A 57,671-nucleotide genomic window follows, 5' to 3' on the forward strand; every position below is an offset into this window, starting at 1 on the left:
AGAGCACCTTCGCGACCTGCAGACCGCCGACCTCAACACGCTCAGTCATGAAATGACTCACCTTCCCCACTTGGCAAACTTCCACGATGCGAAAACACAGTTTCGTATCTTGACATCAAGAAAACCGTGTCCATCGAGTTCTGTCAATAGCGGACGGGCGTACGGTTACAGCGTCACATCCGATCAGTGGTCTTCCTCGCCGATCCTGTGGACGTGGATCAGGTTGGTCGAGCCGACGGTGCCCGGAGGCGATCCCGCGACGATGACGACGAGGTCGCCCCGCCGGTATCGGCCCAGGCCGAGGAGCGCGTGGTCGACCTGATGGATCATCTGGTCGGTCGACTCGACGGGGTCGACGAGGAACGTCTCGGTCCCCCACGTCAGCGCGAGCTGAGCGCGCACCGCCGGGAGCGGGGTGAACGCCAGCAACGGCAGCGGAGTGTGCAGCCGCGCGAGCCGGCGCACGGTGTCCCCGGACTGGGTGAACGCGACGAGCGCCGCCGCACCCAATCGTTCCCCGATGTCGCGTGCCGCGTAGGACAGGACTCCGCCCTTCGTGCGGGGCACGTGCGCCAGCGGCGGAACGTGCGTGGACTTCTCCTCCACCGCGCTGATGATGCGGCCCATGGTGCGGACCGTCTCCATCACGTGCTTCCCGACCGACGTCTCACCGGACAGCATCACCGCGTCCGCACCGTCGAGGACGGCGTTCGCGACGTCGGACGCCTCGGCGCGGGTGGGCCGAGAGTTCTCGATCATCGACTCGAGCATCTGGGTGGCCACGATGACCGGCTTCGCATTCTCGCGGGCGATCTGGATGGCCCGTTTCTGCGCGAGCGGTACCTGTTCGAGGGGAAGTTCGACACCCAGATCGCCGCGGGCGACCATCACCGCGTCGAACGCCAGCACGATGGCCTCGAGGTTGTCGATCGCCTCCGGTTTCTCGAGCTTCGCGATCACCGGAACCCTGCGGCCGACCCGATCCATCACGGCATGGACGAGTTCGATGTCGGCCGCCGATCGCACGAACGACAGGGCGATGAGGTCGACACCGAGACGCAGTGCGAACTCGAGATCGGCGATGTCCTTGCCCGACAGCGCCGGGACCGACACGTTCATCCCCGGCAACGACACACCCTTGTTGTTGCTGACCGGACCGCCCTCGGTGACCCGGCACACCACGTCGTTGCCGTCGACGTCCGTGACGACCAGTCCGATCTTGCCGTCGTCGACGAGCAACCGGTCACCGGGCTCGGCGTCCTCCGCCAACTGCTTGTAGGTGGTCGACACACGGTCGTGGGTGCCGTCGCACTCGTCGACGGTGATCCGCACGACGTCGCCGTCCGACCAGACGACGCTGCCTTCGGCGAAGCGCCCCAACCTGATCTTCGGGCCCTGGAGGTCGGCGAGAACACCCACCGCCCGGCCGGTGTGTTCGGACGCGTCCCGCACCCGGCGGTAGTTCTCCTCGTGATCGGAATGTTCGCCATGGCTGAAGTTGAGCCGTGCGATGTCCATTCCGCAGTCGACGAGTTCGCGTATGCGGTCGCCCGTTGCCGTTGCGGGCCCGAGGGTACACACGATCTTCGCGCGCCTCGCCGACGCGGGCGCCTCCCGGCCGGGCGTGACGAGGTATTCGGACACTGTTGCTGTCATAGGATTTTCGATTCCGTTCTAGGCGCTGCCGGTGTCGGCGTAGGAGACGGCCGCGGCGCGGACGTCGTCGATGCGGTACCGGTTGGCGGCCTCGACGGCCTTGGAGCGGTCGAGGGTGCCTTCGCCGGCGAGGGCGGACAGCACGGCGACGACGATGGATTCGGCGTCGACGTTGAAGTACCGGCGGGCGGCGGGGCGGGTGTCGGAGAAGCCGAACCCGTCGGTGCCGAGGGTGGTGTACGAGCCGGGGACCCACTGGCGGATCTGGTCGGCGACCGCGCGCATCCAGTCCGAGGCCGCCACGAACGGGCCGGCGGCGTCGGACAGGGCCTGCGTGACGTACGGCAGCGGGGCGTCGGTGCCGGGGTCGCGCAGGGCCTGCTTCTCCGATTCGATGCCGTCGCGGCGCAGTTCACCCCAGGAGGTGACCGACCACACGTCGGCGGCCACACCCCACTCGTCGGCGAGCAGCTGCTGGGCCCGCAGCCCCTCGGGCATGGTGACACCGGAGACCAGGATCTGCGCCTTCGGGCCCGATGCCTGCGACTTTTTGAACAGGTACATGCCCTTGAGCAGGCCCTCGACGTTGAGGTCGGCGGGTTCGGCGGGCTGGGAGTAGGGCTCGTTGTAGAGGGTGATGTAGTAGAAGATGTCCTCCCCACCGAACCCAGGCTTCAGCGTTCCATCGGCCGCCGGTGTGCCGCCGTACATGCGGCGCAGCCCGTCCTTGACGATGTGCGCGATCTCGTAGGAGAACGCCGGGTCGTAGGCGACGGCGGCCGGGTTGGTCGAGGCCAGCAGCAGCGAGTGCCCGTCGGCGTGCTGGAGGCCTTCGCCGGTGAGGGTGGTGCGGCCGGCGGTGGCGCCGAGCACGAAGCCGCGGGCCATCTGATCCGCGGCGGCCCACAGGCCGTCGCCGGTGCGTTGGAACCCGAACATCGAGTAGAAGATGTACAGCGGGATCATCGGCTCACCGTGGGTGGCATACGAGGTGCCGACGGCGGTGAACGAGGCGGTCGAGCCGGCCTCGTTGATGCCCTCGTGCAGGATCTGCCCGATCTCCGATTCCTTGTAGGCGAGCATCAGGTCCGCATCGACGGCGGTGTACAGCTGGCCGTTGCGGTTGTAGATCTTGAGCGAGGGGAACCAGGAGTCCATCCCGAAGGTGCGGGCCTCGTCCGGGATGATCGGCACGATCCGCTTGCCGATCTCCTTGTCCCGCAACAATTCCTTCATGATCCGCACCAACGCCATGGTGGTCGCGACCTGCTGCTTGCCGGAGCCCTTGCGGACCACGTCGTAGGTCGAGTCCGCCGGCTGCGGCAACGGCGCCGGGCTGGTGCGGCGCTGCGGCAGGAACCCACCCAACGCGCGGCGCCGGTCGAGCATGTACTGGATTTCCGGGGCATCGGGGCCGGGGTGGTAGTACGGCGGCATCTTCGGGTCCTTCTCCAACTCTTCGTCGGAGATCGGGATGCGCTGCAGGTCCCGGAAATTCTTCAGATCATCGAGGGTCAGCTTCTTCATCTGGTGGGTGGCGTTGCGGCCCTCGAAGTGCTTGCCCAGGGTGTAGCCCTTGATGGTGTGCGCCAGGATCACCGTCGGCTGCCCCTTGTGCGCCATCGCCGCCGCATACGCGGCGTAGATCTTGCGGTAATCGTGGCCGCCGCGCTTGAGGTTCCAGATGTCCTGATCGGACAGGTTCGCGACCAGTTCCTTCGTCCGCGGATCCCGGCCGAAGAAGTGCTCCCGCACGTACCCGCCGTCGTTGGCCTTGTAGGTCTGGTAGTCGCCGTCCGGGGTGACGTTCATCAGGCTGACCAGGGCGCCGTCGCGGTCCGCGTGCAACAACGCGTCCCACTCGCGGCCCCAGACCACCTTGATCACGTTCCAGCCGGCGCCGCGGAAGAACGACTCCAACTCCTGGATGATCTTGCCGTTGCCGCGGACCGGGCCGTCGAGGCGCTGCAGGTTGCAGTTCACCACAAAGGTGAGGTTGTCGAGGCCCTCGGTGGCCGCCACATGCGCCAGACCCCGCGATTCGGGTTCGTCCATCTCGCCGTCACCCAGAAACGCCCACACGTGCTGGTCGGAGGTGTCCTTGATGCCGCGGTCGTGCAGGTAGTGGTTGAACCTGGCCTGGTAGATCGCGTTCATCGGGCCCAGACCCATGGACACGGTCGGGAATTCCCAGAAGTCCGGCAGCAGCCGCGGGTGCGGGTACGACGGCAACCCGCCGCCCTCGTCGGCGTGCGAGTGTTCCTGCCGGAACCCGTCCATCCGCTCCGCCGGGATCCGCCCCTCCAAGAAGGCGCGGGCGTAGATGCCCGGCGAGGCATGCCCCTGAATGAAGATCTGATCCCCACCACCGGGATGATCCTTGCCGCGGAAGAAGTGGTTGAACCCCACCTCGTACAGCGCCGCCGACGACGCATACGTCGAAATGTGGCCACCGACCCCGACCCCCGGCCGCTGCGCCCGGGTCACCATCACCGCCGCGTTCCACCGGATGAACGCCCGGTACCGGCGCTCGGTCTCCTCGTCACCCGGGAACCACGGCTCGTTCTCCGTCGGGATGGTGTTCACATAATCGGTCGACGTCAACGCCGGCAGGGCGACGTGCTTCTCCCCGGCCCGCTCGAGCATCCGCAACATCAGATACCGGGCACGGGTCGGTCCGGACCGGTCCAACAGTCCGTCGAACGATTCCAACCACTCCGTGGTCTCGTCCGGGTCGATATCCGGCAGGTAAGACGCAACACCCTCACGGATGACGCGAACCGAGCCGGCGCGGCCGGTGTCTACGGAGGTCGTGGTCTGTTCGAGCAAAGGGATACTCCATCGTTGCGGGCGCGGGAGAGGGCGCCGTAGTGGCCGTCCGGGGTGAGGACGAAGCTGTACAACTCACTGCACAGGTGACTACCGCGGTTTCGCGAGCGGCCATCCCGTGATCTGCTTGGGACGCGGGGGCGCGTAGGTGCGCACCTTCGAAGTCGAGAGACCCAACCCTACAAGAGATTCCGCTAACTTGACAGCCGCACTGACGCCGTCGACCACCGGAACGCCGGTGCGATCCCGGATTCGGTCGTCGAGGCCGGCCATTCCACCGCAACCGAGGCAGATCACCTCGGCCTTGTCTTCGCGCACAGCAGCTTCGGCCTCGTCGACGATCGCCTCGATCGTGCGCTCGGGGTCGGATTCCAGCGCGAGGACGGGCAGACCGCTCGCGCGTACACTCGCGCACTTGACGTCGAGGCCCGCGAGCCGGAGCCGGTCTTCGATGAGCGGTACGGTGCGGTCGAGCGTGGTGACCACGGAGTACTTGTGCCCCAGCATCATTGCGATACTTGCGGACGCCTCGGTGATGTCGACGACGGGTACGTCGAGCAACTCCTGCAGGCCTTCCCGGCCGTGTTCGCCGTATCCGGCCTGGATCACCGCGTCGTACGGTTCCGGGTACGACCGCACCCGGTCCATCACCGCGATCGCGGCGAGGTAGCTCTCGAAGTTTCCTTCCACGGATTCCGCACCGATCTCCGGTGTGAGCCCGACGATCTCGGTACCGGGTGCCGCGGCGGCCTCGGCCTGTTTGGCGATGGCGTCCGTGATGGACGTGGTGGTGTTGACGTTGACGACGAGAATGCGCATCGAAAGCTCCTGTCAGTGGTCGCCGTGGCCGCTGTCCACGGCGATGGACTCGCCGGACACGTCCACGTACTGCCGGGTGCGGTCGCCGACGACCGCGTAGATTGCCGCCGCCAGGCCGGCGCCGATGAACCAGGAGAACGGGGCGACGAGATGGAAGGCGGGGACGATCGCGAACAGGGTGCTGACGAGGGCGGCGGGAACGAGGGCATAGATCGCCCGCAGGTTGAATCCCTTGCGGTAGTAGTAGGGTCCGGTCGGGCTGTCCGAGTAGAGGGCGGGTACGTCGACCTTCGTGCGGCGGATGAACCAGTAGTCGACGAAGATGATGCCGAACAGCGGGCCGAGGACGGCGCCGAGGCCGCCGAGGAAGTAGTTGATCACCACGGGGCTGTCGTAGAGGTTCCAGGGCAGCAGGACCACGCCGATGCAGGCGCTGATGATGCCGGCCTTGCGGAAGCTGATCTTCTCGGGTGCGAGGTTCGACAGCACGTACGACGGTGCGACGAAGTTCGCCATGACGTTGACGGCCATCGTCACGATCACGAGGGCGAGGCAGGCCAGCGACAGGAACAGGGTGTTCGGGATCGCCGCGACGATGTCGGTGGGGCTGTCGATGATGGTGCCGTCGATCTGGAACTGGGCGCCGCACAGAATGAACGCGATGACGGCGAACGCGAGGACGTTGACGAACAGTCCCCAGAAGTTGCCGCGCACTACGGCGGTCTTCGACGGGGAGCGCCGCGAGAAGTCGCAGAAGTTGAGGATCAGGGTGCCGTAGATCGACATCCAGAGGGCCGCGCCTGCGAAGACCTGCCGCCACATCTCCCCGCCCGAGGCGGGCTGATCGGACGTCCACGCGATGGAGAAGTCGGTGCGGAACAGCATCCACAGGGCGAGCGAGCCGACCGTGACCAGGATCAGCGGGCCGGCCAGGCTCTCGAATCGGCGCACGGCCTCCATCCCGTAGACGAGGACGACGATCTGGATCGCCCAGATCCCGATGAAGCAGATCCATCCGAGGCTGGAGAGTCCGAGGATCGAGTTCTGGTCGAAGCGGTCGAGCGACGGCGCCACGGCGACGAGGAAGATCCGGAAGACTATCGACGCGAGGTAGGTCTGGATTCCGAACCAGACGATCGCGATGACCGCGCGGACGATGGCGGGAATCTGGGCGCCGCGGATTCCGAAACTGATCCGGCTCACCACGGGGAAGGGCACGCCCGTCTTCTGTCCCATGAAGCCGGCGTAGGTCATCGCGACGCAGACGATGACCGCTCCGATCATGAGCGACAGGATCATGTGGCCGCCACCCAGTCCGAGCGCGAACAGGCCGATGGCGAACGAGTAGTTCGCGATGTTGTGGACGTCGTTGGTCCACAACGTGAAGATGCTGTAGCTACCCCAGCGGCGACCCGAGGCCTTCGTGGGTGCCAGGTCCAGGTTGTAGAGTGTGGTACTCGTCTTGGTCGCTGTCGGCGTCGGCGTCGGCGTCGGCGTCGCGACGGTAGCGGTGTGCCGCGAGACTGTGTCGTCTATGAGCATGTGCCTGTCCTTGCGTGGCGGCGAACGAACTTCCGTATCACGGAAAGCTTGTTCCATTGTCCCTCCAAGTGTGAGCCAGGCAACAGTGACCGGTCAATGATTTCCGCAGGATATATCTTGGTTCCGTACCACCCGGAACACGACAAACCCGCTGTAGCACTGGATCTTTCGGATCCAGCCCCATGCAAGGGTGCGGCGGCGTCAGGCCAGACCGCGGCTGAGCAGCCGGCCCCGGGGGGCCTCGTCGAGGTCGATCCGCTTGCCGGCCAGCCAGGTACTGCGCACGACGCCGGCGAGGGCACGCCGGTCGTAGGCGGAGACGGGATTCTTGTGCTGCAGGGCGGCCGCGTCGACGACGAACGCCTCCTCGGGCGCGAACACGGCGAAATCCGCCGCATACCCCAGCGCGATGTGCCCTTTCGTGTTCAGCCCGACCTGTTCGGCGGGGTTCTCCGCCATCCACCGGACCACGTCGTTCAGGCTGTGCCCGCGACGTTTGGCCTCCGACCACACCGCGGACAGTGACACCTGCAGCGAGGCGATGCCGCCCCACGCCACACCGAAGTCGCCGATGTCGAATCTCTTGAGGTCGACCGTGCACGGGGAGTGATCGGTGACGACGCAGTCGATCACGCCCTCGGCCAGTCCCTGCCACAGCAGCTCACGGTTCCCGGCCTCGCGGATCGGCGGGCAGCACTTGAATTGCGTTGCTCCCGAGGGAATCTCCTCCGACACGAACGACAGATAGTGCGGGCACGTCTCCACGGTGAGCTTCACGCCGTCCTTGCGTGCCGACGCGATCATCGGCAACGCGTCGGAGCTCGACAGGTGCAGAATGTGCACCCGGCACCCGGTCCACCGCGCCAGCTCGATAACCTCCGCGATGGCGAGATTCTCGGCGCCCCGCGGCCGCGAGTCGAGGAAGTCCGCATAGTTCTCGCCGCCGGGTGACGTCGCGCGGTCGATGGCGTGCGCATCTTCCGCGTGCACGATCATCATCGCCCCGAACCCGGCGATCTCCTTCAGCGCCAGTTCGAGCTCGGCCGGATCCAGCGGCGGAAACTCGTCGACGCCGGAGTGCAGAAGGAAGCACTTGAACCCGAACACGCCCGCGTCGTGCAGTGCCCGCAGGTCCGGGACGTTGCCGGGCACTGCGCCGCCCCAGAACCCGACGTCGACGTACGCCTGATCGGCGGCGACCCGGCGTTTCACGTCCAGTGCCAGGGCGTCGACGGTCGGTGGGATGCTGTTGAGCGGCATGTCGACGATCGTGGTCACTCCACCGGCGGCTGCGGCCCGGGTCGCGCTCGCGAACCCCTCCCACTCGGTGCGGCCCGGTTCATTGACGTGCACGTGCGTGTCCACGAGACCGGGGATCAGCACCTCGTCGTCGCCCAGCTCGACCACCACCTCGGCGTCGAGCTGAGCGCCGATCGGTTCGATGACGACGATCCGGCCGTCCCGCACACCCACGCAGCGGGCGACCTCTCCCGCCGCGGTGATCACCCGCGGGGCACGGAACAGCAGGTCGAGCCGGTCAGACATCGTCTTCACGACCTGCGCCGGCGACGCCGCGCACCGCCGCCGCCACGGCCGGGGCGACTGCGGCATCGAACACGCTCGGCACGATGTACGTGGGGTTGAGTTCCGACGGAGACACCGAATCGGAGATCGCGCGGGCGGCCGCGATGAGCATGTCGTCGGTGATCTCGACGGCGTGCGCGTCGAGCAGGCCCCGGAACACGCCCGGGAACGCGAGCACGTTGTTGATCTGGTTCGGGAAGTCCGACCGGCCGGTCGCGACGACCGCCGCGTGCCTGCCGGCCGCGACCGGGTCGACCTCGGGCACCGGGTTGGCCAGTGCGAACACGACCGACCGCTCCGCCATCGTCTCGATGTCGCTGCCGGTCAGGATGTCCGGGGCAGAGACACCGATGAACACGTCCGCGCCGACCAGTGCGTCCCGCAGCGATCCGGACCGCGCTTCCGGGTTGGTGTTGTTCGCGATCCAGGAACGGAACGAGTCGGACGTGTCGTCCGGCGAGAGGATTCCGTTCCGCCCGCACGCCACGATGTTCGTCGCACCCTGCGCGACCAGCAGTCGGATGATCGCGTGTCCGGCGGCGCCGACACCCGAGACCACGATCTTCACCGTGTCGAGGCTCTTCTCGACCACCCGCAGGGCGTTGGTCAGTGCGGCGAGAACCACGATGGCGGTGCCGTGCTGATCGTCGTGGAACACCGGGATGTCCAGCATCTCGCGGAGCCGTGCCTCGATCTCGAAGCAGCGCGGGGCGGAGATGTCCTCGAGGTTGATTCCGCCGTACACCGGAGCGAGGGCCCGGACGATCTCGACGATCGCGTCCGTGTCCTGGGTGTCCAGGCAGACCGGCCACGCGTCGACGTCCGCGAACTGCTTGAACAGGGCCGCCTTGCCCTCCATCACGGGTATCGACGCGGCGGCGCCGATGTTGCCCAAACCCAGCACGGCCGAGCCGTCGGTGACGACCGCGACGGTGTTGCGCTTGATCGTCAGCCGCCGCACGTCCTCGGGGTTCTCCGCGATCGCGGTGCAGACCCGGGCGACGCCGGGTGTGTACGCGCGGGACAGGTCGTCGCGGTGCTTGAGCGGAACCTTCGGCACCACTTCGAGTTTCCCGCCGAGATGGAGCAGGAACGTGCGGTCACTGACCTTGCCGACCACGACGCCGGGCACGTCGGCGATCGCGGACGCGATCTGCTCGGCATGTTCGACGTCGGAGGCGTCGCACGTCACGTCGATGACCATGTGGTCGGGGTGGCTCTCCACCACGTCCAGCGCGGTCATGGCGCCCTTCACGGAGGCCACCGCCCCCGCGAGAGTCGAGGTGGTGCCTGCGCCGACCGGGGCCGTGACGCGAACGGTGATGGAGTAACCGGGACTGGGATTGGGCATGCGTGTTTCCTCGGGTTCGTCAGGTAGGGGCTCGGACTAGCGCGGCGCCTGGTCGGCGACGAGCGCTTGATGGCTCTGGGGAAGGGCTTCCCACCAGGTGCGGCGCGTCTCCGACAGCGCGGTCGCGTCGAGGTCGCCGAACAGCCGCAGCCGGGACAGGCCGCCGTCGGGGTAGACGTCGAGTCGCAGGTGCGTCGCCGCATCGGTGGCGTCCAGAACGAAGCGGTGCCTCGTGTCGGGCTGCACGGCTGTGCGGGACAGCAGTTCGGTCCACGCGCTCTCGTCCGCGATGTCGGCGGTCCGCGCGTCGGCGGTGCTCAGCCGCACCCAGCCGGGCGCATTCCCCACGTAGTAGCTGGTGTCGATCTCGACGTGCCGGGGAATGCCGGCCGCGGCCAGCGAGAACACCGCGAAGTCGTTTCCGCCGCCACGACGCCGGGAGTTCTCCCAGCCCTCCCCCATGTTCCGCGCCCGCCCGGGAAGGATGATGTTCGCGGGCGACGCGTAGAACGCGTCGGAGCAGCCGACGAGGCGTCCGCCGTTCTCCGCGGCCAGCAGGTCCACCGTCCCGTCGAGGAACCGGGGGTCGGGCACGACCTCACCGTGCACACGCAACCGCGCGACGCCGCCGTCGGGGTAGATCGACAGCCGCACGTGTGTCCACCGGTGCCGGTCGGCGACGGCGTAGGCGTTCGCGGCATCACCCTCGGCCGGGGACTTCTCGACGATGGTCTGCCAATCCGCCTTCATGACCTCCTCGATGGACGGGTAGCCCTCGATCGACGCCGCCTCGATGGAGATGAAGGGCGGGTAGTTGCCCTTGAAGTGCGCGGTGTCCACGACGATCCCGTGGATGACGCCCGCGGCCCCGAGTCGGACGATCGCGTAGTCGTGGCCGTCGTCGCGGCGGCGGCGGGTCTCCCACCCGTCGTACACCTTGCCCTTGTGCCCGAAATCGGACGGGTCGAAGAACGGCGCCTCCGCCTTGATGAGGTTCTCACGCTGGGCGAACAGTTCGTCGTTGGCCGCGGATACGCTTCCGCCGAGGGCGCGTGAGGCGAGGTCGGGTAGTGCGGTGAAGTCGGGTGACGTCATGATTCTCCTCGTGTGCTGAGTGGTGCGAGTTCGGCAGTCGATGCCGCGATCGTGCAGCCGATCCGGCGCAGTAGTTCCGCCGCATCCCTGATCGATCGATGAAGGTCCGGTTCCAGGTCCGCGAGCGCGTATGCTGCGGAAATACCGGCGCTGTGCAATTGAATGTCGCTGAGCAGGTTTCGGCCACATACGGCGAGGACGGGGATTCCGGCCCTGCGCGCCTCGGTCGCGACGCCGATCGGCGCCTTGCCGTGGAGGCTCTGCTCGTCGAGTGACCCCTCACCGGTGATGACGAGGTCCGCCCCCGCGAGTCTTCCGGGAAAGTCGACGAGCCCGAGGACCGTGTCGATGCCGGGCCGGGTGTCGGCCCCCAGCACCGAGATCGCGCCGAACGCCGCGCCTCCCGCAGCGCCCGCCCCCGCGACCCGGCTGTCGTCGCGGCCGGTCGCGGCGCGCACGACCTGCGCCCACCGGGTCATGGCGTCCTCGAGCACGACCAGTTCTTCTGCGGCCGCGCCTTTCTGGCTTGCGTACACGGCGGTGGCCCCGGTCGGGCCGAGGAGCGGATTGTCGACGTCGCAGGCGAGCCGGAAGTGCGCCGCACGCGCCGCCGGGTGGAGACCGGTCAGGTCGACCCGGGCGGCCCGGCGCAGCGCCGCTCCCCCCCGCGCGACCTCGTTGCCGTCGGCGTCGAGGACTCGCACGCCGAGGGCCTGTAACAAGCCGGCACCGCCGTCGGTTGACGCGCTGCCCCCGAGACCGACGGTGATCTCGCGAGCTCCCCCCTCCAGCGCGTGCCTGACGACGGTGCCGAGTCCGAATGTACTGGCACCCAGTGGGTCCGCCACACCGTCCGGGAGCAGCACCAAGCCCACGGCCGAAGCCAGTTCGACGACAGCGGTCGAGCCGCGCACCGCGTAGGACGAGGTGACGGGCCGACCCGTCGGCCCTGTGGTGGCCACCGTGACCGGAGACCACCCTGCGGCGACGGCCGCAGCGACGGTGCCGTCGCCGCCGTCCGCGACCGGGACACGATCGATCACCCAGGACGGATCACCGGCCAGGAGTCCGTCGGCGAGGGCGTCCGCCACTTCCGCGGCCGTGAGAGACCCCTTGAACTTGTCGGGTGCGACCAGTACACGTGTCACGGTGCCCCCTAGTCCAGCAGCATGAGGGCTGTGGGAGCGTGCTCCCAGCTCTCCGCCAGATCCTCGAACTCGGCGACGTTGTCGAGTTCGGTTCCCATCGCGATGTTGGTGACCCGCTCGAGGAAGACCTCGACCACCACCGGCACCTTGTGCTCACCGGCGAGCTCACGGGCCTTCTCGAGGGCGCCGGCGATCTCGCCGGGCTCGGTGACCCGAAGCGCCTTGCAGCCCAGCCCCTCGGCGACCTTGACGTGATCGACGCCGTACCCCTTCGGGACCGCGGGCAGCACGTCGTGTTCGGTTGCTTCCTGGGTGTTGATGTTGTCGAAGCCCAGCTGCACGCAGAAGTCCATGTCGAAGGCGCGCTGCGCCTGACGGATCAGTCCCAGGTAGGAGTTGTTCACCACGACATGGATGTACGGCAGGTTGAACTGGGCGCCCACCGCCAGTTCCTCGATCATGAACTGGAAGTCGTAGTCACCGGACAGCGCCACGACGGGCGTCTCCGGCTCCGCGGCAACCACTCCGAGGGCGGCGGGGATGGTCCAGCCCAGCGGCCCGGCCTGCCCGCAGTTGATCCAGTTACGCGCCTTGTAGACGTGCAGGAACTGGCCGCCGGCGATCTGCGAGAGCCCGATCGTACTGACGTACCGGGTGTTGCGCCCGAAGACGCGGTTCATCTCCTCGTACACCCGCTGCGGTTTGACCGGGACGTCGTCGAAGTGGGTCTTGCGCTGCATGGTCCGCTTCCGGGTGGCACAGTCCTCGACCCAGGTGCTGCGGTCCGCGAGGGTTCCGGCGGCCTTCCGCTCCTTCGCGACGGCGACGAACAGTTCGAGCGCCGCCTTGGCGTCGGACACGATCCCGTAGTCCGGTGCGAACACGCGCCCGATCTGGGTGGGTTCGATGTCGACGTGAACGAACTTGCGCCCCTTGCGGTAGGTGTCGAGACCGCCCGTGTGCCGGTTGGCCCAGCGGTTGCCGATGCCGAGGACGAAGTCCGACGCCAGCATGGTGGCGTTGCCGTACCGGTGGGCGGTCTGCAGACCGACCATGCCCGCGGCGAGGCGGTGGTCGTCCGGGATGGTTCCCCAGCCCATCAGCGTCGGCACCACCGGAACGTCCAGCAGTTCCGCCAGTTCCACGAGCAGATCCGCGGCGTCGGCGTTGATGATGCCGCCCCCGGCGACGATCAGCGGGCGGTCGGCGGCCCCCAGCATGTCGAGGGCCTTCTCCGCCTGCGCCCGGGTCGCGGCCGGCTTGTACACGGGCAGCGGCTGGTAGGTGTCCGGGTCGAAGTCGATCTCCGCCAGTTGCACGTCGATCGGCAGGTCGATGAGAACAGGTCCGGGCCTGCCGGACCGCATCAGGTGAAATGCCTGCGCGAACGCTCCCGGAACCTGGGCGGGCTCGAGCACCGTCATCGCCATCTTCGTGACCGGCCCCGCGATCGCGGCGATGTCGACGGCCTGGAAGTCTTCCTTGTGCAGACGCGCGACCGGGGCCTGCCCGGTGATCGCGAGGATCGGGATCGAGTCCGCCATCGCCGAGTACAGACCGGTGATCATGTCGGTCCCGGCCGGCCCGGACGTCCCGATGCAGACGCCGATGTTCCCGGCCTTGGCGCGGGTGAATCCCTCGGCCATGTGGGATGCGCCCTCGACGTGGCGGGCGAGGACGTGCTTGATCCCACCGTGGTCGCGCATTGCTGCGTAGAACGGGTTGATCGCCGCACCGGGGAGGCCGAAGGCCTGGGTGGCACCTTCGAGTTCCAGAATCTTGACCGCTGCATCAGCGGCGCGCATACGAGGCATATCAGTTCTCCATCGAGGATTACGAGTTGAGGCGGGTCACTGGGAGGGGCGGCCGGACAGCCGCTCCACTCCGCGCAGCAGACCCGAATGATCCAGGCCACCATCACCGTTCGCACGGGCGGAGGCCATCAGCTGGGCGACGACGGCGCCGAGGGGTGTCACGACGCCGGCCTCACGGGCAGCGCTGGTCACGATGCCGAGATCCTTGTGGTGCAGGTCGATACGGAATCCGGGTTCGAACGACCGGTCCAGCATCTTCTGCGCCTTCTGGTTCAGGACGGCCGATCCGGCGAGCCCGCCGCCGAGTACCTCCACCGCGGCCGCGGTGTCGACACCGTAGGCCTCGAGGAAGATGATCGCCTCGGCGAGCAGCTGAATGTTGCCGGCGACGATCAGCTGGTTCGCTGCCTTCACCGTCTGCCCGGATCCGTTCGGGCCCACGTGGACCACCGTCTTCCCGACGACGTCGAGGATCGGCCTGGCCGACTCGAAGTCTTCCGAGGCGCCGCCGACCATGATCGACAGTGCGGCGTTGACCGCCCCGGCCTCGCCACCCGATACCGGGGCGTCGATCAGCCGGAATCCACGCTCGGCCGCCTGCGCGGCGAGTGCGGTGGTGACGTCGGGCCGGATGCTGGAGAAGTCGATGATCAGAGCGCCTGCCGGGGCGTGCTCGAAGACTCCGTCCTCACCGGCGAGTACGGCCTGCACGTCGGGCGAGTCGGGGACCATCACGGCCACGACGTCGGCGCCGGCGACTGCCTTGGCGATGGAGTCCGCTGCGGTGCCGCCGGCTTCGACGAGTGCCGCGGTGCGCTCGGGCGAGCGGTTGTATCCGACCACCCGGTGGCCGGCCTTGGCGAGATGAACGGCCATGGGGCTACCCATGATTCCGAGTCCGATGAATGCGATAGTGCTCACGAGTCTCCTCGATTCCGTCGAAAGTGGTGTGTGTCAGTGGGCGGCGCGGGACGCGCGCTGTTCGCGGGGCAACCAGTCGAAGGTGTCCGGCCGGGTGGACTTGTATTCGAGCCCGACATATCCGCGGTAGCCGTGTCCGGCGAGCCTCTTCAGGTAGCCGTCGATGTCGAGCGTTCCGGTGCCGGGTTCTCCGCGTCCCGGAGCATCCGCGATCTGGACGTGCCCGATGCGGTCGGCGTACGCGTCGATCGCGGCGCCGACGTCGTCGCCGTTGACCTCGAGGTGGTAGAGGTCCGCGAGGAGCCGGAGCGAGTCGACACCGTGCTCGGCCTTCACCCGGTCGATCACGGCGATCGCCTCGGCCGCGCTCTTCAACGGGTACGCCGGCGTGCCGCTGACCGGTTCGACGAGCACGACCGCACCGATGCGGTCCGCCGCCTTGCCCGCCTGGGCGAGGTTCTCGGCGGCCGTGTCGTCCTGAATCTTCGGATCCGTGCCGTCGATACGATTACCGTACAGGGCGTTGAAAGCTTTGGTGCCCAGTCGTTCTCCGATTCCGATGGTGATGTCGATGTTGTCGCGGAACGCCGAGACCTGCGCCGGGTCGGACAGCAGTCCGCGGTCCCCCGCCGGCATGTCGCCCGCCGCGAAGTTCAACCCGGTGAGCTGCACTCCGGCGTTCCCGATCGCGGCCACGAACGCGTCGACGTCGCTGTCCCGCGGTACGGCGGTGTCGAAGGGCCACCAGAATTCGACGGCGTCGAACCCGGCGTCGCGGGCAGCCTGCGGGCGCTGCAGGAGTGGCACGTCGGTGAGCAGGATCGAGCAGTTCAAAGTGTAGGCCAAGGCATCCATCGGTTGTTCTTTCACTTTCCGGGTGTTCAGGAGACTGTGGTGTTGTCGGGCTCGGGCAGGCCGCGATAGCGTCGCCAGCCGCCGTGATCGGTGATCTCGGTGAGCTCGCCGGCTCTGCTCTCGAGGAGGCCCGGTCGCAGACCTACCGCCAGAACCGAACGGCCGTCGGACAGTTCGATCACGGTGAGCTCGAGTTCCTCGGGCTCCTCGGGGAGGAAGTCGGTGCGAATGTCGCCGATCGGCACGTCGTAGAGCTCGCCCTCGATCGAGGCTCCCCCGGCCTCCGCCAGCAGTAGCGCGGGGAATTCGTCACGTACGGAGAAGAATCGGTACTTCGGTGCGGTCCGGACCGTGCCGAGGAACGTGTGCGCGGACACGTTGTGATGCAGGTTTCCGCCACGCATCGCTCCCCCGTTGCAGAACAATTCGGCCATCGTGTCAGCTCCTTCTTCCGTGGGCAGGTGTCGCCGGTTCGGGCTTGCCTGCCAGTTCGATCGCTACCTGAAGCAGCGCTTCGCGTAGTCGTTTGGTGTTGGCGTCGAGTTCTTCGCGCACCAGGTCCTGGGTGACCGGCCACGGGGTGTCGCTGATGACGTCGTGATCGGTGACCAGGGCGATGCAGGTGTAGGACATGCCCAGTTCACGGGCCAGCGCCGCCTCCGGGTACGGGGTCATGCTGATCAGGTCCCATCCCTGGGCCGCGTACCAGCGTGATTCGGCGCGGGTCGAGTATCGGGGACCGCGGATCGCCACCATCACGCCGCCGTCGTTGACCACCCATCCGCTCCTGCGGAGCGTCGAGACCGCCGCCTGGCGTCCGCGGACGCAGAACGGCTCCGCGAAGGACACGTGGACGTCGTCGTCGTGGAAGGTGTCGTCGGTGCGGCAGGTGCGGTCGACGAGCTGGTCGGGCACGACGACCGAGCCGACGCCGATCGCCGGTCGCAGCGAGCCGGACGGGGTGGGCGCGAGGATCGTGCGCACGCCCAGGCTGTGCAGGGCCCAGATGTTCGCGCGAGCATTGATGCGGTGGGGCGGGATGTCGCGGTGCCGTCCGGTGCGGGTCAGGTAGGCGAGCCGGCGGCCCCCTGACGACCCGAGGACGATGCTGTCCGACGTCGGACCGTACGGGGTGTCGACCCGAACCTGCTCGGCGTCGTCGAGGAGTCCGTAGTAACCCCAGGTGCCGAGCACTGCGACGGTGGGCTGGGTGTCAGGCATGGTGGTTCACCGTTCCTTCCGAGGCCCCGTTCGTGGTCAGCGCTTCGCGCCTCTCGATCGCCGGCCGTGCCGGGCCGTCCTGGAGGTGTTCGTGCCCCGGGTGCGGGTGGATGGTGACGTCGTCCGGGTCGTCGGGTGTGACCTTCCCGTCGAGAACCGCTCGCATCTTGTCCTTGTCGAGCATGCCCTCCCAGTTCGCGACCACGAACGTGGCGAGGCAGTTACCGAGCAGGTTCGTGAATACGCGCATGGAGTCCATGAGCCGGTCGGCGCCGAGCAGCAACGCGACGGCGGCCACGGGGAACGCGCCGATCGCGGCAGCGGTCGCGGACAGGGCGACGAAGGCCGACCCCGGCACACCCGCCATACCTTTGGAGCTGAGAATGAGGATGCCCATGATCGCGAGCTGCTCGCCGAAGCCGAGGTCCACCCCGACCGCCTGCGCCAGGAACATCATCGCCAGCGACAGGTAGATCGCGGCTCCGTCGAGGTTGAACGAGTAGCCGGTAGGGATCACCAGACCGACGACGGCGCGGTCACATCCCGCGTTGTCCAACTTCTTGATGATGCGGGGCATGACCGCCTCGGACGATCCGGTGCCCAGGGCGAGCATGAATTCTTCGCGGCAGTACTTGATGAACTTCCACGCGTTCACTCCGGTGATCAGCTTGACCACGATCGACAGAACGACGATGAAGACCAGTGCAGCGCCGTAGCACGCCAGGATGAGTACTCCGAAGGACTTCAGCGAGCCGGCGCCGTAGTTGCCGACGGTGAAGGCCATCGCACCGAACGCACCGAGCGGTGCCAGGTACATGATGTAGCCGACGATGCGGAAGATGACGTGCAGCGTCTGGTCGATCACATCCATCAGGATCGGCGGAGCCGATTCGCTGAAGGACGCGAGCGCGACACCGAACAGGATCGCGAACAGCAGCACCTGCAGCAGGTTGTTCTGTGCGAACGCATCGAACACGCTGGTCGGGATGATGTGCATGACGAACTCGACGCCACCCGGCAGGTGGCCGCCCTGCGTCTTCTCGTCCAGGGCGCTGGTGTCCAGCGTGGCCGGGTCGATGTTGAGCCCGCTACCCGGCTTGACGAGGTTTCCGACGAGCAGGCCGAGCCCGAGCGCGAAGGTCGTCGCGGCCGTGAACCAGAGCAGCGCCTTGCCGCCGATCTTTCCGAGCGCTTTCATGCTGCCGACTTTGGCGATGCCGGTGACGATCACCAGGAAGATCAGCGGGGACACGACCATTTTGATCAGCTTGATGAAGCCCTCACCCAGCGGCGCCAGGTGATGGGAGAACTCCGGAAACAGGATTCCGGTGGCGATGCCCAGGGCAATTCCGATCAGGACCTGGACGAAAAGTGATCTGTACCAACGCTGCTTTGTGGGTTTCGCAGCGATTTCGACTTCAGACACGGGGCCCTCCCTCGGGGCTTGGCGTTTTCCATATTATGGAAGTTGTATTTCGTATCTCGATATAGTGAACGCCGTCACACCGAGGTTTGTCAACCGATGTAGCGAAGGAATCGTCGCGATCCGCCGCGCCCGCGCTATCGTCATACGGAGCGCCCTTTCCGTCTGACGGAAAGAATGTGGGGGCTCTCGGGCAGTCAGAGGATGGAGACAGACATGACGAACGGTCAGAGTCCGGCCGGCGGCGTGCAGTCGGTCGAGCGCGCATTCGACATACTCGAGATCATGGCGAGCGCCGGCGGGTCCATCGGGGTCAGCGAACTCGCCGACCTGGCCGGACTCCCCCTCCCGACCATCCACCGGCTCATCCGCACACTGATGAACCGCGGATACGTGCGGCAGCTACCGACCCGGCGGTACGCGCTCGGGCCCAAGCTCATTCGCCTCGGCGAGAGCGCCACCCAGCTGATCGGCGCTTGGTCACGGCCGCACCTGTCCGAACTGGTGCGAGGCACCGGCGAGACCGCGAACATGGCCGTCCTCGACGGCACCATGGCCGTCTACGTCGCACAGGTGCCGTCCGAGCACGCGATGCGCATGTTCACCGAGGTCGGCCGACGCGTCTACCCGCACTGCACCGGCGTCGGCAAGGCCATCCTCATGCAACTCTCGAATGACGCCGTGCGCTCACTGGTCGGCCGGACCGGCATGACGACGTACACCGAGAACTCCCTGACCGACCCCGACATGCTGATCGCCGATCTCGAATTGAGCAGAAACCGCGGGTTCGCGATCGACGAGGGCGAGCAGGAGATCGGTGTCCGCTGCTTCTCGGTGCCGGTGCCGAACGCTCCGACCCCCACTGCCATCTCCGTCTCCGGCCCCGCGGCCCGGGTCACCCTCGAGTCGGCCGACCACATCGTGCCGCTACTCAAGCGCGTGGCAAAGGAACTCGGCACCGAGTTCGACAAGAACGCCGCGCTCTGAAGCCGGACGACCCATCAACAAAGGTTGACGGATCCGGATCATCAACTTAAGTTGATAGTGTGAGTGACGATCCGAACCCGGCGACCGCTTTCGCTGCCGTCGTCGCGCTGCGGCGTCAGGCCGATCAGCTCGAGCGTGACGCCGTCGCACACGCACTGTCCGCCGGCTGGACCTGGGCGGACATCGGTCAGGCTCTCGGCGTCTCGGGTCAGGCGGCGCACAAACGCCTCGGCCCCGGACGATCCTCCGACACGAAGACGAGGGGCACACGATGAAGTTCACCCGGGCATGGCGCGACATGCGGACGATGAAGACGCTGTTCTCCGAAACGGAGGCCGAAGCCGACCGGCTGGGCGACCGGGAGCCGGGCCTCGAGCACCTGCTGCTCGCCTCGTTCGCGCTGCCGGACGGTACGGCACGCCGGGTGTTCGAGCGTCTCGGATCGAACCGGGACGCACTGCGCGAGGAGGTCATTCGCGTACACGGGGAAGCCCTCGCGGCGGCAGGCATGACGGACGCGCGCGTCGCCACCAGCGCACTGAGCCGCCCCCGCACCGGGCCACTGCGGCTGACCGAACCGGCCCAGGCCGCGTTCCGAAATGCGGTGGCGCTCGCGAAGTCGGAACGGCGACCGATCGTCGGAGCCGACATCGTCGCAGCCGTCGCCACCATCACGCACGGCACCGCGGCGGGGGCACTGGAATCGCTGGGGCTCGTCCGGTCCGACGTCGTCGACGCCGCCCGGGCCGAACCGGCATCGTGAGCGGACGGCCCAGGCCCGGTGTTCGCCGCCTGCGCGGATAGGCTCGACACGTGGTTCTTCCCAGCTCGACTTCTGTGTCCCCTGCAGATGTTCTCGGTTCCATGCGGGACGTCATCGACGGTCCGCTGCCCGACATCGCCGTCCGCTTCTCCAAGTTCCTCGCCGACATCTGGCCGCACACCGCGCTGGTGATCTTCACCCGGGAATGCACGGGACGCCCCCGCAAGGTCAGCGGCGATCCGTCGGTGGTCGAACGCGTCACCATCGCCGAACTGGAGGCGTTGCGCACCCGCCTGACGGAAGGCACCCCGTTCGACGACCAGACCGTGATTGCCGGCGTGAAGCGGAAGGTGTGGGCGCTGCTGGACGCGACGGACACCCTTCTCCTCGTTCTCCCGAAGCCGCGGCAACGCATTCGTGAGGTCCCGCTGGTGGCCGGCGCCTTCGGCGTCGTCGCCGTGTCGATCCGGCATCAGGTGGCGCAGGCGAGCCCCGCGTACCTGGCGGAGTCACGGGCGGCGTCGAGCGAACGGGCCAGGACCATCGTGGAGCTGACGGACCTGCACGCGGCGACGCTCGAATCGATCCTGTCGACGCTGCGATCCAAGGACCTCGACGACCGCCGGTCGCGGATCACGGCGAGCGAGACGGCGTCCGCGGCGCTGGTGACCCTGCGTTCCGCGGGCGAGTCCGACCGTAACCTCGCGGAAGAAGCCGTCACCACCGCGTTCGCCCGGCTGCAGGGCGAACTGCGGCCGCTGCTCCAGCACCGGCCCGTGCGCGTCGACTACGTCGATCCGCCGGTGGACGGTCGCGCGCTGCCCGGCGAGGTCGCGAGCGCGGCGCGGGCCGTCGTGCGGAGCGCCGTCCTGGCGTTCGCGGCGCAGGCCGCCCTGGAGCGAATCCGCATCGCCTGGGACTGCGACGGCGCGAACCTCCTCGTCGAGGTCCGCGACGACGGCGACGGTGGTCTCGACACCGACGCGCTGGTGCGGCAACTCTCCGGCCGGGTGCACACACTCGGTGGCCGGATAGACGTCGAGTCGGTCGACGGGTGGGGCTCCCGGGTGGCCGTCGCGATCCCACTCGACCTACCGATGGCGCGACCGGACGAACAGCAACTCGGCGACCTCAACCCCCGCGAACTCGAGGTCCTGGGTCACCTCGCGACGGGAAAGCGGAACAAGGCGATCGCCGACAGTCTCGGTATCAGCGAGAGCACGGTCAAATTCCATGTCGCGGGTGTGCTGAAGAAGCTCGGGGTGGCGTCCCGAGGCGAGGCGGGCGCGATCGCCCTCGAGGCCGGCATCCGCGCCGACACCACCGGCAGGCACGCATGAGCGTCGAGGCGCTGCCGATCCGGTACTGACCCCCGCACGTGAGTGGCAAAGTGTGCGTGCGCACGATTTGCCACTCACGTCAGGTGATGCGGTCCGGGTGGGTGTAGATGTTCATGGTGGTGCCGCGGAGGAATCCGATGAGGGTGAGCCCGGTGTCGTGGGCGAGGTCGATCGCCAGCGAGGAGGGGGCGGACACGGCGGCGAGGACCGGGATCCCGGCCATCACCGCCTTCTGCGCCAGCTCGAACGACGCCCGGCCGGACACCAGCAGGATGCTTCCCCGCAGCGGGATCCGGTTCTGTTCGGTGGCCCAGCCGATCAGCTTGTCGACGGCGTTGTGCCGCCCCACATCCTCCTTGATCGCGAGCAGTTCCCCGGTCCGGGTGAACAATCCGGCCGCGTGCAAGCCCCCGGTGGTCTCGAACACCTTCTGTGCGGCCCGCAACCGGTCGGGCAACTCCGAGATCGTCGCGGCCGGCACCCGCACCGTATCGGTGGCCGGGGAGTGCTTCGTCCGCTGCCGGATCGCGTCCAGCGACGCCTTCCCGCACACCCCGCACGAGGAGGTGGTGTAGAAGTTGCGTTCGATACCGGTGTCGGGCAGAAACACCCCGGCCGCGAGATCGACGTCGAGGACGTTGTAGGTGTTGACACCGTTGTCGTCGACACTGTTGCAGTAGCGGATCGACGCGATGTCCGCGCGGTCGCCGATGATGCCCTCGGTCAGCAGAAACCCCTGCGCCAGTTCGACATCGGAACCGGGGGTGCGCATGGTGACCGCCAGCGGTGTCCCGTTCACCCGGATCTCGAGCGGCTCCTCCACCACCACGGTGTCCGGTCGGGTGGACTGCCGGGTGTCGGTGATCCGGGTGACCGGGGTCCGGGTGGTCACACGCCCCATCAGGGCCGCCGTTCGAGGCGGATGGTGATCGCCTTCGACACCGGGGTGTTCGATGTGCGGGCCACGTGATCGAGCGGGATCAGCGGATTCGTCTCCGGGTAGTAGGCGGCGACGTTCCCGACCGGCGTCGGGTAGGGCACCAGCCGGAAATCATCGGCGCGGCGCTCCTGCACCGTCCCGTCGGGGGTGGTCCATTCGGAGATCAGGTCCACCCGGTCGCCGTCGGTGTACCCGAGGGCGGCGATGTCCTCGGCGGCGATGAACAGCACCCGGCGGCCGCCCTTGACGCCGCGGTAGCGGTCGTCGAGGCCGTAGATGGTGGTGTTGTACTGATCGTGGGAGCGCATCGTCTGCAGGATCAGCTTTCCCTGCGGGACGGGCAGCCAGTGCAGATCGTTGACGACGAAGTTTGCCTTGCCCGTGTCGGTGACGAACCGGCGTTCGTCCCGCGGTGGGTGCGGCAGTCCGAATCCGTCCGGCCCGCGGACTTTGGTGTTGAAGTCCTCGAACCCGGGAATGACCCGGGCGATGGAATCGCGGATGCGGTCGTAGTCGGCGGTGAATTCCGCCCAGGGCACTGAGTGGTCGGGTCCGAACAGGGCCTGCGCGAGCCCGCAGACGATGGCGACCTCGCTGCGCAGATGGTCGCCGGCGGGGGTGAGGCTGCCGCGGGACAGGTGCACCATCGACATCGAGTCCTCGACCGTGCCTGCTGTTTCTTCCCGGACTGCACGTCCTTGTCGGTGCGGCCGAGCGAGGGCAGGATCAGCGCGGTCCGCCCGGTGACCAGGTGGGAGCGGTTCAGTTTCGTCGACACCTGCACCGTCAGCGCACAGCCCCGCAACGCGGCCTCGGTGGTGTCGGTGTCCGGGGTCGCCGAGACGAAGTTGCCGCCCATCCCGACGAACACCGACGCCGTCCCGTCCCGCATCGCCCGAATCGAGTCGACCGCGTCCAGGCCGTGCTCCCGCGGTGACCGGATACCGAACTCGGCGTCCAGCGCGGCCAGGAACGATTCGGGCATCTTCTCCCAGATGCCCATCGTCCGGTCGCCTTGGACGTTGGAGTGCCCGCGGACCGGGCACACCCCGGCCCCGGGTTTGCCGATCATCCCGCGCATCAGCAGCAGGGCGACGGCGTCCTGGATGGTCGCGACCCCGTGGGTCTGCTGGGTCAGGCCCATCGCCCAGCAGATGATCGTCTTTGTCGAGGCGATCAACGCCTCCGCGGTCTGCTGGATCTGGGCCAGGGTCAGTCCGGTGGCGGCGATGACGGTGTCCATGTCCACGCTCCGGCGGAGGTGGGCGGCGTAGTCGTCGAACCCGGCGCAGTGCTCGCGCAGGAAGTCGTGGTCGAGGACGGTGCCCGGGGCGGCGTCCTCGGCGTCGAGGACCAGTTTCGCCAGTCCCTGGAACAGGGCCTGGTCGCCGCCGATCCGGATCTGCAGGAACTCGTCCGCGATCTGCACACCGTCGCCGACCACCCCGTGCACCTTCTGCGGGTCCTTGAACCGCAACAGTCCGGCCTCGGGCAGCGGGTTGATCGCGATCACCTTCGCCCCGTTGGCCTTCGCCTTCTCCAGGGTCGAGAGCATCCGCGGGTGGTTGGTGCCGGGGTTCTGCCCGGCGATCAAAATCAGGTCGGCGTTCTCGAGGTCGGGAACCGACACCGACCCCTTCCCGATCCCGATCGTCTCCACCAACGCACTACCCGACGATTCGTGGCACATGTTCGAGCAGTCCGGCAGGTTGTTCGTCCCGAACGCCCGGATCATCAACTGATACACGAACGCCGCTTCATTGCTGGTGCGGCCGGAGGTGTAGAACACCGCCTCGTGCGGTGACGTCAACGCCCGCAGCTCGCCGGCGATCATCGCGAACGCCGCGTCCCAGCCGATCGGCTCGTAATGCGAGGCCCCCGGCAGCAGCACCATCGGATGCGTCAACCGGCCCTGCTGACCCAACCAGAACTCGGTCCGACCCAGCAGATCCGACACCGAATGCGCGGCGAAGAACTCCGGCGTCACCGTTCGGGTGGTCGCCTCCTCCGCGACCGCCTTCGCCCCGTTCTCACAGAACTCCGCATGCTTGCGGTGCCCCGGAGTCTCCGGCCACGCACACCCCGGACAGTCGAACCCCTCCCGCTGGTTCAACTTCATCAACGTCCGGGCCGTGCGCACCGGACCCATCTGCTCGAGCCCACGACGCAACGACACCAACACCGCAGGAACACCTGCCGCATAGGATTTCTCGTGCGTGACGACGACATCGTCCTCGTCGAAGGTGTACCTGTCGGTGGTGTCGGTCATGGAGTCAGTTTCCTCGTGCAATCCATTCGGCGAGGTGCGGGGCCTCGGTGCCGATCGTGGTTCCGTCACCGTGACCGGTGTGGACGAGTGTTTCTTCGGGAAGAGCGAACAGCCGGTCCCGGATCGACCCGATGATGGTCGGGAAATCCGAGTACGACCGGCCCGTGGCGCCGGGGCCACCCGAGAACAGGGTGTCACCGGAGAACAGCGCCCCCGCCTCGGGCAGGTACAGGCACACCGACCCGGGCGAGTGACCCGGTGAGTGGATCACCTGGATCTCGGTGCCCGCGATCGCGATCCGCTGTTCGTCCTCGAGCTGCCAGTACTTGGCGTCGGGGTGGCTCATCTTCCACAGCACATCGTCCCCGGGGTGCAGCAACACCGGGGCGTGCAGACGCTCGGCCAGTTCGGGGGCGACGGTGACATGGTCGTTGTGACCGTGGGTGCAGATCACGGCGTTCACGTGCCGGTCCCCGACCGCGTCGATGATCGGCTGCGCAGCGTGGGCGGCGTCGACGATCACGACGTCGGTGTCGTCACCGATCAGCCAGATGTTGTTGTCGACGTTCCACTCTCCGCCGTCGAGGGCGAACGTTCCCTCGGTGACGACCCGCTCGATCCGCAGCGCCCCGCTCACAGGACGACCACCGAACGCAGCACCTCACCGGCGTGCATGCGGTGGAATGCCGCCTCCACCTCGTCGATCTTGATGCGCTCGGTGACGAACTTCTCCAGCGGCAGCCGTCCCTGCTGGTACAGGTCGACGAGCATCGGGAAGTCACGCTCGGGCAGGCAGTCGCCGTACCACGAGGACTTCAGGGATCCGCCGCGGGAGAAGAAGTCGATCAGCGGCATCTCGAGGGTCATGTCGGGGGTCGGGACACCGACCAGCACGACGGTGCCGGCGAGGTCGCGGGCGTAGAACGCCTGCTTCCACGTCTCGGGGCGGCCGACCGCATCGATCACGACGTCGGCGCCGAAACCGCCGGTGAGTTCCTGGACGGCCTCGACGGCGTCCACCTGGCCGCCGTTGATCGTGTGCGTCGCGCCCAGGTCCTTCGCCCATTCGAGCTTCTTGTCGTCCCGGTCGATCGCGATGATCTTCACGGCGCCTGCCAGGCGGGCGCCCATGATCGCGGCGTCGCCGACACCACCGCAGCCGATGACGGCGACGGTGTCACCGCGGGAGACGTTGCCGGTGTTCACGGCGGCACCGAGACCGGCCATCACGCCGCAGCCGAGCAGTCCGACGACTGCCGGGTCTGCGGAGGGATCCACCTTGGTGCACTGTCCGGCGTGGACGAGCGTCTTGTCGGCGAACGCGCCGATCCCCAGGGCGGGCGTGAGTTCGGTGCCGTCCTCGAGCGTCATCTTCTGCGCAGCGTTGTGTGTGTCGAAGCAGTACTGCGGGCGACCACGCTTACAGGCGCGGCACTGACCGCAGACGGCGCGCCAGTTCAGGACGACGAAGTCGCCGACCGCCACCGACGTCACACCCTCACCGACACTCTCGACGATCCCCGACGCCTCGTGGCCGAGCAGGAACGGGAACTCGTCGTTGATCCCGCCGTCGCGATAGGTGAGGTCCGTGTGGCACACACCGCACGCCGCGATATCGACCACCACCTCACCCGGACCGGGATCCGGAATGTTGACGGTCGCGATCTCGACGGGGGCACCCTTGGAGCGGGCGATGACGCCTCGTACCTGCTGCGGCATTGGACTCATTCCTTCGGTCGATCAGTCATAGCGGGATCGATGCATGGCCATATATGCACCTCTCCCGAGACCCTACGTTCTGGAACATCACGGAGGGACTGATCGAAGTGAGAGGTTGACCTAGCCGGAATGCCAGCCGCTCGCGGCGGTATTGCGATAGAGGTCATGGCGGGAAACTGACGGTTGACACGTCGCGGTATATACAGGACTATACATCTCGAAGAGTGAGGCACACCACATCGATCACGGAGTTCTGATGACCCGGAGAGATTCCAGCTCGACCGAGGAACCGCACCCGCCCCTTCCGGTGGTGCTCGACGGCGCCCAGCTCACCGTCGACCAACTCACGGCGCTCGCCCGGGAGCCCATCGTGATCGAGCCCGACCCCGCAGCGCTCGACCACACACGCCGTTCGTGGGAGACAGCCGTGCGCATCGCCGAACGGCAGCCCATCTACGGACGCACCACGGGCGTCGGGGGCAACCGGGACACCTCCGTCTCCGACGGCGTCGACCAGGACCTTCGACTTCTCCGCAGCCACGCCACCGGCTCGGGCCCCTCACTGCCGGATCACGTCGTCCGAGCCGCCATGATCATTCGCGTCAATCAGATTCTCAACGGCGGATCCGGTCTGCACCCCGACATCGTGACCGCGCTGATCGCTGCCGTCGCGGCGGACGAACAGCCCACCGTGCACGCTCGCGGGGCGATAGGCACCGGCGACCTCAGCGCGTTCTCCGAGATCGCGCTCGGGTTGATGGGCGAGGCACCTCTGCGGGACGGTCGATTCGTCAGCCGGTGGACCGCACACCAGGGTGACGCACTCCCGCTGATCTCGACCAACGCGATGACGGTCGCGCTCGCGGCCTCGGCCACCGACAGCGTCGCGAACTGGCTGGAGCACTCCCTGATCGTCGGTGTGCTGTCGCTGTTGGCGACGCGCAGTTCCGTCGAGCCGTTCGCGGCACGGGTGCAGGCTGCCCGCAGGCACCTCGGCCAGGAGGAGGTGGCCGGCCGGGTCCGGGAACTCCTCGCGGGCCACCGCGTACAGGCTGCCCGCGTGCAGGATTCCTACGGGTTCCGCGCCCTGCCGCAGATCCTCGGGGCGACCTGGCAGGCGCTGCAGCGGTTGCGAGGCACGCTCGCGATCGAGATGAACTCGTCCTCCGAGAACCCCCTCATCTCCGTCGAGGACGACGCCGTGTTCCACAACGGGAACTTCCACGGAATGCCGATCGCCCTCGCCGTGGACGAGGCGAAACTCGCGCTGTCGAGCGCAGCGCTGTTGTCGCAGTGCAGGCTTGCCAATCTCTCGGATCCGGTGGTCACCGGACTCCGGCCGTTCCTGGCCGACGGTCCGGCCGGCAGCAGCGGCACCATGCTGCTGGAGTACACGACGTCCGCGGCCATCGCCGAGATCCGGATGGCCGCGGCGCCGGGGTCTCTCGGACACACCGTGATCTCCCGCGGAACCGAGGACCACGCGAGCTTCGCCTCGCAGGCCGCCACCCAGCTCACCGACATCCTCGCCCAGTCCCGCATCGTGCTCGCGTGCGAACTGATCTCGGCGGTACGCGCCCTCGGCCAGCAGAACCACGAACTCGACACCACAACCGAACTCGGCGCGTACCTGGACCGGGCGCGCAGGTGCCTGGACCCGCGGACGACCGACCGTCCTCTGAGCGACGACCTGAAAGCAGCGGTGAAGTTTCTGGAACAGATGCCGAATCCGGAGAAAGACGTTACTCGGTAAAGCAATCCCACGAGACCGAACTTCCGAGTGTGTCACCACTCGGATTACACGAAAGTAGCACGCGAATGATCACATTCGACAAAGTCACCAAGGCGTACCCGGACGGCACGACAGCGGTGAACGAACTGGACCTCGAGTGCCCGAGCGGGAAGATCACAGCACTCGTCGGGCCGTCGGGATGCGGCAAGACTACGTCGCTTCGCATGATCAACAGACTGATCGAACCGACGTCCGGAACCATCTCCCTCGACGGCGAATCCACGGCGGACATGGATCCCGCGCTGTTGCGCAGGCGGATCGGGTACGTCATCCAGCATGCCGGACTGTTCCCGCACCGCACCATCGTGGACAACGTCGCGACGATGCCGAAATTGCGGGGAAAGACGAAGAAGGAGGCCCGAACCCGGGCGATGGAGCTGCTCGAGACGGTCGGTCTCGCGGCGAACTTCGCGGACCGGTATCCGTGGCAGCTCTCGGGTGGCCAGCAGCAGCGAGTGGGGGTCGCGCGCGCCCTCGCCGCGGACCCGGCCTTCATGCTGATGGACGAACCCTTCAGCGCTGTCGACCCGGTGGTCCGGAGCCAGCTCCAGGACAAATTCCTGAGACTGCAGAAGGACATCGGCAAGACGATCATCATCGTCACGCACGACATCGACGAGGCCCTCAAGCTCGGCGATCAGGTCGTCGTGTTGCGGACCGGCGGGATCCTGGCGCAGTCGGCGACGCCGCTGGAGTTGCTGACCGAACCCGCCGACGAGTTCGTCGCCGACTTCGTCGGACGCGACCGCGGCTACCGTTCGCTGGGTTTCTCGAACCTCGACGGCCGCGTGGAGACGGTTGCCGAACCCGTTGCTCGTCTGGGTGATTCGGCATCCGACGCCCGCACGCGGACCACGGACGACTGGTTGCTCGTCGTCGACCCGGCGAACAAGCCGATCGGCTGGGTGCAACCGGCGACGGTCGTCGACCGCATTCGCCCGGACGACGTGAATCTCAGTGGCACGGTCGCCGATGCGCACGGGACGATGCGGGCCCTGCTCGACGCCGCCCTGTCCGCACCCAGCAAACGCGGTGTCGTCGTCGACGGCGACGGTGTGCTCGTGGGAACCGTGACGGCACACGCGGCGGTGGCGGCGATCGAGTCGGCGGATCTCGTGGCCGCGGAGGCGATGGCCCGATGAACATCGAATGGCTGGGCCGCCAGTCCGATCGCATCGCCGAACTGGTCGGCTGGCACATCCTGCTCTCGCTCGTGCCGCTCGTCGTCGGCGTGATCGTCGCGTTGCCGATCGGCTGGCTGGCGCATCGCAGTCGCCGGATCAACCCCTATGTGGTGGGGACGGCCGGCCTGCTCTACACGATCCCGTCGCTGGCGCTGTTCGTCCTGCTCCCGCCGATCCTCGGAACGAAGATCCTCGATCCGATGAACATCGTCGTCGCGCTGACGATCTACACCGTCGCCCTGCTCGTCCGCGTCATCGCCGACGCCCTGGATTCGGTGCCGCAGGAGACGGTGCTCGCCGCCACGGCGATGGGCTACCGGCCCTACCAGACTCTGCTGAAAGTCCAGCTGCCGGTGGGCGTTCCCGTCATCTGCGCCGGACTGCGCGTCGCGGTCGTGTCGAACGTCAGCCTCGTTTCTCTCGCCGCGCTGCTCGGGATCCCGCAGATCGGGTCACTGTTCACCCAGGGCTTCCAGTTGCGTTTCTACACACCCATCATCACCGGTATCGCGCTGTGCCTGCTGCTGGCGCTTGTTCTCGACCTGCTCATCGTGCTCGCCAATCGGTTACTCACACCGTGGACCCCGAAGGTGGTCGCATCATGATCGACTTTCTGCTCGACGGTGCTCATTGGACCGGGCCCGAAGGCATTCCCGCTCTCCTCCTCCAGCACCTGATGTACACGTTCCTCGCCCTGTTCGCGGCGGCGCTGATCGCGGTTCCGCTCGGTCTGTACATCGGGCACACCGGTCGCGGCGCGGTCGTCGTCGCGGGCCTGGCCAACTCGCTGCGCGCCCTTCCCACCATCGGCTTGCTGATCCTGCTGGTGCTCGTCATCGCGCCGTCGTTCTCGACCAAGCTGGCCTATCTGATTCCGAGCCTGATCGTGCTGGTCTTGTTGGCCATCCCGCCGATTCTCACCAACACGTACGCGGGCATTCGCTCGGTCGACCCGGCCGCCGTGGACGCTGCGAGGGGCATGGGGTTCCGGTCGATGCGGATCCTCACCGAGGTGGAGATGCCGTGCGCGCTGCCGCTGATGCTGTCAGGTGTGCGCAGCGCCGTGCTGCAGATCGTCTCGACCGCGACCGTCGCGGCCTACATCTCGCTGGGCGGACTGGGACGTCTCCTCATCGACGGCAAGGCGCAGAGCGACTACGCGCAGATGGCCGCCGGAGCGGTCCTCGTGTCGCTCCTCGCGCTCGCATTCGACCTGGCGATCGGATTCCTCACGGTTCGGGTCGTCTCACCCGGTCTGACGCGACGCGTCCGGAGCGGCGCGACGAAGCGATCCGGTTCCGACGACACCGCAGTCGCGGCCCGACCCACATCCGCTCCCGAGCCCTCGCTGATCTGAAGGACATCATCATGAAGAAGGCATTGATCGTCGCGCTGACCGGCGCCACCCTGATGTCGTTGACGGCATGCGGGATCGGCAAGGACCCGTTGTCGTCCGACGACGGCGGAAGCAGTGACGGCGCCATCGTCGTCGGCTCCGCGGACTTCCCCGAAAGCCAGCTGATCGCGACGATCTACGCGGAGGCGCTGCGCGCGAACGGCATCGACGTCACCGAGAAGCTCAACATCGGGAGCCGGGAGGTGTACGTCCCGGCCATCCGGGACGGCTCCATCGACCTGCTGCCCGAATACTCGGGTGCGTTGCTCCAATACCTCGACAGCGCCACCACCGCGACCGCCTCGGACGAGGTGACCGCGGAGATCAAGGCCAAGCTGCCCGCCGGGCTCGTCGCACTGGAACCGTCCCCTGCCGAGGACAAGGACGTTCTCGCGGTGCGGCAGGAGACCGCGGACGAGTACTCGCTCGAGACGATCGAGGACCTCGTGCCCCACGCCGACGAACTGACCCTCGGCGGCCCGCCCGAGTGGAAGACCCGGGAGAACGGCGTCGCAGGCCTGAGGGACAAGTACGGCCTAACGTTCAAGGAGTTCCTGGCACTGGACGCGGGCGGTCCCCTGACGCTCAACGCCCTGCTGAGCGGCCAGATCGAAGTGGCGGACGTGTTCAGCACCGACCCGGCGATGCGTTCGGAGAACCTCGTGGCACTCGAGGACACCAAGCACCTGTTCCTGGCGGAGAACATCACCCCGATCATCAACGAGAACAAGGCAGGCGACGACGTCCGCGGCGTCCTGGCCGACGTGTCGGCCGCATTGACGACCGAGGATCTCATCGAGATGAACCAGCGGGTGGCCGACCTCGAGGACATGGGCGACATCGCCCGGGAATGGCTGGAGGACAAGGGGCTGGCGTCCTGATCACGCCCCGGGCGGGCGCGTCACCTCAGCGCATCGAACGTCGCCGTCGCATATTGGGCGGTCCGGTCGGAGCCGAGAAGTCCCGGACCCATCTTGTTCATCACGTACGTCATGGTCATCCGTCGTTCGGTGTCGACGACGACCTGCGAGCCGCCCCAGCCACCCCAGAAGCAGATGCGGCCCTCGGGGACGAACGGCACGGACACGGGCGTCGGCAGTCCGTAACCGATGCCGAATCGAATCGGTTGTCCGAGAGCCAGATCCACACCGTTCGACTGCTCGTCGAAGATCAGGGAGATGGTGTCCGGCGACAGCAGACGGACGCCGTCGAGCTCGCCCCCGCAGGCCACGACGGACTGGATCCGGGCGAGCGACCGGGCGTTGCCCTGGCCACCGGCCGCACCGTTCTCCGCCTTGCGCCACTCGTCGGACCACGACGCGGACGCGTCCGGTCCGGGGCCGGTGAACGTCCTGACGATGACACTGGCGGGGTCGAGGGAGGCCAGGTCGATCGGCAGCGGAGGCGGCGGGACCACGTTCGACACCCGGCCGAACTCCGACGGGTCCAGTCCGATGTGGAAGTCGGCACCCAGCGGTCCGGCGATCTCCTCCGCGACGAAACGGCCGAGCGTGCGCCCGTCGATTCGGCGGACGACCTCGCCGATCAAATGGCCGTAGTTCAGCGCGTGATATCCGGACGCCGTGCCCGGCTCCCACCACGGCGCTTGGGCGGCAAGTCGTTTCGTCGACCCGGCGAGGTCGAACGTGTCCTCGACCGTGATCGGCTGATCCCATCCCGAGACACCCGACGTGTGCGAGAGGAGATGGCGGACCTCGACGCGTTCCTTGCCTGCCGCGGCGAATTCCGGCCAGTACTTCGCGACGGGCGCGTAGACATCCAGCAGTCCGCGATCGACGAGCATCAGTGCGGCGAGCGCGGTGACCGTCTTGGTGCACGACCACACGTTGGTGATGGTGTCGCGCTCCCATTCGGTGGCGTGATCGGTGTCGGACCATCCGCCCCACATGTCGACCACCGGATCTCCGTCGAGGGTCACGACGATCGACGCGCCGAGTTCCTCACCGGAGTCGAGGTTGTCCTTCAGGGCCTCCTGCAACGCCGTGAAGCGCTTGTCGCACACTCCTCCGAGCTTGGTCACCTGCGGTTCCTCTCCACCAGCCGATGCAATTGATCTTGACATCGGGTTCAATTGAGGGTTCCAGTGTGAGCCCGCTCCTCGTGTGATGTCAATCACTCGTTCGTGACGACTCGCGTCCGGACGGGGCCCGACCTCAGCCGGTCACGGGCAGCATCAGCGCCTGACCCGGATCACCCGAGGCGATGGTGACCTGGTGCGGCACGAGACTTCCACGGAAGCTCGGGTCTCCCCCGGATACCACGAGGCGTACGCGGTGGCCCTCATCGAAGCGGTGGACGATGGCCGGCATCTTGACGCGGACGGGCTCACCGGGTGCCACGATGCGCATCGGCGCGACCTGTCCGTTGATCAGCGTTTCCGTGCCGTCGGGAGCCACGTCGTACAGCTTCGCGAAGACCACGACCGAATCCTCGACACCGGCGACCGCGGGTGCGGCCGTGACGCGGACGTCGAGCGTCGGGGCTCCGACCACGTCCACCGGGGCGCCGAGGATGACGGACGACCATTCGGCCTGGGTGCCGGGGACCACGCCCTGCGGGACCTGATTCTCCGGCCGGGTGTCCGGCGCTTCCCGGTCGGTGGGGAGGCCGACCGGCAGCGTGTTCAGCGTCTGTGCACCGGGAACGATGCCGTCGAGGCGGTCGGTGAGTGCGCCGTCGCCGGAGAGGTAGAGCGAATAGTCCTGGCCCACCGAGACATCCGAGGATTCGGCGTACGCGGGTGCGGCGTTGCCGGTGTAGTCGACCCAGTTGCGGAAGTAGCTGAACACCGGCCCGGTGTCGACCTCGCTGTCCTTCAGATAGTGGTCGAACCAGTCGACCATCCGGCCCGTCTCGTACTGGGTGTCGGGGTTCGGATTCTTCATGCTGATCTCCCCCTCGGCGGGAGTGAGATCGGAATGACCCCAGCTGTGCCAGATCATCTTCACGTCGTTGCCCTGTGCCTGCAGGGTCTCGAACGTGGCCGTCGATTCGTTGAGGTCGAACAGGGTGTCCTGCTGTCCCTGCATGATCAACACCGGGATCTTCACCCGGTCCGCGTACGACACCACGGACGACTGGCGCAGGAACTCGACGGACCCCGGGTCCGGGTAGCCCTGCACCGCGGACTGCGCCAGTGCGGGGCACGCGGGGTCGGCGAAATTGGGGCAACCGAAGGCCCGCGCGGGGTCCTGCGCGTAGCCCTCCGCCCGGGGGTTGGTCGCGCCGATGGCCCCGAACATGAGCGACCACACCACCTTCGACGCCCCGGGAATCGACGTGCTGACCCCGGTCGTCTGGTCGGTGCCGTTGGGCGCGAGCGAGTAGCTGAGGTCGTTCCAGGTGATCATCGGGATGATCGTGTCGATCCGGGGGTCCACCGAGGCCGCGGCGAACTGCACGGCCCCACCGTAGGAGCCGCCGACCATGCCGACCCGCGGATCGTGCGCCTCGGCGGCGCCGTGGTGCGCGGTCGCGTCCTGCACCACGTAGTCGAGACCGGGGACGGGGACGGTGTGCGCGGGATCGACGAACGCCATCCCGTCGCGTCCACCGAGGAAGCTCACCAGTTCACTCGCCGCTCGCCCGTCGTGCTCGGGATTGTCCATGTGGATCTTGCAGCCGGAACCGCCGAAGCCCAGCCCGGAGTACGCGAGCACCGCGTAACCGCGGGACGCGAGGAACGAGGCGATACCGGCCTGGTCATTCTTGGAACCGCCGAAGCCGTTGGTGGTGAGGACGGCGGGCACCCGATTCGACGCCGACGCCGAATCGGGCTTGTACACGTCGCCGATCACGTCGCACGGCTCGTCTCGGTTCGGTCCGACGAGAACCTGGAAATGGAGCGTGGTCTTCGTGAAACCGAGCGGATCGGCTGTCGCCGGAGCCGCCGCCGCGATCGGTGTCAGTACCGCGGCCGCCGCCGTCACCACCGCCAGAGTCGATCTACGCGCCCTGTGTTTCACAGCCCACCCGCCGTCCGTCACTCCGCCCCGAGCACCTCTGACGAGCGTAAACGCTCTGGACGCACGACCAACTCAGGCTGCCGGTGTGTCGCGGGCATCGGTGTGGACCGCGGCTCGCAGACTCGCGCAGGTCGTCTGGCACACGGCTGCGCCCCTCGTGCGGTTTATATGTGAGCTGTGGTAGTGACCAAGCGCGCCGAAACGTCCCTGTTGACCGACCAGGTCTACGAGACGATCCGACGGCTCGAGGAAGCCGGTCTGGCCGAGCGTGTCCCCCACAAGGGCGCGGTCGTGAAAGGCCTGACCCTGGCCGAACTGGTGCATGTCTACGACGTCCGCCGGTTGCTCGAGGTGGAGGCCCACGATTGGGCGCCCAGCAGATCGGCCCCGCCGACGTCGACCGGATGCAGACCGAGTACGAACTCATGCGGGCCGCCATCGCCGAACGGCGGGTGGTGGCGCTTCTCGATCACGACGAGGCACTGTTGACCATTCTCTACGAGGCGGCAGCGAACCCCGTGCTCGTCGATTCCATCCGTTCCCCGTGGCAGCACTGCCGCGCCTACAAGATCGTCGGCGCGCAGGGCACCCTGGACACGGCGGGAGACGACTCGTTGTGGAGGTACCAGGAACGTCTCGTCGAGGCCGCCCGCAAGGGTGACGCCGACGCCGCGGTCGCCGTCAACAATGAATCGTTGATCGATGACGTCGCGGATCAGGATTCAACTCGCCGCTCAACAGGATGCCGGTTAGCGCCAGCGACAACGGATCTCACCGATCATCGAGAGCGCAGGAGGACACACCGACCCTGGGAAAATGTTCGCCTGGGCCGGTGCCACGGCGAGCTGGCCCATGCGAACCGACCCCGGCGGAAGCCGCGGCCTCGACGACTACTTCACGCGGGACTTCACCCGCAACATCGGCGCCGAGTTCATGGGCCGCAACAAATTCGGCCCGCAGCGCGGTCCCTGGCACGACCACGGCTGGCGCGGCTGGTGGGGTGACGAGCCTCCGTTCCACACTCCGGTGTTCGTGTTGACCCACCACACCCGTCCGTCGTTCACCCTCGGGCGACACCACGTTCCACTTCGTCGACGCCGATCCCGCAACGGTCCTCGATCAGGCGCGGGATGCGGCCCAGGGCAAGGACGTCCGGCCACCATCTGTTCTGGCGAAAGTCGCACTAGACCACGAACGGTCCGGCGACCACGCCGGTGCCGGTTCGATCAGGGCACCTTCGGCGGGTTGTCAGGGAAGAGGAGTGCACCGATCTCCTTGCCGATCGGCACAGTGTTATTGGCGTTGGCATTGGCCGTCGGTCCGAGCGTGGCGTAGACGACGATCGTGGTCTTCGACTCCGTTTCGTAGAGGGCGATGCCGTTGTAGCCCCCGAATGCCGGGTTCATGAGCAGCCAACTGCCCAGGTGAACGGTTCCGAATGCGAAGTACTTGTCCGCAGTCAGCGGGCCCAGCCCGGCGGTCTTGTCCGCCATCATCTCCGTGAACGCCGTGTCGGACAGGAGTTCGCCGGTGCCGAGCGCACGAACCCACCGCGCGACTTCGGCCACCGTCGAGTTCATGTTGCCGCTGTTGAGGAACGCCGTGGGATTCCAGAACGTGGAGTCCTCGAAGACGCCACGTTCGTTGGTATAGCCGTGCAGGATCGGTTCACTCATCTGGGGTGTCAGCACCACGCTGCTCGCGTCCATCCCCAGCGGCGTGAAGATCCGCTCCTTCAGGAGGTCGCCCAACGGCTTTCCCGCCGCCTTCTCGAGTACCACACCGAGCAGGCACAGGTCGCTGTGCGCGTAGGCAAAGCTGGTTCCCGGTTCGAACAGCGGCGGGCGGGCGTTCGCCAAGTCGAAGATCTCCTGAGACGTAAAGCCTTTGATCGGATTTGCGTAGAAGATCTTCAGGAAATCGGGGTTGGTCACGTAGTCCGAAATGCCGGTGGTGCTGTTGGCGAGCATCCGCGGGGTGATCTTGTCGGCTCGCGGAAAGTCGGGCACCCACTTGGCGATCGGCTCGTCCAGGCTCAGCGTTCCGGCCTCGCCCAGCTGCAGCAGAATTGTCGACAGCATCGGTTCCATCGGCTGGCCGACTCGCAATTGCATGTCACGCGTCGCGGGAACGCCGAGCGGAGACTCCCCCACCGCCCCGGCGGCGATCTCCTCGTCGCCGCGCCACACGCCGAATACGGCGCCGCTGAGATCGAGCTCCGTCAGCTTGTCGCGAACGATAGCGACGATCTTGTCGGCGTTGGGATCATCGGTGTGCGCGACGTCGGGACCGTTTTCCGCTGATTGCTGTTCGCCGCTGCGACCGTCCGATCCGCACGAAACGGTGGCGAGGGCAAGAACGATGCTGAGCGCGGTGGCCGTTCGACGCAGCCGGCTACGAGTCGACAAGCTCATGGGGTCGATCCCTTCGTACGCAGAGGTCGAGTGGGAGTCGCTGCTCACTGGGATTCTAGGCGCAGACCGTCGTTGCCCAGGGAGGTTCCGGCCGTTATCCGATCGGCTGGTCGAGCGGCAACAACCAGCACTTTTCATCCCAGAACGGCCAGGTGATGCCATGTGGCACCACATTTGAGCCACTTAACCCTTGTGGTGATGCCATTGTTGTGCCACGATGGCACCATGGATTTGACACCGTATGTGAGCAACCTCGGACGTGAATTCGCCACCCTCGCCGAAGCCGGCGGTGACGAATCCCGTGCGTTGGTCGAGCGCCTGACCGGGTCGCTCGAGTCTGCGATCCGGATGACGTTGCTGGACGCACTGTCCGCCGCCACGGACGAGATCACCCAAGATCTGGCCCCGGGATCGGTGGAGCTGCGCCTGCGCGGACGCGACCCGAACTTCGTCGTGACCGCACGGCCCGCCGAGCCGATCGAGGAAGCGGCCGAGGACGATGCGGCACCGGCCGACGGCGGCACACCGATCGCCGAGGACGGCCCGACCGCGCGGATCAACGTGCGCCTACCCGAACAGCTCAAGGCCGCGGTCGAGGAGGCCGCAGCCAACGAGGGCCGCTCGGTCAACGCCTGGCTGGTCCGCGCGGCCTCGACCGCGCTGCAGCAACCGGACCGCGTCCAGCACGCCCAGCAGCGCGGCAAACAGACCAAGCAGAGCCTCACCGGCTGGGTGCGCTAGCCACACCGCCCACCACCACACCACGTCCCCGACCTGCGGGGATGTTTCACCAACTCATCCCGAGGGGACAGCTATGCCCAATTTCGATACACCCGAACCGATTTCCGTCACGCTCGAACTCGGCGTCGGCAATGTGCGGATCACCGCGAGCGACCGCACCGACACCACCGTCGACGTGCGCCCGAGCGACGAATCCGATGAGTCGGACGTGCAGGCCGCCCAGCGGGTCCGCGTCGACTACGCGAACGGCGTGCTCCAGGTCATGGGACCGAAAGCGCGCGTACTCGACTTCTCCCGCAAGTCCAGGTCGGTGGAGGTGTCCATCGACCTGCCCAGCGGTTCGCAGGTTTCCGGCGAGGTGCAGGTAGGAGACCTCAGCGGCACGGGCCGGCTCGGGCAGTGCCGGTTCAAGACCTCCACCGGGAACGTCCGGCTCGAGCAGACCGGTCCGTTGCGTGTGGACACCGCGGCCGGTCACGTCACCGCGGACGGCGTCGCGGGCAACGCCGAGATCCGCACCGGCTCCGGGAAGGTCCGCATCGGCGAGATCGAAGGCTCCGCAATCGTCAAGAACTCCAACGGTGACACCGCGATCGCCGCGGTCACCGGCGACGTCCATGTGCGCTCGGCGAACGGCGACATCTCCGTCGACCGGGCCGGCGCGAGTGTCGAGTCGAAGACGTCCAACGGCAGCATTCGCCTCGGCGAAGTGGCCCGCGGTTCGGTCGAGCTCGGGACCGCGATGGGCGACCTGGAGATCGGCATCGCCGAGGGCACCGCCGCCTGGCTCGAGGTGAACACCAAGTTCGGGCAGGTACGCAACCTGCTGGACAACACCACCCGGCCCGAGGCGTCCGACGAGACCGTCGAGGTCCGCGCGCACACCTCTTTCGGCGGCATCACGATCCGTCGTTCCTGATCCACTTCTGGACCTCGAGAAAGGGAAACCATGACCACCAGGCAATCTCAGCCGGCCATCGCGGTGACCGGGTTGCGCAAGTCGTTCGGCGACCACGTCGTGCTCGACGGCATCGATCTGACCGTCCCGCAGGGAACGGTCTTCTCCCTGCTCGGCGCGAACGGCGCCGGGAAGACCACCACGGTCAACATCCTGTCCACCTTGATCAGCGCCGACGCCGGTGACGCCCGCGTCGCCGGCCACGACCTCACCCGCGAATCCGACGCGGTGCGCGCCGCAATCGGTGTCACCGGCCAGTTCTCCGCGGTGGACAACCTGCTCACCGGCAAGGAGAACCTGCTGCTGATGGCGGATCTGCACCACCTCGCCCGCAGCGACGGCCGGCGGCGCGCCGCCCAGCTGCTCGAACAGTTCGACCTGGTCGACGCGGCCTCGAAGCCGGTCTCGACATACTCCGGAGGCATGCGGCGGCGGCTCGACCTCGCGATGACCCTGGTCGGCAGCCCGCGCGTGATCTTCCTCGACGAGCCGACCACCGGCCTGGACCCACGCAGCCGCCGGGCCATGTGGCAGATCGTCCGGGACCTGGTGGCAACCGGCGTCACCATCTTCCTGACCACCCAGTACCTGGAGGAGGCCGACGAACTGTCCGACCGGATCGCGGTCCTCGACCACGGCCGCCTGGTCGCCGAGGGAACCGCGGACGAGCTCAAGCGCCGCATCCCCGGGAGCCACGTCCGCCTGCAGTTCGCCGACCCGCGCGGCCTCGAAGCGGCCGAGCGGGTCCTCGACCAGGTCGCGCGCGACCCCGACGCGCTCGCCCTCCGTGTGCCCAGCGACGGCAGCCTCCGCTCGCTCAAGACTCTGATCGACCGGCTCGACGACGAGGCCATCGAGGTCGACGAGCTGTCCGTGCACACCCCCGATCTCGACGACGTCTTCCTCGCCCTCACCGGCAACCCCCACAACGAGAAGGTGACCTCATGAGCGCCCCCGCCCCCACTCTCGCCGGGCCGGCCCCGGCGGACCTCCGGTTCCACCCGCTGCGCGACTCGGCAACGATGCTGCGCCGCAACCTCAATCACATGCTGCGGTACCCGTCGATGACCGTGACTCTCGTCGGAATGCCGGTCGTCTTCCTGCTGCTGTTCGTCTACGTGTTCGGCGGCACGTTGGGCGCAGGGCTCGGCGGGGTGTCCGGCGGGCGCGCCGAGTACGTCAACTACGTCGTGCCCGCGATCATCCTGATGACCGTGACGGCCGCGGTGCAAGGGACAGCGATCTCGGTCGCGATGGACATGACCGAGGGCATCATCGCCCGGTTCCGCACCATGCACATCGCCCGCGTCTCGGTGCTGACCGGACACGTGCTGGGCAGCGTGATCCAGGCGATGCTCAGCGTCGCGATCGTGATCGGCGTGGCGCTGCTGGTCGGCTTCCGGCCCACCGCGGGGGTGGGCGCGTGGCTGGCCACCGCCGGGTTCCTGGTGGTGGTGACGTTCGCGCTCGTCTGGCTCTCCGTCGCGCTCGGCCAGGTGAGCAAGACCGTCGAGGCCGCGAGCAATGTGGGTATGCCGCTGGTCCTGCTGCCCTTCCTCGGCAGCGGGTTCGTCCCCACCGACTCCATGCCTGCCGGGCTGCGCTGGTTCGCCGAGTACCAGCCGTTCACCCCGATCATCGAAACCCTGCGCGGCCTGCTCATGGGTACCCCGATCGGGAACAACGCATGGATCGCGCTCGGCTGGTGCGCCCTCATCACCCTCGGCGGATACCTCTGGTCGAAAAAGCTCTTCAACCGCGAGTACTCGCGGTAGCGGCACGGCCCCGAGCCAAACCGGTCTGCAGCACCGCCGTCGACAGACCAACCGTCACGAAAGGAAATCCGATGAGTAGAACGGTCGCCATCCCGTACGGCCTCCCGATGGAGCGCGATGCGGGACCCTTCGACCCGCCCCAGCAGATCACCCGGCTGCGCGAGTCTCGCCCGGTCAGTCCCATGATCTTCCCCGACGGTCACGAGGGCTGGCTCGTCACCGGCTACGACGCGGTCCGCCGGCTCATGGCCGACACCCGGTTCAGCTCCCGCCAGGACATCGGTATTCTCCACGTGCCGTACGAGACTCCCGGCATGCCCGTCGCCACCGAGCCGTCGCCGCAGGTGCCGGGCCTGTTCATCGCCATGGACCCGCCGGACCACACCCGGCTGCGGCGCACACTCACCGGCGCCTTCACCGTCAAACGCATGAAGCAGCTCGAAGACCACATCATCGACGTCGCCGAGCGGCAACTGGACGAGATGGCGCGCCTGACCCCGCCGGTCGACCTGGTCGAGGAGTTCGCGCTGCCGGTGCCCTCGCTGGTGATCTGCGAACTGCTCGGTGTCCCCTACGCGGACCGGGAGAACTTCCAGGTCAACTCCGCCAAGTTCCTGGTCAAGGACCAGCCGCTCGACGAGAAGATGGGCGCGTACATCGCACTGACCACGTACCTTTCCGAACTGGTCACGCGCAAACGCGCCGCCCCCGGCGACGACATCCTGTCCGATCTGGCCCGCGACGACGACCTCACCATCGAGGAGCTGACCGGTGCCGCCTTCCTGTTGCTGCTCGCCGGCCACGAGACCACCGCCAACATGCTGGCGCTGGGCACCTTCGCGCTCCTGGAGAACCCCGAGCAGCTGGCGGAACTACGCGCCGACCCGGACCTGCTCCCCGACGCCGTCGAGGAACTCCTGCGCTACCTGTCCGTTGCCGACATCTTCTATCGCTACGCCACCGAGGACATCGAACTCGGCGGTGAAACGATCCGGAAGGGATCGACGGTAGTCGTCTCGTTGCTGGCCGCCAACCGCGACCCCCAGCGCTTCGACAACCCCGACACCCTCGACATCCGCCGCAAGGCCCGCGGTCACCTGTCCCTCGGCCACGGCGTCCATCTGTGCCTGGGCCAGCAGCTGGCCCGCGTCGAGATGCGCGCCGGCTTCGAGGGATTGCTGCGCCGCTTTCCGACCCTGGAGCTCGCCGTCCCCGCCGGCGACGTGAAACTCAGGACCGACATGAACATCTACGGCGTCCACGAACTGCCGGTCACCTGGACGGAAACGGCCCGGTAGAACCGTCGGCCGAGCGCGTCAGCCGATCCAACCAGTCACCGAACAGGGCGGCGAGCAGTTCTGGCCGCTCGTGCATCAGCGCATGGCCGACGTCGTCGACGACTGCCAGGGTGGCGTGCGGGTAGCGCTCGAGCAATTCGGCCGCGTCCGCGTACCCGACGATCGAATCACGACGGCCGGCCACGATCAACGTCGGCCCGGAGAACGCGCTCGACCCGACGTCGACCGTCCACCCGGCGAAGATACGTCCGAGCGCATCCTCGTCGACGAGCGTCGTACCCGGCACCACCTGGTCGCGGTAGCGGCGCGCAGTGGACGGCGTGCGCACGACGAAGTACTCGTCGAACCCCGCCCACTGTGCACGTTCGAGTTCGTCGTAGGCATCGGCGTCCTGGCGAACCACGGCGTGGTCGGGCACGTGTCGTGACTGCTCGGTGACCGGGCACATCAACGCCAGGCCGAGCACCGTGTCCGGTCGCTGTGCGGCCACCCCACGTGCCAGATAGGCGCCGTAGGAATGTCCGACCAGCAACACCGGGCCCACGCCCAGGCTGTGGATGAAGTCGCCGAGCAGCGTCACCACATCGTCGTTGCTGGTCAGCCCGTCGGTTGTCGAGAGGCCCATCCCCGGCAGGTCCGGATAGATCCGCCGGTAGCCCGTGCCGGGAACGATGGCCTCGATCGCTGCCTCGATCTCACGATGATCCACACCGGCGCCGTGCAGAGCCACGAGCGGCACGCCGCCGCCGTGCTCGACGTAATGGACCAGGGCTTCGTCGATCCGGCGCTCCATGTCAACACCTTAACGATCCACGCCGACCACACGAGCCGCGCTCAACCAATTGCCCGGTCCCCCGTCGACAACTGAAATATGCTGCGTGAGGTGGACATTGTCGATGCTCATCATCATTTCATCAACCTGCCCGACCTCGAGTACCCGTGGATCGACAGTCGCCCACCCGCGCTCACCGCCTTGCTCCCGAACTACTACGACGCTGCGCACCGGTACCTGCCGCACGACTATCGGGCACAGGTCGAGGGGGCGCCCGTCACGGCCTCCGTCGCGTGCGAATTCGGTGCAGCAGACAGTGTCGCGGAGGCCGTCTGGATTCAGCACTGCGCCGACCGTGTCGGTGTTCCGAACGCCTTCATCGCGGCCGTTCAGCTCGATTCAGACGATCGCGCAAGCGTTCTCGCGCGATATCGGGATCTCCCGGTGGTCCGGGCGGTGCGCCAGCCGCTGTACTGGGCGGCCGACCCGATCAAGCGCCTGGGTGCGCGCGGCGACTACCTGTCGGACCCGGCCTGGTTGCGTGGATTCGAGCAGGTCGCCGATGCGGGGCTGGTGTGGGATCTGCTCGTATACGACGAGCAGCTACCCGCCACTCACGAGCTCATCGCCGCGTTTCCCGAGACCACCTTCGTGCTGGAGGCGGTCGGGTGGCCGGTCGACCTCACTGCCGAGGGCTTCTCCCGTTGGGAAGAACGCCTCACTGCGGTGAGTCGGTTTCCGAATGTCGTCCTCAAGTTGCAGGGAATCGCCCTCATTTTCGGAACATCCCTGGAGGGGATCGGTCAGTGGATCCGGACGGCGCTCAGCATCTTCGGCGCCGGGCGATGTATGTTCGCCTCTCATTACCCGATCGACCATCTGCTGTGGGATACCGAAACCATGGTGTCCACCGTCCAGGCAGCCCTCGGCGACTTGTCGTCGACAGAACAAGCGCACTTCTTCGGCGAAACCGCACGACGGGTGTATCGCCTGCCCGCCGGTGACGCCTAATATGAGGGAGATCGGAGTACCTGCAGTTTCGACGCCGCCAATCCAGTTTCGGGTTCCGGTCCACACTGTGAGGAGTCCACGTGACGCGAGAGGGAAGTATCCGGGTCGGCGACCGGACCATCACGTATCTCGAAGCCGGTGACCCGGGCGGGCCACTCGTGCTGCACAACCACGGGGGACCCTCGAGCCGACTGGAGGCCGAACTGTTCGACCCGTATGCGAAGGCCAACGGACTGAGATTCGTGTGCGCGGACCGGCCCGGCATGGGCGGGTCAGACCTTCAGCCGGGCCGCACCTTCGAAGGCTGGACCGATGACCTCCTGCTGCTGGCCGACTCCTTCGGCGAACAGCGATTCGCGGTAACCGGCTGGTCCGAGGGTGGACCGTGGGCCCTGGCGGCCGCCGCGTATCTGGACCCCGCACGCCTGGTCGATGTCGCGTGCATCGCCGGTGGCAATTACGGAACGTTCGGATCGAACTGGGCCGCGAAGTATCTCAGTAGCGTCGACGCGCTGGGCGGCCGCCTGGCGCTTCACTTCCATCCCGGCTTCACACTCATGTACGACGTGCTCGGTATCAGTGCCACACATTTCGCGGATCGCTACGCGAAGGCGATCACACAGTCGGCGTGCACCGCGGATCGGGAGGTGCTGGCTGACGAGAAGGTCCTCGACGCGTTTCTGAGGGCAGGACGCGAATGCTTTCGACATGGCGCGGACGGACTCGTCGCCGACGCCACGATGCTCTACAAGGCCTGGCCGTTCGACATGACGAAAGTGACGCGCCCCGTACACTTCTGGCAGGGAAGCGCCGACACCCTGGTGCCTGAGATCATCAACAAGACAGTAGCGGACAAGACCCCGGGCGCCGTCTGGCACCCGATCAGTGGTGGTGGTCATTTCATTGCCGTCAGTCACGCGGACGACATGCTCGCGTTGGTAGCGAATCATCTTGCGCCAGCCGAACACTGACGCTCTTCGTCAGGCCGGGACGTCTCGGGCGTCGAACCGAGTCTGGTAGAACAGCACCGTCACGGCGATCACCGCTTCGAGTGCGGCCGTCGCGAGCGCCGCCACCATCGGCGTCGACATCGAATGACCCATCGGAGCCGGCGCCGCCGCATGCATCGCGTGCCCGTGGTGGCCGCCGCCACCGGAACCGGGACTCATCACGGTGACGTGCAACGCGATCATGCCGACGTTCATCAGCGCGACGAGACCCCAATCCCGGTGCGAACCACGCATCCACAGGTGCCGTGCGCAGTACAGGCATCCGAAGATCATCGCAACGGTCACCACGGCGACCAGCGGCGACGACGTCGCATGCTCACCGAGCGACGCGGCGTGGAGCCCGGCCGCAGCGACCGCGAGGGCCGCGGCCGCCCGCCGCAACCAGTGGCTGGTGCGGCGGGCGATCGAAGAAAAGACGGCGGACACGACTTCTAGCCTTCGCAGCAGTGCTTCGCGGTGCTCGCCGGCACGTCGAGCGCGGGGTTGCGGTCGAAGAATCCGACCGGCTTCAGCGTGAACCCGGCATAGTCGACCGGCATGACCGGCCAATCCTCGGGCCGCGGGAAGTGCGTCAGCCCGAACGTGTGCCACAGCACCAGGTCTTGCCCCTCGATGTCCCGGTTGCCCGCCACGAACGTCGGCAGACCGGCCTGGCCCGGGTGCTGGTTGACGAAGTCGCCTGCGGGATAACGCTCGGACTCGTCGTATTGCGTGACCCACAGGTGTTTGGTCGCGAACGCGGCACGGGAGGCAATCGAACTCGACGGGTCGGCCAGGAGCACCGGCTGACCTTCGGGGTGCAGCGCGTACCCGACATCCTGCCCCAGCCGGTTCTGCTTGGTGGGATTGGTTATGTGCCAGACCCGGGCCTTGAGGTTGTCGGCGGTGCGTTGCCCCTCGGATTCGGTGGTCAGCTTGGTTTTCTGGCAGCGGAAGGCATTGCCCCACGGGTTCTCCGGGCCCATCGGGACGGGCACGGCATCCACTTCCTCGACGGTGTTCACATTGCCGTCGACGGCCATGTCGAGCCGGGCGGAGAAGAGGTGCTGGTGGAACGGGGCGCCGAGGCCGGGCGCCATCTGTGTGGAGAATCCGTCGGCACCGCGGTAGGCGGAGGTGAAGACGATTCCGGTGGCCTTTGCCTCGAGTTCGATGGTGCCGTCGAGGTAGAGGTACCAGTAGAACCCGTAGTCGTAGTTACCGATGGTGAGGAAGAACGAGATGACGAGGCGGCGCGAGCGGCGGGTCTCGGTCATGCCGTTGAACATGTCCGTGTGCTTCCACAGGACGCCGTAATCCTCCTCGTGGAGACAGATCGCGTTCTTCATGACGCGCGGGTCACCGGACTCGTCAGCGATCGTGACGTCGAAGTACTGGATCTCACCGAGACAGTCGCAGCCGAGTTCGAGCGAGTTGGTGTACCGGCCGAACAGGTACTCGCCCTGGTCGAAGTAGTTCTGCCAGTATCGAACCGGGGACGGATCGGCGTAGGGAACCACCATCTCGGCGATCGAGGCACGATAGATCACGGGACGTTCCACTCCCCCGTCGTCGAACGAGAGCTGGTGCAGCGTCAGGCCCTCGCGCACATCGAAACCGAAGCGGAACTTCCAGTCGGCCCAGGTGATCTCGTTGCCGTCGACGGAGAAGCTGGCACCTTCGGGTTGAGTGATCTCGATGGGTTTGAGGTCGGTGCGGGTGGGTGTGGCGTGCGGTTCGGCGTTCCATTCGCCGCGCTCGGCTGGGACGGGAAGCTCGATCTCGTCGACCACCTTCACGACGCGACGCTCGGTGAGGTCGACGTAGGCCACGACCCCGTCGATCGGGTGCGCCCACGGCAGGTCCGCCTTGTCCTCCTGGTGGAAGGCGAGGACGCGGACGATGCGGTGCCCGACCTCGTCCTCGTGGCCGAACACGCCGGCCGACAGGGGAACCGCCCGGACCTTCGACGGTTCGATGCCGCGCTTGGCCATCGCCGCGAGCCAGTCGGAGCTGCCGAGCAGGAACGCTTCGATGTCCTCGAACTCCTCGTCGAGGATCGGCACGTGGCCGTCGGTGGCGGAATCGACGGTGGCCCTGCTGATCACGCGGTTCTCCGTCACCGACACGACGAGGTCGGTGCCGATGCCGGTGGAGCGATCGAGCAGCAGGATCCGGGCGCGCCGCTCGATCGGGTCGCCCGGCGTGAACGCGAGGACCGTGGACTTGTGCGGCTCGGCGAGTGCGACGAAGACGAAGCGCACGTGCTCGCCGATCAGTCCCTCGTCGGTGAGGAGTGCTTTCGCCGACCGGATCTCGTCCGCCGACAACGGAGTGAGCGGATGGTCCGGGGCGGCGGAACCGATGGCGGCCGGGGTCTCGGTGGTGGCGGTACTCATCGTGCGATCTCCTTGTCGATGATGGTGTCGTTCGTGTCGTGCTGCGGTAGAGCGGTGTCGTGGCGTGCGGCGTGGGGTCGGAGCACGGCGACGGCCGCTCCACCGGCGAACGTTCCTATGAGCAGAACCCCGATGACGGCGGCGAGAGTGCTCGACCCGCCGACGAGAAGGGGAAGGTTGGCGACGGTCATGATCAGAAGCCCGGCCAGGCCGACGAGGCCGAGCAGTGGTGCGATCACGGTGTTCCACACCCGCCGGTCCACCCGGGTCCGGCCGAAGTAGACGAGGACGGCGACGGAGGTCAGGGTCATCAGTGCGACGATGCCGACCGAGGACACACCGGCGAACCACGCGAACACCTCGGTCACCGGATCGAGTCCGGCAACAGCGGACGCGACGATCAGGACGAGAGCCGACGCCGTCTGCACAACCGACGCGATGTACGGCGACGCGTGCTTGACGTGCGAGCGACCGCATCCCGCCGGCAGGGCCGCGCTGTTCCCGAGGGAGAAGATGTACCGGGAGAGCACGTTGTGGAAGGACAGCAGGGCGGCGAACAGGCTCGTGATCAGGAAGATCTGGACGAGGTCGCCGGCGATCGCACCCACGTAGCGGGTGGCGGTCTCGGTGATCATCCCTTCTGGATTCTCGGTCGCGACGGCCACGGCACCCTCGTCGCCCCACGCGCTGACCATCGCCCAGCTCGACAGTGCGTAGAAGCCGCCGATCACCAGCAACGCCAGGTAGGTGGCCCGGGGAATGGTGCGGCCCGGGTCGCGGGCCTCGTCCCGGAAGACGGCGGTGGCCTCGAAGCCGATGTACCCGGCGATGGCGAAGATCAGTGCGATGCCGGGTGCTCCGGAGAAGAACTCGGCGGGGTGGAACGCCGCCGTCGAGAATCCCTCGTCGCCGCCGCCCCGGACGATGACGGCGGCGTCGACGACGAGGACGATCCCGACCTCGCAGACGAGCAGTACGCCGAGCACCTTGCCGGACAGGTCGATGTGCCGGTATCCGAGGATCGCGACCACGGCCGTCACGGCCAGGGCCCACACGTACCAGGGAAGTTCGGGGCCGCCGTGAGCGGTGACGAAATCGTTGACGGCGGCTCCGATGTATCCGTACACCGCGCCCTGGACTGCCGTGTAGGACAGCAACGCGAGGAATGCGGAGCCGAGACCGGCATGCCGGCCCAGGCCCTGCGTGATATAGGTGTAGAACGCGCCGGCGCCGGGGAGGTGCTTGGCCATCGCCGTGAATCCGACGGCGAAGAACAGCAGTACCACCGTGCAGACGATGTAGGACGCGGGGTAGGCGGCGCCGTTGCCCGCTGCGATGCCCAGAGGGACGGTTCCGGCGATCACGGTCAACGGGGCCGCCGCTGCGACGACCATGAACACGATGGCACCCGGACCGAGGGTGCCTGCCAGTCTGCGAGGGGTGCCGTCGCTGACCGCACTCGAGTGCGTGGGGGCGTTGGTTGTCATGGTTTCCTTCGACTTTCACGAGGAGAGGGTCTGCGTGGATGCTCCGCGGTGAGCTCTGGGACGAGCATGCGACTGCGGGTTGTCGGCGCAGTTGCCGAAGCGTCACAGTCCGTCGACAGCAAATGAGAACGCACGCAGGACGATTCTCATTCGGGTCCGGTCGAGGTATCTAGAGGGCGATGTTGACGGACTTGCTCTGGGTGTACTCGGCGATGGCACCTTCACCGAGTTCGCGTCCCCACCCGGACTGCTTGTAGCCGCCGAACGGAAGCGCCGTGTCGAAGGCATTGTGGCAGTTCACCCACACCGTGCCCGCCTTGATCTCGGCGGCCACCTCGTGGGCGCGGGACACGTCCCGGGTCCACACGCTGGCGGCGAGGCCGTAGGGGGTGTCGTTGGCGGCCGCGCGGACGCCGTCTTCCCGGTTGAACGGCACCGCCACCGCGACCGGGCCGAAGATCTCCTCCTGGTACACGCTGAAGTCACGGTTCACGTCGACCAGCAGGGTGGGCTCCACGTAGAAGCCGGTGTCGCCGTGCCGCTGCCCACCGGAGAGCGCGCGGGCACCGTCGGCGAGTCCGGCGTCGATGTATCCGGTGACCTTGCCCAACTGCTCCTCGGAGATCAGCGGGCCGATGTCGTTGGTGGGGTCGAGTCCGGGTCCGATCTTCTGCGCCTTCGCGAAATCAGCGACACCGGACGTGAATTCGTCGAAGATCCGGTCGTCGACGAGCAGACGCGTTCCGGCCGTGCAGGCCTGGCCGTGGTTGAACAGGAACCCGCCGGCGACGCCCGGGATCGCAGCCTCGAGGTCGGCGTCGGAGAAGATCACCTGCGGGCTCTTGCCACCGAGTTCGAGGGACACCTTCTTCAGGTTCCCCGACGCGGCATTGACGATCTTCTTTCCGACCTCGGTCGAACCGGTGAACGCGACCTTGTCGACGTCGTCGTGACTCGACAGCGCCGCGCCGATGTCGCCGAAACCGGTGAGCACGTTGAACACGCCGTCGGGGACGCCGGCCTCGGCGATCACCTCGGCGAGGAGCAGCGCGGTGAGCGGTGTCTGCTCGGCAGGCTTGAGGATCATGGTGTTCGAGCAGGTCAGCGCGGGTGCCACCTTGAACGCGGCCATCACCAGCGGGAAGTTCCACGGGATGATCTGTGCGCACACACCGACCGGTTCACGGGTGGTGAACGCGTGGAATCGGGCTCCGGGCGCCCACGGCACCGACACGGGGATGGTGCGGCCTTCGATCTTGGTGGCCCAGCCGGCGTAGTAGAAGAAGATCTCCGCCGCCCACGTCACGTCGACGGCCTTCGCCACCGCCACGGACTTGCCGTTGTCGATCGACTCGAGCTGCGCGAACTGATCGGCCCGGGCCAGAATCCCCTCGCCGATCTTCCAGAGGATCCGCTGACGTTCCGCGGGGGTGAGCGAGCGCCACGGCCCGGACTCGAAGGCCCGCCGGGCCGCCGCTACCGCCCGGTCCACGTCTTCGATTCCGGCGTGCGGCACCGTCGTGATCACCTGTCCGGTGGCGGGATCGACCGTCTCGAACGTCCTGCCCGACGCGGAGTCCACCCATCGGCCGTCGACGAACATGCGCTTCGGCGACGAAACGAAGTCGACGACCCGGGGGTCGAGTCCGGCGGGGGTGTGAACGACTGCAGTCATCATGTCCTCTTCGATGGAGTGAATGAATCTGTGAATGAATCCGGCTTCTGCAGAACACTTTTGGCGGAATATTTCGCCTCGTCGTGCTGCGGCCTGAACCCACGATAAACCCCGAATGTGTCGCCGGTCACTACTAAATCCGGATGGGAATCAGCGACTGCGGCATTCTCATTCGACTTTTCCGGCCACGACGGCGCCGATTCTCATTCCGGCTTTTCGGGTCGGTGCAGCTGATCCGCCGTGTGCGCCGGCGCAGGCTCCGGAATCGGGAACGCATTCTCCGGCCATTCTCATTCGAGGTGATCGAAAATTAATTCCGATCGGCGCATCGCGCTCGTCTCCTGCGCTAGCGTGCAACTCATGCAGCCCCGGGTTGATCACTCGCGCGGGGCCGGCCGGAAAGTGTGGAGAGCAGGTGCGTGGTGTCCGGTACACCGAGAATCAGAAGTAGATCACCGGTCGCCGGTCTCGAGCGGGCGCGTCTGAGTTTCGTCCAGGTGCTCGGGCAGTCCGTTTCCGCGGTCGCACCGTCGGCCGTGATGGTCACGCTGCCTGCTCTCGTCATACCCGACGCGGGCCGGGCGACCATTGCGGTGTTCGTCGCGGCGGCGATTCTGATGACGGCGGTCGGCTACTGCATCGGACAATTCGCCACCCGGATGGTGGCCGTCAGCGGTCTCTACAGCTACATCGTGAAGGGACTCGGGGCGGTGCCCGGCTTCGGCGGGGGCTGGTCGCTGCTCGTCGGTTACGCGGCCGCGGCCATGGCGAGCACGCTCGGTGCCGCGAGTTACCTCGCCGCGCTGCTCGGCCGAGTCGGGCTTCCGGCGGGGTCGCCCCTCATCGCGGTCCTCGCGGCGATCGTCGGACTGCTGGCCCTTCTCCTCATGGTCCGGGGCGTGCAATTGTCGGCGCGGATCATGCTCGCCATCGAGGTCTTCGCGATCGTGGCCGCCTCCGCCGCGCTGGTGGTCGCGTTCGTGCAATCGGTCCGCGAGGGCGCGACCCCGGCCGCGGGCGGCGCGAAGTCAGGATCCGCGGTCGGGTTCGCCGTACTGCTCGCGATCACGTCGTTCGTCGGATTCGAGAGCGCGGGCACGGTGGCGCGGGAGGCCCGCAACCCGTTCGTCGCCGTCCCGCGCGCCATCCGGTGGACCCCCATCGCGCTGGGCGTTCTGTACGTGTTCGCGGCCGCCCTGCAGTTGCCGGAGCCGGTGCGGCAGGGAGTCGACTCGCTACCGATCGTCCTCACGTTGCCCGACTCGTCCGGCGCAGGTTCGTCGGCGCTGTCGATCGTCATGGAACTCGGCATCACCGCCTCCTGGTTCGCGTGCGTCCTCGGTTCGACGACGGCGCTGTCGCGCACCCTGTTCGCGATGGGCCGCGAAGGGGTGGTTCCGAGTGTGTTCGGCCGGACGCACCACCGGTTCCACACCCCGCATGTGGCGTTGACGGCCGCGATGCCGGTCGTCGTCGCGGTGCCCGTCCTTTATCTGTTCGTCAGCGGTTCGAGCCGCGACGTCCTGATCGGACTCCTCGCCGTGTCCGCCCACGGCTACGTCCTGGCGTACGTCCTGTTGTGCGTCGCGACGCCGGCGTTCCTCCGGCGGATCGGCGAACTCACTCGACTTCCCGTGCTCGTCGGCGTGCTGACGGCGACCGCGATGGTGGCACTGGTCGGGTGGGCGGCGTTCTCGCGGACGTATGTCGCGGGCGCGGCGACCGCCGTCTACGTGCTTCTGATGCTTGTCGGCGCCGCGGTCTTCGCGATCCGCGCGCGGCGATCCCCCGGAATCGGAGAACGGATGGGTGTGTACGACGAGGCCGTGGCCGAAGACCTGCTCGGCCGGTACCGACCGTGGGAGGTCCGCCGGTGAGCGCCGACGACAGAGCCCTGTCGGGGCGTCAGCCCAAGGCCGTCACCAGCGCGCTGCGGGTGCTCGAGGAGGTGGCCCGGGCCGGCTCGGGTGTCACAGCGAAAGACATCGCGGCCCGCCTGTCGATGCCGTCGGCGACGACGTACCGCCTGCTCAACATCCTCGTGGGCGAAGGTTATGTGGTGCGGCTCCCCGACCTGTCCGGGTTCGCGCTGGGCCAGAAGATCGGGATCCTCGTCGACGCGGCCGTCGTGCCCACCGTATGTGCGGCGGCGCGTGAGGTTCTCGCCGAACTGCGACTGTCGGTGCGCTTCGGGGTCCACCTGTTCTTCTACACCAACGTCGCCGTCCGCACGGCCGACGCGGACCCCGAATACCCGCCGCCGGAGGACGAGTCGTTTCTCAACCAGCACCTCTACGCGTGTGCGGTCGGCAAGCTCCTTCTCGCGGAGAAGTCGGAACTCGAATCCGTGATTCCCCGCTGGGAGCCACGGGCGCTGACGGCCCGCACCATCGTCGTAAGGAGCGAGCTGCTCGCGAATCTGGACCTGATCCGGAGCCAGGGCTTCGCCACCCAACTCGCGGAACTCCAGGACGCGTCGGCCTGCGTGGCCGTCCCCGTCCGGTCCGGAACGGGGGCCCTTGTCGGCAGTCTCGCACTGTCGGGACATGTCGATCACGAACACCTCATGCTGCGCCACGTCCCGTCGCTGCGGGAGCATGCGGAGCGGCTGGCACCGCTGATGGCGTAGCGCTACGGCGTCCGCGACTGACGGGCGAGCCGGCGGTCGTAGTCGGCGCGCCCCACGGGGTCGACGGCAGTGAGCGCCCGCCGGTCGTCGATCAGACGGCGGCCGAGATCGAGGAGACGCTCCGGGACCACGGCGTCGATCAGATCCCACCCGGCGAGGTACCGGGGCACGGCGGTTTCGGCGCGACGATGGTCCAGCGTCCGGACGATGGCGTCCGCGACGTCTTCCGGGTCGACGGTCGGCATCCCGCCGCCCAGCGGCACACCCGACGACAGTCCGGTGCGCACCGCGCTGGGAAGTACGGTGCTCACACTGACGCCGGCGGGAGCGAACTCCGCCCGGACAGAGGCGGAGAGCCCCACCGCCCCGAACTTGCTGGCGTTGTAGACGGCCTTGCCGGGCACGAGCAGCTTGCCTGCCATGGAGCGCCGTCCAGGTCGATCACGGGATAGTTCCGGCCGCCGAAGATGCTCATATTTCGGAGACTAGCAGTATCTGAGTTACGTTGGTAGGCCGAATTTTTTCCGAGTCCGTCGAAGCCAGGCGATATCCGGTGCGCGGAAATAAGATGAGTGATGACGAAAAACGCGCCGGCCCCACACCATCCGGTCGTCCTCGAAGCCCTCCCGTGAAGTCGACTCTGTCGTCGATCCTCGTCGGGTGCGTGGTGGCGCTCGCACTCCCGTGGGCGCATCTCGCGGTGGCCGACGCCGCGCCCGACTCCGCCATCCGGTATGTCGCGTTGGGTGATTCGCGAGCCACCGGGTCGCTACACGATCCGTTGTCGATCCGAGACGGGTGCTTCCGCACAGCCGACGCGTACCCGCAGATCGTCGCCGACACCCTGCGCGCGGAATCGTACGTCAGCAGGGCGTGCGCGGCAGCAAAGACCGAAAACATCACGGAAAAAACACAATTCACCATCACCGGACCTCAACCACCGCAGATCGGGGCACTCCGGCCGGACACGACGCTCGTCACCGTCAGCATCGGGGGAAACGACATCGCGTGGTCGTCGTTGGTGGAGCCCTGCTACACGCTCGCCCCGGGGCTCGACGCGAACTGTCGCTCCGACGCCACCACCGCCCAGCGCATGAACGACGCTCTCACCGTGCTCGGCCCGAAGGTGTCCACCACCCTGGCTGCGATCACCGAGAAGGCCCCCGCTGCGACCGTGCTCCTGGTGGGGCACGGCGGCATCTTCGGCGACCGCGGTTGCTGGCCCTACATCCCCACCAGCGATGCCGACGCCGCCTTCGTGGTGCAGTTCTTCGTGAGAATGAACAGCGCTCTCGCCGACGCGGCACGGAGTAACGGCGCGTACTTCGTCGACGTGGCCGCCGCCGCGGTAGGGCACGATGCATGCGCCGGATCCGATCTCCGGTGGTTCGAAGGCCTCGTCCCCCGATCGTTCACGATGCCCCTGCACCCCACGCACGAAGGGCTGAGGGCAATGGCGGCACTCGTCGTCGCGACCCGTCCATGATCGGCCTGGTTGCGCCATTCCCTACGTCGTCAATTCGACCGACGACGCCGGAGCGAAGTTCCTCGACCAACCGGGGTTGACACTGATCCCGTTCGCCACGGCACAACCTGCCAGCAACATCCCCGGGCGTGCCCAGATCAGCACTGAACTACTCGCCGACACCGATGCCGATCTCATCCTGGCAACGAGTTCCAACGGCGCATTGGAGAGTCTGGAACAGCAGCCGGCATTCCAATCGCTCGGCGCCGTCGAACGCGGCGCATACGTGCCGCTGGCACCGACGCTGGCGCAGTCCATCGCCTTCCCCTCACCGCCCAGCCTCGATTGGGCACTGGGACAGGTGGTTCCACTCCTCGACTCCGCCGTGCAACGTTAACGACCGCGGAAGCCACTCCCGACACACTCGTCAATCCATCCGTAAACACGTCGATGCACCGCCGCACTACTGGACATCCGACCCAGTGGCGCAGGCGTGTGGTCGTCCGGTATACCTTTAAACAGGCCGTCCGGTTTGTTAACGGGAACGCTCGTAACCGATACCGGCGCTCACACGAAGAACATCGATATCTGTTTCCCGACACGTGGTTCTGTTCCACGCGCCGGGAACGGAAGGACCGCAGTGCTGTTGGCAGAAACGTCACGAACACCGGCCCCCGCGGCCGCGCCCCACCCCGAGGATTGGCGCGAGCTGGCCTCATGCCGCGGAGTCGCATCGTCGGTGTTCTTCTCCCCCGACGGCGAACGCGGTCATGCCCGCGCCCGTCGCGAAGCGAACGCCCAGCAGATCTGCCAGGACTGTCCCGTACTCGCCCAGTGCCGCGACCACGCCCTGGCCGAGGACGAACCGTACGGAATCTGGGGCGGGATGACCGAAGCCGACCGCCGACGGCACGCCCGCCGACTCCGTTCCGGCAGCCGCCGCTGACCGGCGCCTATTCCCCGCGGATCACCGTGCCTCCAGCTTGTCGATGTCGGCGAGGACTTTCTTGTGCCAGGCGATCTCGGTCTGGATGCGCATCTTGGCGTGGGCGACGATGAGATCGTCGGCAGTACTCTGGTCGGGCCATCGGCGATCGAGCTGGTGATCGAACTGCAGCTCGCGTGCCGCGAGGACGGCGATGCGGTCCTCGACGTAGCCGCGGAGCACCTCCCGGTCGAGATCTGCGCTCACAGCCAGGCGAGGTCGACGGGGTCCGGTTTGAGTTCGAACTCGGTGAACGCCTCGTCGCGGAGCGCTCGGAGTTCCCTGGTTCCTTCCGCCGTGATCTCGTACACGGTTCTGGCGGGCAATGCTCCGTCCCGCTCTGTCCGCAACGGGCGGATCAGACCCTCGTCTTCGAGCCGATGCAACGCACCGTAGAGCGACCCGGGTTTCACCTGTGACCACAATTCGGCTCGATCCAGACGCGCGTCGCGTGCCGGAGACACCAGACTGACCACACCAGCGGTGACGGTCACCGCGTTCGACAGCGAACTCGCCGCCTTCGTCGACGACCTCTACGAGACCAACACCGCAGCTCACGGAGCCGGCCTGGCCGCCAACCAAGTCGGAGACCCGAGGGCGATCTTCGTGTACGACCTGGTCGAGGACACCCGGCGACATCGAGGGCACGTCATCAATCCGATGCTCGAGACTTCGCCGCTGCCCGAGACCATGCCCGACCCGGACGAACTCGAAGGATGCCTCTCCGTTCCGGGCGAGCGTTACCCTACGGGCCGAGCCGACTGGGCGAGGGTGGTCGGCGTGGACATCGACAACAACCCGATCTCCGTCGAGGGCACCGGTTATCTGGCCCGCTGCCTGCAGCACGAAACCGATCATCTCGCCGGGCATCTCTACCTCGACCGGCTCGTCGGACGCAATCACCGCGCCGCGCGCAAGATGATCAAACGGCGTCAGTGGACCGACCCCGGCAATACGTGGGTACCCGGAGCGGACCGTGACCCGTTCGGTTGGTGAGAGACATGACGTCGGTTCCCTGCTCGGTGTAATAGATCTCGGTGCCATCAGCAGTGGCGACGTACGGCATGACTAATGCTCCTCGTGTGGGTGGTCGGTGACGGGTCGAAGTACTCGGGTCAGACGGCGGCGTCGACCGGATCGGTCCGCGCCACGGACGGGAGGTGCGCATCAAACGAACGACGATGCAGCCAAGTCGAATACATTGCCGAGCACCGCATCGCTCATCGCAGTGAAGCGTTGCGGTCGGCGTGATACATTTGGGTTCACGGATTGCGCTCGGGGCGAAGGTGATTCGCTTGATCGCCGGGACGTTCCTGCCCTTTTCTTCCATTCGGCTGTGCCCGCTCTCGGGCACAGCCGATCAGGGGTGGAGCACCCGAAACCGACGTCCGCGGCTAGAACCCACCGTGTCCACCGAAGCCGCCGAAGTGGCCGAAGTGCCCGAAACCTCCGAAACCGCCGAACCCCCCGTGGAAGGGCCCGACATCCTGTCGTCCGGGTCCGAACGGCCCCGTCGCTCCCGGCCAGCCCCAGGGGAAACCGGAATCCGGGAGGTCCGTCACGGGCCCCGCATCCGGCACGACACGAGCAGCGGGTGTAACCACATCGGGTACTGTTGCGGCGGAAGCAGTTCCGGCACCGAGAGCGAGCAGGGGTGCGATTGCCGCCGCGGCGACCGCCGTGCGGATTGCGAACTTGTTCATTGTCCTCACCTTCATTTTCTTTCTGTGCTGCGCCGACTTGTGCGGTGCTTGCGATGGGTTGATGATCGAACGACCATTGATATAAATCGTCGCGGAAACGGAACCCCGCGTCGTCACTGCCAGCAGGAACTTGCGGATGCAACCAGCCGCAATCTCGGTCTTCCAGGTAGCTGCAATGCCATGATTGTTCGTTGTGTGCGAGACGGCGTCATGGCGTGTCGGGCCGGGCGCCGATGAAGTATTCTCGAAGTCGGTCACTTTCACGGTGATCGGGCGCTTTTCTCATGGACGGGGAAACTCGGGGTCGACGATGGCCGAATTCCATCCTCCGGCGACGCGGTCCGATCCGCTCGGGGCGATTGCGGTAGAGCTGGCCGCGGCCGGCTTCGACGATGCCCACGAAGTCGGACGCGGCGGTTTCGGAGCGGTCTACTGCTGCTGGCAGCGCTCGCTCGAACGCACTGTTGCCATCAAGGTGCTGACTGCCGCTGCCGCGCTCGACTCGGACAATCTCGACCGGTTCCTCCGCGAGCAGCACGCCATGGGCAAACTGTCCGGGCATCCCAATATCGTCAGCATCTTCCAGAGCGGTACCACGGAATCGGGCATGCCCTACATCGTGATGCAGTACCACCCACGCAACTCCCTCGACGCACTGATCCGCGAGGCAGGCCCTCTGAGCTGGCAGGACTGTCTGCATATCGGGGTCAAGATCGCCGGGGCGCTCGAGACGGCA

At 67.1% G+C, this 57,671-nt stretch carries 49 protein-coding genes and 5 pseudogenes (1 of these 54 running past the window's edge); 25 read left to right on the forward strand and 29 right to left on the reverse strand.

The window, feature by feature from the left end; genetic code table 11:
- Positions 1-183: 183 nt before the first annotated feature.
- The 14 genes from pyk to dctA form a co-directional block, all read right to left on the reverse strand.
- Entirely contained in the window at positions 184-1,656 is a 1,473-nt protein-coding gene (pyk, locus tag QM806_RS30480) for a pyruvate kinase (RefSeq protein ID WP_051055672.1), read from the reverse strand.
- Positions 1,657-1,674: 18 nt separating this feature from the next.
- Positions 1,675-4,491, reverse strand: a complete 2,817-nt coding sequence (gene aceE / locus QM806_RS30485; protein ID WP_283293936.1) for a pyruvate dehydrogenase (acetyl-transferring), homodimeric type — start codon at positions 4,489-4,491, stop codon at positions 1,675-1,677.
- A gap of 84 nt (positions 4,492-4,575) precedes the next feature.
- A complete protein-coding gene (locus QM806_RS30490) occupies positions 4,576-5,304 on the reverse strand; it encodes an aspartate/glutamate racemase family protein (protein WP_005571378.1) in 729 nt (242 codons plus the stop codon).
- A 12-nt stretch (positions 5,305-5,316) separates the two neighbouring features.
- Positions 5,317-6,846, reverse strand: coding sequence for an NCS1 family nucleobase:cation symporter-1 (locus tag QM806_RS30495; protein WP_005571375.1), 1,530 nt, complete (start codon positions 6,844-6,846; stop codon positions 5,317-5,319).
- Positions 6,847-7,047: 201 nt separating this feature from the next.
- Complete coding sequence (gene allB, locus QM806_RS30500; RefSeq protein WP_054248705.1) at positions 7,048-8,391, reverse strand: allantoinase AllB; 1,344 nt, start codon at positions 8,389-8,391, stop codon at positions 7,048-7,050.
- The gene (locus QM806_RS30505) at positions 8,384-9,781 is read right to left on the reverse strand and encodes an NAD-dependent malic enzyme (RefSeq protein WP_005571371.1); all 1,398 of its coding nucleotides are present in this window, start codon (positions 9,779-9,781) and stop codon (positions 8,384-8,386) included. The genes allB and QM806_RS30505 overlap by 8 nt, the downstream gene beginning before the upstream one ends.
- Before the next feature lie 36 nt (positions 9,782-9,817).
- On the reverse strand, positions 9,818-10,876 hold the full coding sequence (gene alc / locus QM806_RS30510) for an allantoicase (RefSeq protein WP_005571369.1): 1,059 nt from the start codon (positions 10,874-10,876) through the stop codon (positions 9,818-9,820).
- Positions 10,873-12,024 carry a glycerate kinase gene (locus tag QM806_RS30515; RefSeq protein ID WP_064080206.1) on the reverse strand — a complete coding sequence of 384 codons (1,152 nt, stop codon included), beginning with the start codon at positions 12,022-12,024 and terminating at the stop codon, positions 10,873-10,875. The genes alc and QM806_RS30515 overlap by 4 nt, the downstream gene beginning before the upstream one ends.
- A gap of 8 nt (positions 12,025-12,032) precedes the next feature.
- Positions 12,033-13,838: a glyoxylate carboligase gene (gene gcl / locus QM806_RS30520; RefSeq protein ID WP_005260931.1), complete on the reverse strand. Its 1,806-nt coding sequence runs from the start codon at positions 13,836-13,838 to the stop codon at positions 12,033-12,035.
- A gap of 36 nt (positions 13,839-13,874) precedes the next feature.
- Entirely contained in the window at positions 13,875-14,759 is an 885-nt protein-coding gene (locus tag QM806_RS30525; protein WP_005565676.1) for a 2-hydroxy-3-oxopropionate reductase, read from the reverse strand.
- Positions 14,760-14,792: 33 nt separating this feature from the next.
- Positions 14,793-15,614 (reverse strand): hydroxypyruvate isomerase family protein, encoded by an 822-nt coding sequence (locus QM806_RS30530; RefSeq protein ID WP_005565677.1) that lies wholly within the window; start codon positions 15,612-15,614, stop codon positions 14,793-14,795.
- 26 nt (positions 15,615-15,640) lie between these two features.
- Complete coding sequence (locus tag QM806_RS30535) at positions 15,641-16,048, reverse strand: allophanate hydrolase-related protein (RefSeq protein WP_005565678.1); 408 nt, start codon at positions 16,046-16,048, stop codon at positions 15,641-15,643.
- A gap of 4 nt (positions 16,049-16,052) precedes the next feature.
- On the reverse strand, positions 16,053-16,835 hold the full coding sequence (locus QM806_RS30540) for an MTAP family purine nucleoside phosphorylase (RefSeq protein ID WP_005565679.1): 783 nt from the start codon (positions 16,833-16,835) through the stop codon (positions 16,053-16,055).
- Positions 16,828-18,261, reverse strand: coding sequence for a C4-dicarboxylate transporter DctA (gene dctA, locus QM806_RS30545; RefSeq protein ID WP_005260936.1), 1,434 nt, complete (start codon positions 18,259-18,261; stop codon positions 16,828-16,830). The genes QM806_RS30540 and dctA overlap by 8 nt, the downstream gene beginning before the upstream one ends.
- Positions 18,262-18,474: 213 nt before the next feature.
- Between dctA and QM806_RS30550 the strand changes: the two genes are divergently transcribed.
- The 4 genes from QM806_RS30550 to QM806_RS30565 all read left to right on the forward strand — a co-directional run bounded on the left by QM806_RS30550 (position 18,475) and on the right by QM806_RS30565 (position 21,348).
- On the forward strand, positions 18,475-19,245 hold the full coding sequence (locus tag QM806_RS30550; protein WP_005260937.1) for an IclR family transcriptional regulator: 771 nt from the start codon (positions 18,475-18,477) through the stop codon (positions 19,243-19,245).
- A gap of 59 nt (positions 19,246-19,304) precedes the next feature.
- The gene (locus QM806_RS30555; RefSeq protein WP_005565680.1) at positions 19,305-19,520 is read left to right on the forward strand and encodes a hypothetical protein; all 216 of its coding nucleotides are present in this window, start codon (positions 19,305-19,307) and stop codon (positions 19,518-19,520) included.
- The gene (locus QM806_RS30560; RefSeq protein WP_283293874.1) at positions 19,517-20,008 is read left to right on the forward strand and encodes a Clp protease N-terminal domain-containing protein; all 492 of its coding nucleotides are present in this window, start codon (positions 19,517-19,519) and stop codon (positions 20,006-20,008) included. The genes QM806_RS30555 and QM806_RS30560 overlap by 4 nt, the downstream gene beginning before the upstream one ends.
- Positions 20,009-20,109: 101 nt before the next feature.
- Positions 20,110-21,348: a helix-turn-helix transcriptional regulator gene (locus tag QM806_RS30565; RefSeq protein WP_064080208.1), complete on the forward strand. Its 1,239-nt coding sequence runs from the start codon at positions 20,110-20,112 to the stop codon at positions 21,346-21,348.
- Between the two features lie 79 nt (positions 21,349-21,427).
- Here the strand turns inward: QM806_RS30565 and fdhD are convergent, their stop codons facing one another.
- From fdhD to QM806_RS30585, 4 genes and pseudogenes are all read right to left on the reverse strand, one after another.
- Positions 21,428-22,249 (reverse strand): formate dehydrogenase accessory sulfurtransferase FdhD, encoded by an 822-nt coding sequence (fdhD, locus tag QM806_RS30570; protein ID WP_210461032.1) that lies wholly within the window; start codon positions 22,247-22,249, stop codon positions 21,428-21,430.
- A pseudogene (locus tag QM806_RS30575) lies at positions 22,249-24,557 on the reverse strand (FdhF/YdeP family oxidoreductase). The gene fdhD and the pseudogene QM806_RS30575 overlap by 1 nt, the downstream one beginning before the upstream one ends.
- Positions 24,558-24,561: 4 nt before the next feature.
- The gene (locus QM806_RS30580) at positions 24,562-25,194 is read right to left on the reverse strand and encodes an MBL fold metallo-hydrolase (protein WP_054247945.1); all 633 of its coding nucleotides are present in this window, start codon (positions 25,192-25,194) and stop codon (positions 24,562-24,564) included.
- Entirely contained in the window at positions 25,191-26,276 is a 1,086-nt protein-coding gene (locus tag QM806_RS30585) for an S-(hydroxymethyl)mycothiol dehydrogenase (RefSeq protein WP_005571858.1), read from the reverse strand. Before QM806_RS30585 ends, QM806_RS30580 begins: the two co-directional genes overlap by 4 nt.
- Positions 26,277-26,532: 256 nt before the next feature.
- On the opposite strand from QM806_RS30585, the gene QM806_RS30590 reads away from it, so the two are divergent.
- From QM806_RS30590 to QM806_RS30610, 5 genes are all read left to right on the forward strand, one after another.
- Positions 26,533-28,029: an aromatic amino acid ammonia-lyase gene (locus QM806_RS30590; protein ID WP_005571859.1), complete on the forward strand. Its 1,497-nt coding sequence runs from the start codon at positions 26,533-26,535 to the stop codon at positions 28,027-28,029.
- A 65-nt stretch (positions 28,030-28,094) separates the two neighbouring features.
- The gene (locus QM806_RS30595) at positions 28,095-29,210 is read left to right on the forward strand and encodes an ABC transporter ATP-binding protein (RefSeq protein ID WP_283293878.1); all 1,116 of its coding nucleotides are present in this window, start codon (positions 28,095-28,097) and stop codon (positions 29,208-29,210) included.
- A complete protein-coding gene (locus QM806_RS30600; RefSeq protein WP_005250988.1) occupies positions 29,207-29,857 on the forward strand; it encodes an ABC transporter permease in 651 nt (216 codons plus the stop codon). Before QM806_RS30595 ends, QM806_RS30600 begins: the two co-directional genes overlap by 4 nt.
- Positions 29,854-30,609: an ABC transporter permease gene (locus tag QM806_RS30605; protein WP_005260948.1), complete on the forward strand. Its 756-nt coding sequence runs from the start codon at positions 29,854-29,856 to the stop codon at positions 30,607-30,609. The genes QM806_RS30600 and QM806_RS30605 overlap by 4 nt, the downstream gene beginning before the upstream one ends.
- Positions 30,610-30,620: 11 nt before the next feature.
- Positions 30,621-31,529: an ABC transporter substrate-binding protein gene (locus QM806_RS30610; protein ID WP_120660370.1), complete on the forward strand. Its 909-nt coding sequence runs from the start codon at positions 30,621-30,623 to the stop codon at positions 31,527-31,529.
- A gap of 20 nt (positions 31,530-31,549) precedes the next feature.
- On the opposite strand, the gene QM806_RS30615 is transcribed toward QM806_RS30610, so the two are convergent.
- Positions 31,550-32,689, reverse strand: a complete 1,140-nt coding sequence (locus tag QM806_RS30615; RefSeq protein WP_007301550.1) for an EstA family serine hydrolase — start codon at positions 32,687-32,689, stop codon at positions 31,550-31,552.
- A gap of 133 nt (positions 32,690-32,822) precedes the next feature.
- Positions 32,823-34,655, reverse strand: coding sequence for a CocE/NonD family hydrolase (locus QM806_RS30620; protein WP_169692745.1), 1,833 nt, complete (start codon positions 34,653-34,655; stop codon positions 32,823-32,825).
- Positions 34,656-34,817: 162 nt separating this feature from the next.
- Here QM806_RS30620 and QM806_RS41865 point away from each other — a divergent pair.
- A pseudogene (locus tag QM806_RS41865) lies at positions 34,818-35,387 on the forward strand (GntR family transcriptional regulator).
- A gap of 15 nt (positions 35,388-35,402) precedes the next feature.
- Positions 35,403-35,790 (forward strand): annotated as a pseudogene (locus QM806_RS30630) (dihydrofolate reductase family protein); the annotation flags it as partial.
- Positions 35,791-35,860: 70 nt separating this feature from the next.
- Here QM806_RS30630 and QM806_RS30635 read toward each other — a convergent pair.
- Positions 35,861-37,048 carry a serine hydrolase domain-containing protein gene (locus QM806_RS30635; RefSeq protein WP_043789842.1) on the reverse strand — a complete coding sequence of 396 codons (1,188 nt, stop codon included), beginning with the start codon at positions 37,046-37,048 and terminating at the stop codon, positions 35,861-35,863.
- A 225-nt stretch (positions 37,049-37,273) separates the two neighbouring features.
- On the opposite strand from QM806_RS30635, the gene QM806_RS30640 reads away from it, so the two are divergent.
- From QM806_RS30640 to QM806_RS30660, 5 genes are all read left to right on the forward strand, one after another.
- Entirely contained in the window at positions 37,274-37,789 is a 516-nt protein-coding gene (locus tag QM806_RS30640) for an Arc family DNA-binding protein (protein WP_064080216.1), read from the forward strand.
- A gap of 73 nt (positions 37,790-37,862) precedes the next feature.
- Complete coding sequence (locus QM806_RS30645; RefSeq protein ID WP_064080217.1) at positions 37,863-38,708, forward strand: DUF4097 family beta strand repeat-containing protein; 846 nt, start codon at positions 37,863-37,865, stop codon at positions 38,706-38,708.
- 30 nt (positions 38,709-38,738) lie between these two features.
- A complete protein-coding gene (locus QM806_RS30650; protein WP_283293881.1) occupies positions 38,739-39,695 on the forward strand; it encodes an ATP-binding cassette domain-containing protein in 957 nt (318 codons plus the stop codon).
- Entirely contained in the window at positions 39,692-40,522 is an 831-nt protein-coding gene (locus QM806_RS30655) for an ABC transporter permease (RefSeq protein WP_005566633.1), read from the forward strand. The genes QM806_RS30650 and QM806_RS30655 overlap by 4 nt, the downstream gene beginning before the upstream one ends.
- Positions 40,523-40,593: 71 nt before the next feature.
- Positions 40,594-41,820, forward strand: a complete 1,227-nt coding sequence (locus QM806_RS30660; RefSeq protein ID WP_005566631.1) for a cytochrome P450 — start codon at positions 40,594-40,596, stop codon at positions 41,818-41,820.
- Here QM806_RS30660 and QM806_RS30665 read toward each other — a convergent pair.
- Complete coding sequence (locus tag QM806_RS30665) at positions 41,795-42,613, reverse strand: alpha/beta fold hydrolase (protein WP_005566630.1); 819 nt, start codon at positions 42,611-42,613, stop codon at positions 41,795-41,797. The genes QM806_RS30660 and QM806_RS30665 overlap by 26 nt on opposite strands.
- A 78-nt stretch (positions 42,614-42,691) precedes the next feature.
- Here QM806_RS30665 and QM806_RS30670 point away from each other — a divergent pair, with 78 nt between their 5' ends.
- Positions 42,692-43,603, forward strand: a complete 912-nt coding sequence (locus tag QM806_RS30670) for an amidohydrolase family protein (RefSeq protein WP_064080220.1) — start codon at positions 42,692-42,694, stop codon at positions 43,601-43,603.
- A gap of 80 nt (positions 43,604-43,683) precedes the next feature.
- Positions 43,684-44,574 carry an alpha/beta fold hydrolase gene (locus QM806_RS30675; protein WP_064080221.1) on the forward strand — a complete coding sequence of 297 codons (891 nt, stop codon included), beginning with the start codon at positions 43,684-43,686 and terminating at the stop codon, positions 44,572-44,574.
- A 9-nt stretch (positions 44,575-44,583) separates the two neighbouring features.
- Here QM806_RS30675 and QM806_RS30680 read toward each other — a convergent pair whose 3' ends face one another.
- The 4 genes from QM806_RS30680 to QM806_RS30695 form a co-directional block, all read right to left on the reverse strand.
- Entirely contained in the window at positions 44,584-45,039 is a 456-nt protein-coding gene (locus QM806_RS30680; protein WP_120660367.1) for a hypothetical protein, read from the reverse strand.
- A 5-nt stretch (positions 45,040-45,044) separates the two neighbouring features.
- The gene (locus QM806_RS30685; protein WP_005260964.1) at positions 45,045-46,991 is read right to left on the reverse strand and encodes a primary-amine oxidase; all 1,947 of its coding nucleotides are present in this window, start codon (positions 46,989-46,991) and stop codon (positions 45,045-45,047) included.
- On the reverse strand, positions 46,988-48,478 hold the full coding sequence (locus tag QM806_RS30690; RefSeq protein WP_005260965.1) for an APC family permease: 1,491 nt from the start codon (positions 48,476-48,478) through the stop codon (positions 46,988-46,990). Before QM806_RS30690 ends, QM806_RS30685 begins: the two co-directional genes overlap by 4 nt.
- Positions 48,479-48,647: 169 nt before the next feature.
- Positions 48,648-50,153: an aldehyde dehydrogenase family protein gene (locus QM806_RS30695; protein ID WP_283293886.1), complete on the reverse strand. Its 1,506-nt coding sequence runs from the start codon at positions 50,151-50,153 to the stop codon at positions 48,648-48,650.
- Between the two features lie 422 nt (positions 50,154-50,575).
- Between QM806_RS30695 and QM806_RS30700 the strand changes: the two genes are divergently transcribed.
- Both QM806_RS30700 and QM806_RS30705 read left to right on the forward strand, forming a co-directional pair.
- Complete coding sequence (locus tag QM806_RS30700; RefSeq protein ID WP_208328687.1) at positions 50,576-52,030, forward strand: APC family permease; 1,455 nt, start codon at positions 50,576-50,578, stop codon at positions 52,028-52,030.
- Positions 52,027-52,782, forward strand: coding sequence for an IclR family transcriptional regulator (locus tag QM806_RS30705; protein ID WP_005260968.1), 756 nt, complete (start codon positions 52,027-52,029; stop codon positions 52,780-52,782). The genes QM806_RS30700 and QM806_RS30705 overlap by 4 nt, the downstream gene beginning before the upstream one ends.
- A gap of 2 nt (positions 52,783-52,784) precedes the next feature.
- On the opposite strand, the pseudogene QM806_RS30710 reads toward QM806_RS30705, so the two are convergent.
- Positions 52,785-53,207 (reverse strand): annotated as a pseudogene (locus QM806_RS30710) (SDR family NAD(P)-dependent oxidoreductase); the annotation flags it as partial.
- 203 nt (positions 53,208-53,410) lie between these two features.
- Here QM806_RS30710 and QM806_RS30715 point away from each other — a divergent pair.
- From QM806_RS30715 to QM806_RS30725, 3 genes are all read left to right on the forward strand, one after another.
- The gene (locus QM806_RS30715) at positions 53,411-54,268 is read left to right on the forward strand and encodes an SGNH/GDSL hydrolase family protein (protein ID WP_064080436.1); all 858 of its coding nucleotides are present in this window, start codon (positions 53,411-53,413) and stop codon (positions 54,266-54,268) included.
- A gap of 76 nt (positions 54,269-54,344) precedes the next feature.
- On the forward strand, positions 54,345-54,644 hold the full coding sequence (locus tag QM806_RS30720) for a TroA family protein (protein ID WP_005562741.1): 300 nt from the start codon (positions 54,345-54,347) through the stop codon (positions 54,642-54,644).
- 243 nt (positions 54,645-54,887) lie between these two features.
- Positions 54,888-55,193, forward strand: a complete 306-nt coding sequence (locus tag QM806_RS30725) for a WhiB family transcriptional regulator (protein WP_005260971.1) — start codon at positions 54,888-54,890, stop codon at positions 55,191-55,193.
- 21 nt (positions 55,194-55,214) lie between these two features.
- Here the strand turns inward: QM806_RS30725 and QM806_RS41485 are convergent.
- Positions 55,215-55,726 (reverse strand): annotated as a pseudogene (locus QM806_RS41485) (PadR family transcriptional regulator).
- Here QM806_RS41485 and QM806_RS30740 point away from each other — a divergent pair.
- On the forward strand, positions 55,716-56,228 hold the full coding sequence (locus tag QM806_RS30740) for a peptide deformylase (RefSeq protein WP_005260973.1): 513 nt from the start codon (positions 55,716-55,718) through the stop codon (positions 56,226-56,228). The pseudogene QM806_RS41485 and the gene QM806_RS30740 sit on opposite strands and share 11 nt — an antisense overlap.
- Positions 56,229-56,626: 398 nt before the next feature.
- On the opposite strand, the gene QM806_RS30745 is transcribed toward QM806_RS30740, so the two are convergent.
- Positions 56,627-57,199, reverse strand: coding sequence for a hypothetical protein (locus QM806_RS30745; protein WP_283293896.1), 573 nt, complete (start codon positions 57,197-57,199; stop codon positions 56,627-56,629).
- Positions 57,200-57,245: 46 nt separating this feature from the next.
- Between QM806_RS30745 and QM806_RS41490 the strand changes: the two genes are divergently transcribed.
- Positions 57,246-57,671 carry the 5' end (the start) of a protein kinase domain-containing protein gene (locus tag QM806_RS41490; RefSeq protein ID WP_005260975.1) on the forward strand. Its footprint extends 1,209 nt past the window's final position, so only the first 426 of its 1,635 coding nucleotides appear in the window; its start codon is at positions 57,246-57,248; its stop codon lies beyond the right edge, outside the window.

Source organism: Rhodococcus sp. IEGM 1351 (genome assembly GCF_030056875.1).
In the GTDB taxonomy this organism is placed as follows: domain Bacteria; phylum Actinomycetota; class Actinomycetes; order Mycobacteriales; family Mycobacteriaceae; genus Rhodococcus_F; species Rhodococcus_F opacus.

Coding starts and splice junctions, on each gene's coding strand:
- pyk (WP_051055672.1), bottom strand. CDS start 1,656: ATGACAGCAACAGTGTCCGAATACCTCGTCACGCCCGGCCGGGAGGCG.
- QM806_RS30490 (WP_005571378.1), bottom strand. CDS start 5,304: ATGCGCATTCTCGTCGTCAACGTCAACACCACCACGTCCATCACGGAC.
- QM806_RS30495 (WP_005571375.1), bottom strand. CDS start 6,846: ATGCTCATAGACGACACAGTCTCGCGGCACACCGCTACCGTCGCGACG.
- allB (WP_054248705.1), bottom strand. CDS start 8,391: ATGTCTGACCGGCTCGACCTGCTGTTCCGTGCCCCGCGGGTGATCACC.
- QM806_RS30505 (WP_005571371.1), bottom strand. CDS start 9,781: ATGCCCAATCCCAGTCCCGGTTACTCCATCACCGTTCGCGTCACGGCC.
- alc (WP_005571369.1), bottom strand. CDS start 10,876: ATGACGTCACCCGACTTCACCGCACTACCCGACCTCGCCTCACGCGCC.
- gcl (WP_005260931.1), bottom strand. CDS start 13,838: ATGCCTCGTATGCGCGCCGCTGATGCAGCGGTCAAGATTCTGGAACTC.
- QM806_RS30530 (WP_005565677.1), bottom strand. CDS start 15,614: ATGGATGCCTTGGCCTACACTTTGAACTGCTCGATCCTGCTCACCGAC.
- QM806_RS30535 (WP_005565678.1), bottom strand. CDS start 16,048: ATGGCCGAATTGTTCTGCAACGGGGGAGCGATGCGTGGCGGAAACCTG.
- QM806_RS30540 (WP_005565679.1), bottom strand. CDS start 16,835: ATGCCTGACACCCAGCCCACCGTCGCAGTGCTCGGCACCTGGGGTTAC.
- QM806_RS30550 (WP_005260937.1), top strand. CDS start 18,475: ATGACGAACGGTCAGAGTCCGGCCGGCGGCGTGCAGTCGGTCGAGCGC.
- QM806_RS30560 (WP_283293874.1), top strand. CDS start 19,517: ATGAAGTTCACCCGGGCATGGCGCGACATGCGGACGATGAAGACGCTG.
- QM806_RS30565 (WP_064080208.1), top strand. CDS start 20,110: ATGCGGGACGTCATCGACGGTCCGCTGCCCGACATCGCCGTCCGCTTC.
- fdhD (WP_210461032.1), bottom strand. CDS start 22,249: ATGGGGCGTGTGACCACCCGGACCCCGGTCACCCGGATCACCGACACC.
- QM806_RS30585 (WP_005571858.1), bottom strand. CDS start 26,276: ATGCCGCAGCAGGTACGAGGCGTCATCGCCCGCTCCAAGGGTGCCCCC.
- QM806_RS30590 (WP_005571859.1), top strand. CDS start 26,533: ATGACCCGGAGAGATTCCAGCTCGACCGAGGAACCGCACCCGCCCCTT.
- QM806_RS30595 (WP_283293878.1), top strand. CDS start 28,095: ATGATCACATTCGACAAAGTCACCAAGGCGTACCCGGACGGCACGACA.
- QM806_RS30600 (WP_005250988.1), top strand. CDS start 29,207: ATGAACATCGAATGGCTGGGCCGCCAGTCCGATCGCATCGCCGAACTG.
- QM806_RS30605 (WP_005260948.1), top strand. CDS start 29,854: ATGATCGACTTTCTGCTCGACGGTGCTCATTGGACCGGGCCCGAAGGC.
- QM806_RS30610 (WP_120660370.1), top strand. CDS start 30,621: ATGAAGAAGGCATTGATCGTCGCGCTGACCGGCGCCACCCTGATGTCG.
- QM806_RS30635 (WP_043789842.1), bottom strand. CDS start 37,048: ATGAGCTTGTCGACTCGTAGCCGGCTGCGTCGAACGGCCACCGCGCTC.
- QM806_RS30640 (WP_064080216.1), top strand. CDS start 37,274: ATGGATTTGACACCGTATGTGAGCAACCTCGGACGTGAATTCGCCACC.
- QM806_RS30645 (WP_064080217.1), top strand. CDS start 37,863: ATGCCCAATTTCGATACACCCGAACCGATTTCCGTCACGCTCGAACTC.
- QM806_RS30650 (WP_283293881.1), top strand. CDS start 38,739: ATGACCACCAGGCAATCTCAGCCGGCCATCGCGGTGACCGGGTTGCGC.
- QM806_RS30655 (WP_005566633.1), top strand. CDS start 39,692: ATGAGCGCCCCCGCCCCCACTCTCGCCGGGCCGGCCCCGGCGGACCTC.
- QM806_RS30660 (WP_005566631.1), top strand. CDS start 40,594: ATGAGTAGAACGGTCGCCATCCCGTACGGCCTCCCGATGGAGCGCGAT.
- QM806_RS30665 (WP_005566630.1), bottom strand. CDS start 42,613: ATGGAGCGCCGGATCGACGAAGCCCTGGTCCATTACGTCGAGCACGGC.
- QM806_RS30670 (WP_064080220.1), top strand. CDS start 42,692: ATGCTGCGTGAGGTGGACATTGTCGATGCTCATCATCATTTCATCAAC.
- QM806_RS30685 (WP_005260964.1), bottom strand. CDS start 46,991: ATGAGTACCGCCACCACCGAGACCCCGGCCGCCATCGGTTCCGCCGCC.
- QM806_RS30690 (WP_005260965.1), bottom strand. CDS start 48,478: ATGACAACCAACGCCCCCACGCACTCGAGTGCGGTCAGCGACGGCACC.
- QM806_RS30695 (WP_283293886.1), bottom strand. CDS start 50,153: ATGACTGCAGTCGTTCACACCCCCGCCGGACTCGACCCCCGGGTCGTC.